We start from the raw sequence: 57,305 nt of genomic DNA on the forward strand, positions 1-57,305 counted from the left end.
CGGAGGTGGCGGACATGGCGCAGCTCCGGCTCAGCCAGGCGACGGCGGAGACGCTGCCGCCCCGCAGATGCTCGCCCGACTCCTGGAGGCGGCGGGCCATGGCGGAGAACTCGCCCTCCAGGGCGTCGATCAGGCCGCGCAGGCCCTTGGCGTCGACGCGGCGCTCGTCGCGATGCTGGAATTTGCGCACCGCGAGCGCCAGCTCCTCAAGGTCTGTGCCCCCGACCCCCAACATGCGACCATGCCACCAAACATCCGTTCGGGCGTCAAGCGGCAAAAGGCTGTAAATCACGAAAAAGCTCTCGCTCCACAGCGGTACCGGGCCCGCGCCCCTCACCCTGACCCTCTCCCCGCAGGGGAGAGGGGGATCTTCCCCCACCGACATCGCTTGTGGGCCTCCCAGACCCCACGCGCACCCCCACACGCTCTGGGCCGCCAGGCCTGCCCCCAGACTCCGGATGCCGGCGCGCTGCTACGGGCGCTCCAGCTTCAGGGTCAGGAGCTTGAATGGGGTGAGCTCCAGCTCGATCGTGCCGTCCCGCACCACGACCTCGCGGCGCTCTCTCTCCAGCAGGTCGCACAGCGTCGCCCGCGTGGCGGGCAGGGTGGTGGCCAGGCGGGCCCGGCATCGACCTCCCCAAGCCTCGTAGAGCCGGACCACCACCGCGTCCGAATCCTCAGCGCGCTTGATCGTCTCGACCACGACCTGCGGTGTGTCGACCTCGATCAGCGAGCGTCGCTCGCCGGCACGCTTCTGGCTGCTCACGACCCGCAGCGGCGCGTTGAGGTCTTCGGCGGCCGCGATGACGCCGGCCTGGCGAAAGTCGCCGGGGTGGGGCATGAGGGCATAGGTGAAGCGGTGCCGGCCCCTGTCCGCCGTCGGGTCGGGGTGCGTGGGCGCTCGCAGCAGCGACAGCCGCATCACCGAGCCCAGGATGTCGTACCCGTACTTGCAGTCGTTGAGCAGCGCCACGCCGTAACCGGCTTCGCCGAGGTCCGCCCATCGCTGCGCGCACACCTCGAAACGCGCCGCGTCCCAGCTCGTGTTGGTGTGCGTCGGCCGTTCGAGGTGGCCAAACTGGATCTCGTAGGTCGCGTGCGGCGACCTCACCGCGACCGGGAACGCGACCTTCAAGAACTTGTGCTCCTCCTGCCAATCGACATCGGTCTCGAACCGAAGCACCCGCGATCCGGCATCGAGCACCATGCGCTGGCGAATGGTCGACGCACCGGACCTCCGCACCCACCTGACCGCGGCGCGCAGCGGACCGCCCTGCTCAACCTCCTCGGACGCCAGTGCCACCAGGTCGGCATGGTGCTGGCGGTAGCTGAGGTCGACATCCCATGCATCCCACCGGGCCGGGTGGTCGTCATGCAGCTGCAAGAGATTGCCTCGGGCTCGGTCCGCCAGCACCTCACGCCCGGCCCCCTTGTCCCAGATCGAGGTCAAGAGCCCGTTCTCGTCCCACCGCACCTGGAGCAGGTCGTTCTCCAGCTTCCGGCCGGACACGCCGACCTCTCCGCCGGCCGCGATGCCGGAGGCCTCGTGCACCGCCCACCCGCTCGCCGGCGCATCCACCATAACCGGCCCGCCGCCCGCCTCCACCACCTCACGCCGATGGTGCGAGTTGACGTTGAAGACGGCCATCCTTGGGCCAGTGCCGGCGAGCCGTGAGCGGGCGGCGGCGGAGATGCCGCCGGCGTTCTCGATCACCCGCTCGAGCTCGCTCTCGGCCTGCTCGTACACCCAGTCGATGCTCGACCCGGGGAGGATGTCGTGGAACTGGTTGAGCAGCAGCCGCTGCCACAGGTCCTGCAGCTCGCCCGCCGGGTATTTGCCGGCCGCGGCCACCGACCACATCTCCGCTTCGCGCAGCGCCTGCTCGGCCCGCCGGTTGAGCCGCTTGACGCGCGACTGCGTCGTGTAGGTTCCGCGATGGAGCTCGAAGTACAGCTCTCCGACCCACGTGGTCAGGTGTCGTGCTTCGGCCGCGGCCGATTCGAAGAAGTCGCGCGCCCGCCCCAGCTCGACGCGCGGGGCGCCGTCGAGGTCGCGCAGCCGGTGCGCGGCCTCGAGCATGTCGGGCTCCGGCCCTCCACCTCCGTCGCCCCAGCCGAACAGATACAGCGAGCGCGAGGACCGTTCCGCATCCTTGAAATTCGCCTCGCTGCGCACCACCTGCCCGGCCGTGAAGTCGCCGTTGTACGTGTCCGCCGGCGGGAAGTGCGTGAAGACGCGCGTCCCGTCGATCCCCTCCCACATAAAGGTGTGGTGCTCCGGCTTGTTCAACTCGTTCCATGACAGCTTTTGAGTGAGGAAGCAGTCGCAGCCCGCTTCGGCGATGAGCTGCGGCAGCGAGCCCGGATAACCAAACACGTCCGGCAGCCAAAGCTCTTTGACCTCATAGCCGAATTCCTTGAGGAAGAAACGCTTCCCGTGCAGCAGCTGGCGGACGAGCGACTCGCCCGAGGGGAGGTTGCAGTCGGCCTCGACCCACATCGCGCCGACCGGCTCCCATTGGCCCGACGTGACCTTGGCGCGCATGCGGCGGTAGATGTCCGGGTAGGAGACCTTCATCCACGCGTACTGCGCGGGCTGCGAGCAGGCGAAGCGGTAATCCGGGTGCTCGTCCATCAGCGCGAGCGCGGTCGAGAAGCTGCGGGCGCACTTGCGGCGGGCCTCCCGCAGCGGCCACAGCCAGGCGGTGTCGATGTGCGCGTGGCCGATGGCGGTGATCGAATGTGGCGAGTCGCTCGGGCGCGAGAGCAATTCGGCGAGCTCACGCCCGGCGTCCGGCGTGCATCCGGCCTCCAGGCCGAGTTCGATGCGGTCCGCGAACCGATGCAGGGCCGCCATGATCTCCCTTCGACGCCGATCGCCCTCGGGCAGGGCGAGCGCCAGCTCGAGCAGGACTTTGAAATCGAGCGCGAGGCGGCGCATGCCCTCGTCCTGGATCATCAGCTCCGCCTGTCTGAGCGTGAAGGCCTTCTGGGCCGACGTGCGCAGGGCGATCATCGAAGGCGCCGGCTCCGGGCCGGACACCGTCGCCGTGGGGTTGGCGGCGGCCTCGAGATGGAAGTCGATCTCTGGGCCTTCGACCGGCAGCCACCGGTGGTTCGGGTCGACGCCCCGCCACGGCCGGCCGTCCTTCCACGCCAGCGCCTCACACGTGAAGCCCGTGTCGCCGGTGAAACCCAGGTCGAACAGCGCTACCACTGACGCCCTCTTCCCTTGGGAAAAGAGGTCCCGTGAGGGGTCTTGGGCCTCGCGCCCGGGCCACCCGTCGGGCACCTGGCCGCGGACGCGAAACCAGGTCGTGCTCCACGGCGGGCCCCAGGCGTCGCCGACCCTGAAAGGCCGGTACTCGCCCCGGCGCGCCGCCTCAAAGCTGATGGGCTCGCCGCGCACGCAGAACGCCGTCAGCTCCAGCGGCGCGCTCCCGCGGTGGATCGCCCGCAGCAGCCGGCGCTCCAGGACTTGCCGCAGCCGGTCTGGATCGGAGGGCGCCACGCTGTCCGACATCATGGGCTCCGGCTGGCGCTTTCGGCCGAAAGACTCAGTCGTGCTGGGCGTCGACCAGCTCTTCGAGCCGCGCGACCATCTCGGCCAGGGTCGCGAACGCGGCCTCGACCGGCTCGGACGAGGTCATGTCGACCCCGGCCAGCCTGAGGCCGTCGAGGGGATACATGGACCCGGCGCTCTTCAGGAACGCCAGGTACGACTCGACCGCGCGCGGATCGCCGGCCGCGACCCGGTCGACCAGGTGGTCCGCGCCCGCGATCCCGGTCGCGTACTGGTAGACATAGAAGTTGCTGTAGAGGTGGGTGTGGAACTGCGCCCACGTCGAGCCGATGCGCTCCCGGTCCTCGGCGCCGACCTCGACCTCGGACCCGTAGACCTCGGTCATGAGGTCCGCCATCAGCTCGTTCAGATAGCCGGCGGTGATCGCTCCCCCGCGCTCGACCCGCTCGTGCATCTCCAGCTCGAGGCGAGCCAGCGCCGGCATGATGAACAAGTAGCGATAGAAGTTGGCCATCGCCTCTTCGATCACGGCGACCTGGAAGGCGGGATCGGTCTGGGTGTCGAGCAGGTGGCGTCGCGTCAGCGCCTGGTGCATGTTCGAGGCCACCTCGGCCTGGAACAGCCCGTAGCCGGCATAGATGAAAGGCTGCGTCTTGCGTGCGTAGTACGAATGCATCGAGTGACCGAGCTCGTGCGCGAGGGTGCTCATCGAGTAGATGTCGTCGTTGTAGCTCATGAAGATGAAGGGGAAGGTGTCGGGCACCCCGGTCGAGAAGGCGCCCATCCGCTTGCCCCGGTTGGGGTAGACGTCCACCCATCGCTCCTCCAGGGCGCCCCGGCGCAGGACGCTCACGTACTCCTCTCCCAGCGGCCTGACGCCCTCGGCGATCCACTCCACGGCCTGCTCGTAAGGCACGTGGAGAGTCGCCGTGCCCAGCTGCGCGCGAGTGTCGTAGGGCTTGAGCACGTCCAAGCCCAGCGCCCTTCTGCGCACCCTCCAGTAGCGATGCCACGTGCCCACGTGGTCGCGGAACGCGCGCAGGACGTGGTGGTAGACCTCGGTCGGGATGTGGCTGGGCTCGAGCGCCGCTTGCAGAGATGACGCGTAGCCGCGCGCGCGCGCGAAGAAGACGTCGCGCTTGATTCCGCCGGCGAGGCTCGCCGCCATCGCGTGCTGCATCGCGATGTGCGCGTCGGCGTAGCTCTCGAAAGCGGTGCGGCGGACCTCCCGGTCCGGGCTCGTGACCAGCGCCGCGATCGTCCCCTGGGCGACCTCCTGCCGCTCTCCTTTCGCTCCGACCGCGGGCGCGAATTGCAGATCGGTGTTGGCGAGCACGCCGTGGACCGAGAGCGCGGTGGCGAGCGGGTCCGACACCTGCGTCAGCACCTCCTCGACCTCGGCGCTGCGGATGCGGCGCTGCAGTTTCTCCAGGCGGTCGAAGTAGTGGCCGAGGTGCGCGAGCCGGCGCGAGTCCGCCACCCATTCGCGGAGCTTCGGCAGCCCGATCTGGATCATCTCCGGCAGCGCGAATGACGTCGTGGCGCCGAGCTGGGCCGCCGTCGAGCGGGCGCGGTCGGCGCGCGCGGCGGCGCCCTGGTCGCCGGTGTCGACCGAGTACGCCATCGTGCTGTACACCATCACCTTGCCCATCAACCGGTGGACGCGTTCCGACGCGTCGAACCAGTCGGCCAGGGCATCCGGTGAGTCGCCGAGGTGGCCTTTGAACTCGGCCAGGTCGGGCAGCCTCGCGAGGATCGTTTCGACCGCCGCCTCCCAGCCCGCCTCGTCCGGAAAAACGCTTTCGCCGTCCCAGGTGAAGCGCTGGTCCAGCTCCGCACGCCGCGGCAGGGAGTTGGTCACGGCGGCTAACACTACCTGGTGCGCGAGGCGGGTTTCCGGAGTGGCGGTAGCATTCGCCACGTGCCTCAAGCCAGCGCCAACGGGATCGCCATCGAGTACGAGACCTTCGGCGAGCCGCTCGGGTCTGCGCTGCTGCTGATCATGGGCCTGGGCGCGCAGATGATCAGCTGGGACGACGCCTTCTGCGCCGCCCTGGCCGGCCGGGGCTTTTTCGTCATCCGCTATGACAACCGCGATTCAGGCCTGTCCGCGAGAATGGAGGCCGCGGGGCCGCCGGATCTGGCCGCGGCGCTGGGTGGAGACCTCAAGCCGGCCTACACGCTGGATGACCTGGCCGGCGACGCGGTCGGACTCCTCGACGCCCTGGGCATTGTCGCGGCGCACATCGTCGGCGCCTCGATGGGAGGCTATGTCGCCCAGCTCGTGGCCATCAACCACCCACGTCGCGTCCTCACGCTGACCTCGATCATGTCCGGCCCGGGCGGGGCCGACGAGGTGCCGCCGAAGCCCGAGGGCATCGCGGTCCTCATGGCGGTGCCGCCATCGACGCGCGAGGAGCGGATCGAGCAGGCAATGTCGACGCGGCGGGTGCTGCTGGGCAGCCAGGATCTGTTCGACGAAGACTTCGAGCGCCGGCGCGCCGAGCGGGCCGTGAACCGCGCGTACTACCCCGTGGGCACGGGCCGCCAGCTGATCGCGATCCTGGCCGCCAAGGGCCGGCTCGCGAGGTTGGCGCGTGTCGAGGCGCCGACCTTGGTGATCCACGGCGTCGACGACGTCCTGATCCCGGTCGAGAACGGCCGCAAGGTGGCGGCCGTGATGCCTGGGGCGCGCCTGATCGAGCTGGAGGGGATGGGGCACGACCTGCCCAGGCGGGTGTGGCCGCAAGTCCTGGACGCCATCGCCGGCAACGCGCAGCGCGCGGGCGTGCTGCAGCGGAGCTAGGCGGCGTGCCGAGCCTTTACCTGGCGGCCGGAGCCGGCACCCTGGACGGCATCAGCCCGGCCCTCGCCCTGCTCGCGGGCCTGGTCTCGTTCGTCTCGCCCTGCGTGCTCCCGCTGGTCCCCGCCTACCTGGCCTACCTGGGCGCGCGGGCCGGCCAGCCGGTCGCGGCGGCGTCAGCCGGGGGCGTCGCGACCGCCGGCCGGGCGTCGACGTCGCTCCCCGTCGCGGCCGCCGGGCTCGGTTTCGTCGCCGGCCTGTCGCTGGTGTTCATCCTGTTCTTCTACATCTTCTCGCTCGTCGTCCAGCCGGTACGCGCATACGTGCCGGTCGTGGCCGGAGTCTTCGTCATCGCCATGGCCGCCCACGTCGCCGGCTTGATCCGGATCCCTTTGCTCTCGAATGAGTACCGGGTGATGAATCGGGCGCCGCAGGGTGGCGGCATCGCCGGCGGATTCGTGCTCGGGATGGGTTTCGCCAGCGGCTGGACGCCGTGCATCGGGGTGACGTTGAGCGCGGTGTTGAGCTCGGCGGTCACGGTGGGCACGACGGCGCAGGGTCTAGGCCTGATGGTGGCCTACTGCCTGGGCCTGGGTCTGCCGTTCGTGGCGCTGGCGTTCGCGCTCGAGCGCGCGCGTCCGCTGGTGCGCTTGGTCAACAGCCACCAGCGGGCGATCGAGCTGGCGTCCGCCGGCGTGCTGCTCGTGATGGGCGTGCTGCTGCTGATGAACAAGCTCACGGTCCTGTCGGCGGTCCTGTCGCAGCTGGTCCCCTCGTGGCCGTCGCCGGCCATCTGATCCGCTACCGGTCGAAGTAGCCCCGCCGGCTGAAGATCAGAGGGGCGACCCCCTCGCGATGCTCGCCTTCGGTGACGTGGCCGATGAGGACCCAGTGGTCGCCGGCTTCGATCGTCTGCTTCAGCGTGCACACGGCAAAGGCGGCGGTGTCCTCTTCCAGGATCGGGCCGCCGGCGCCGGTGTCGGAACGCCGCCACGCGACGGCGTCGAACTTGTCCGTCCGCTTGGTCGCCATGCGCCGGGCCAGCGGCTCGCGACCGGCGGCCAGGATGTTGGCGGTGAAGCCTCCGGTGTGCTGCACGGCGGGCAGCGTGTTGGATTTCCTGTCGACGCAGGCCAGCGCGAGCGGCGGCTCCAGCGAAACGGCGCAGAAGGCGCTCACGGTCAGCCCGCGCGGCAGCCCGTCCGGGCCGAAGGCGGTGAGCACCACGACGCCACTCGGAAAGCTGGCCATGACCTGGCGGAATCTCTGCGGCTCGATCACAGCAGCGATCGTAGTCGGGCCCCGTTGACGAACGCTTGTTTGGCGCTCCGGTACGGCGCAGACTTGCCTGCGTGGGGAGCTCGCTCGATCTCTTTTCGCCCGCCACGCGTGACTGGTTCCGGGCGGCCTTCGCCGCGCCGACCCAGGTGCAGGAGCGCGGCTGGCATGAGGTGGCGTCGGGCAAGCACGTCCTGATGGCGGCCCCGACCGGCAGCGGCAAGACCCTCGCCGCGTTCCTGTGGTGCCTGGACCGCCTGGCCGCCGAACCCCGGCCGGCCGAGGCGGAGCGCTGTCGCGTCCTTTATGTGTCGCCGCTCAAAGCGCTGGCGCACGACGTCGACCGCAACCTGCGCTCGCCGCTGGTCGGCATCCGTCACCAGATGGCGGCGGGCGGGCGGGTGGGGCCAGACATCTCGGTCGCCATCCGCACCGGGGACACGCCCTCCGACGTGCGCCGCTCGATGGAGCGTCACCCGCCCGACATCCTCATCACCACGCCCGAGTCGCTCTTTCTCATCCTCACGAGCGCCGCCCGGCGGATGCTCGCCTCCGTCAGGTGGCTGATCGTCGATGAGATCCACTCGGTCGCCGCCACCAAGAGGGGGAGCCACCTGGCGCTGAGCCTGGAGCGACTGTGCGCGCTGACCAAGGTCGAGCCGCAGCGCATCGGGCTCTCGGCGACGCAGCGCCCGCTGGAGGAGGTCGCGCGCTTCCTCGGCGGCGCCGGGCGTGAGGTGGCCGTCGTCGACGCCGGGAGGCTGAAGACGATGGAGGTGAGCGTCGAGGTGCCGGTCGAGGACATGGCGCGGCTGGCGGTGGAGGACGGCAGGGGCCAGGCCGCCAACAGCATCTGGCCGGCCATCTATCCGCGGCTGCTCGAGCTCATTCGCGAGCACCGCTCGACCATCGTCTTCGTCAACTCGCGGAGGCTGGCGGAGCGCATCGCGGCGAGGGTCAACGAGCTGGCGGAGGAGGAGCTCGTGCGCGCGCATCACGGCTCCATCGCCCGGGAGCAACGCCTGCTGATCGAAGACCAGCTCAAGGCGGGCGTCGTGCGCGGGCTGGTGGCCACGTCGACCCTCGAGCTGGGCATCGACATGGGCGCGGTCGACCTGGTGCTCCAGGTGGAGGCGCCACCCAGCGTGGCCGCGGGGATCCAGCGGGTCGGCCGGGCGGGCCACTCGGTGGGGGAGGTGTCACGCGGCATCGTCATCCCGAAGTTCCGCGGCGACCTGCTCGAGTCGGCGGCCGTGGTCGAAGGCATGCTCGAAGGCCGCATCGAATCCACGATCGTGCCCCGCAAGCCGCTGGACGTGCTCGCGCAGCAGGTGGTCGCGATGTGCGCCATGGATGAATGGAAGGTCGACGAGCTCGGACGCGTCGTCCGCCGGGCGTATCCCTACAGCGACTTGGGACCGCGAGCCTTCGAGTCGGTGCTCGACATGCTGAGCGGTCGCTATCCATCGGACGAGTTCGCGGAGCTGCGGCCGCGAATCGTGTGGGACCGCGTGGCGGGCACGGTGCGCGGCCGCGCCGGCGCCCAGCGGCTGGCGGTGACCAATCCGGGGACCATCCCGGATCGCGGTCTTTACTCCGTGAACCTGCTCGAGGACGGAAGGCGCGTGGGCGAGCTCGACGAGGAGATGGTTTACGAAACCCGCGTCGGCGAGACGTTCGTCCTCGGCGCCTCGACGTGGAGGATCGCCGAGATCACGCCCTCGCAGGTCCTGGTCACGCCGGCCCCGGGTGAGGCCGGCAAGATCGCGTTCTGGAAGGCCGACGCTCCGAGCCGGCCCGCCGAGCTGGGCGCGGCGCTGGGGAAGATGGTCCGCGAGCTGCGCGCCCTGGGACCGAAGGCGGCCGGGCGGCGCTTGCGAGAGCGGGCGGGTTTCGACGATCGCGCCGTCAAGAACCTGCTCGCCTACCTCGACGACCAGGCGGCCGCGACCGGTGCGGTGCCGGACGACCGCACGGTCGTGGTCGAGCGGTTCCGCGACGAGGTCGGTGACTGGAGGGTCTGCGTCCACACGCCCTTTGGGGGACGGGTGCACGCGCCGCTGGCGCTGGCCCTGGAGGCGCGGTTGAGGGATCGGCTCGGCGTCGACGTTCGCGCGCTGTGGACCGACGATGGCATCGCCATGCACCTGCCCGAGGTGGAATCACCGCCCGCGCTGGACGAGCTGCTGCTCGATCCCGAAGAGGTCGAGTCGCTGGTGGCCGCACAGCTGCCGGTGTCCGCTCTGTTCGCGGCCCGCTTCCGCGAGAACGCGGCGCGGTCGCTCCTGCTGCCGCGTCGCCGCCCAGGTCAGCGGACGCCGCTGTGGCAGCAGCGCATGCGCAGCGCGGGCCTGCTGCAGGTCGCCGGCCGGTATCCCGATTTCCCGATCCTGGCCGAGACCTGGCGCGAGGTGATGAGCGATCACTTCGACATGCCCGCGCTGACGGCGCTGCTGCGTTCGATCCGCTCGCGCGAGATCCGGGTCGTCGCCGTGGACACCGAACGGGCGTCGCCGTTCGCGTCGTCGCTGCTCTTCTCCTACGTGGCTGAGTTCATGTACGAGGGCGACTCGCCGCTGGCCGAGCGCCGCGCGCAGGCGCTGACCCTCGACCGGGAGCTGCTGGCCGAGCTGCTGGGCAGCGAAGACCTTCGTGAGCTGCTCGACCCCGAGGCGATCGCGGCGGTCGAGCTCGAGCTCCAGGGCCTGCTGCCGGAGCGCTTCCCGCGCGACTCGGACGAGGCGCACGACCTGCTCGTGCGCCTGGGCGACCTCACCGGCGAAGAGGCCGTGGCGCGCGGCGTCGCGGAGGCATGGCTGCTCTCGCTGCAAAAGGAACGGCGGGCGATCCAGGTTCGACTGGCGGGCGAGTCGCGTTGGATCGCGGCCGAAGACGCGGGCCGCTTCCGGGAGGCCGCCGGAGCGAGCCTGCCGGTCGGCTTGCCCGACGCGTTTTTGAGCCCGGGGCCGGAACCGCTGGAATCGCTGCTTCGGCGTTGGGCGCGCACGCATGTGCCTTTCGTCACCGCCGATCCGGCCCGACGCTGGGGGGTGCCGGTGGCGTCGATCGAGGCCGCGCTGGCGCGACTGGCGGCGCGCGGGGACGTGCTCGCCGGCGAGTTCCGGCCGGCGGCTCAGGGCCGGGAGCACTGCCACCCCGAGGTCCTGCGGCTGCTGCGCCGGCGGTCGCTGGCGGCGCTCCGGCGCGAGGTCGAGTCGGTCGCGCCGGAGGTGCTGGCCCGATTCCTGCCGGCGTGGCACGGGGTTGGAGTCAAGGTTGGCGGCGTCGATCGTTTGCTGGAGGTCGCCTTCCAGCTCCAGGGCCTGGCGCTGCCGGCCACCGTGATCGAGCGCGACGTCATCGCGAGCCGCGTTTCGGGCTACGCCCCGCGCCTGCTGGACGAGCTGGTGTCGATGGGTGAGGTGGTGTGGGTCGGCCGGGGTTCTCTGGGCACGAGCGACGGCCGGGTGGCGCTGTACCTGCGAGGCGACGCTCCGCGTCTTGTGCCGGAGCCCGCCGACGCGCCTCAGTCGGACCTTCACACGCGACTGCGCGATCACCTGGGAGCCCGAGGCGCGAGCTTCTTCCGCGACCTCTACAGCTCCTGTGGCGGCGGCGACGAGGAGGAGATGCTCGATGCGTTGTGGGACCTGGTGTGGTCCGGCGAGGTCACCAACGACACGTTCGCCCCCCTGCGGCTGCTGGGCCCGGCGGCCCGCAGACCGGCCCGGCGGCCGCGCCTGCCGCGACTCACGCAGCCGCGCGCCGCGGGCCGCTGGTCGTTGGTGGCGGACCTGGTCGGGTCGGGCGCGGCGGCGACCGAGAGGCTGCACGCCGAAGCGGGTGTCCTGCTGCAGCGTCATGGCGTGCTCACGCGGGAGGCCGTCGTGGCGGAGGGCTGGCCCGGAGGCTTCGCGGGGCTGTACCCGGTGTTGCGCGCCATGGAGGAGGCCGGCCGCATCCGTCGCGGTTACTTCGTCGAGGGACTGGGCGGTTCGCAGTTCGCGATGCCCGGGGCGGTCGACCGGCTGCGCTCGCTGCGGGATGCGGGCGGCGGAGTGCTGGCGCTGGCGGCGAGCGATCCGGCGAGCGCGTACGGATCGGTCCTGCCGTGGCCGCGATCGGATGGACGGATGGCGCGCGCCGCGGGCGCGTACTGCGTGCTGGATGACGGCGCCCTCGTGCTGTACCTGGAGCGCGGCGGGCGGTCGCTGCTCACCAACGGCGGGGTCGAGCCGGAGCACCTGCAGGCGCTCATCGATGTCGCCACGCGGGCCGGCAAGGTCGAGCTGCAGCGCGTCGACGGCGTGCCTGTCATGGAGTCACCTTTGAACGCCCTGCTGCGCGAGGCGGGCTTCACCTCGACACACCGAAGCCTGGTCGCCTACCGGTCCCGCGGCTGACCCAGGACGGTCCCACTGATGGCGCCCATAATGGGTTGGTTGGGCTCGCGGCTGTGGACATGTTCCCCGCCAGCCGGAGCCGAAGACGTGGAGGTGGACCATGTTGAGCTTCAAAGAGTCCCGAGCCGCGATTCCCGCCCAGGACATCGGGCGGGCCCGCAACTTCTACGAGCAAAAGCTCGGCCTTGCGCCTGGCGAATCGTTATCTGACGGCAGCGTCTTCTACAACGTGGGCAGCAGTCGCTTCCTCGTGTTTCCGAGCCACGGCAAGGCTTCCGGCGATCACACCCAGATGGGCCTCGAAGTCGACGACATCGCAGTCGCGGTGAATGAGCTGAAGGAAAGGGGCGTGGCGTTCGAGGAGTACGACTTTCCGGGCTTGAAGACCGAGGGCGGCATCGCGTCGATCGGCGAGGAAAAGGCCGCCTGGTTCAAGGACAGCGAGGGCAACGTGGTCGGCCTGCTGCAAAGGGCGGCCGTGGCGACCAGCAGCCATTGAGCTGACGACCCGCCGCACGCCCATCGGTCATGGCGCCGTGACCGCTCGCGCGCGATCGCGCCCGGGCGCGGCGCCGGAGCGGGCCCATGGAGGGCCCGTATCTTGGCGTCGAAAACCGCGACTGAACACTCGCAAACGACTGGCCGAGTCCTGAAGGTCGAGGAAGCCGACCTATTTAGGAGGCGAGCGGAGTGAAGTGATAGCTTGCGCGCGTGGCAGAAGCCTTTCCGTCGCGCGCCCAGATCCGGAAGGCCGCCAGCGTCATTCGTCATCTTTCCGATCCAGACCGTCGCAGCACCTACGACGAGTTTGTCAGGGCGATCGAAACGATCCAGCTTTTCCGAGCTGCTCACCAAACACCTCTTGTGAAGGCCAACATGGGCCTACGCTCGATCGCATCTTCGCTGAAGATCGACGCAGTGATCTCACAGCGGCTAAAGCGAATGGCGACGATCATGGACAAGCTGCACCGACACCCCACCATGGACCTGTCTCGAATGCAGGACATTGGCGGTTGCCGCGCCGTCGTGCGATCGATCGAAGACCTGCGTCGCATTGAGCGAAAGCTGAAGCACAACCGGCCACCGGTCGGCTATGACGACTACATCCTCAACCCCCGGGCGTCGGGGTACCGGGCGGTCCACGTCGTTGTCTGTTACGAAGATCAAGAGGGGATCGACAGGCGCATCGAAGTTCAGCTTCGGACCCCCCTCATGCACTCCTGGGCCATCGCCGTTGAGCGGCTCTCGGGGCGTCTTGACGTCGACGTCAAGAGTGGCTTCGGCCCCGGGGAGGTTCAGGTCTGGCTGGCGGCGATCTCGGAGGCGATGGCCTTGGAGGAACGGGGCGCTCCGGTTCCCGACAGCCTGCGTCTCAAGATCGCCGAAGCGCGCCAAGCCGGGGCGCCCTTTGTGGGAGACTAGCTAAATGAGCAAGGGCATCAAGCACTTCCTGATCGTCTTCGACCATGACAAAGGTGTCATGGAGGAACTGATCTCGTTCGAAGAAGACGGGGAACGGGCGGTGGCCGCATACTCAGCCAAGGAGAAGGAGCTTCAGGACCGGAAGCTGGTCGAGATCGTCCTGATCGGGGCCGACTCCCTGGAGACTGTCGAGCAAACCCACGCCAACTACTTCGACGGGAGCGTCGCCGTTTCCAAGTATCTGGAAGGCGTCAACCCCTAGGGTCTAGCACCGGGCACCCGCGGGGGGCGCCGCCTATCGTCCCGTCGGTCTGCCGACGTGCGACGCATCGGCGCACGAACCCGGCAGGCTCCCGCACACAGCCCGCTCCGACAGGCCACGGGTAGAATCGATCCCCTGATCCGGCATGCATGGCGCCCGAATCGCCAAGCGCCATGCGATGGCGGAAGGAGCGAATCAGTTGCCCATGTGATCGGGGAGTAGCGCAGCTCGGTAGCGCACTTGACTGGGGGTCAAGTGGTCGCGGGTTCAAATCCCGCCTCCCCGACCATTCCGACCTTATTTCAACCCACAAGATCTAGGAATGGGCACCGCGCGACTACAACATATTGCGGCTATGGGTAGCGGAGTGGGGAGAATAGGTACGGGATTTGAACCGGTCGGCTCCTCGATCGAGTTCGGTGGGCCTCGGGCGAAAGTGGTCTGGTCCTGGGGCTTCAACCGGCGACCATTGGGACCGGCTCTGTAAAGTTTCATTGGTCAAGGCTTTAGCCCCGATCTGCGGCGCGATCATCCTTCTTGTGTCCGGCTGCACAACTAACGCGCCGGCGCCAAGCGCCGTCTCGCCTCTGACGAAGGCTCCGACCTTTACGCCGCCGGCCAGACTGGCCGGCCTGGATCCCCGAACCGGAGGGGCTATGCCGCAGTGCCCCGCGGGGCCAACGCCGCCCATCGCCAGCCCGACCCGGCCGGCCAAACCGTCGAGTGGTGCGCCCGCCATGGCGATCACCGGCCAGGTTGGCGGCGACTCGGGAGCGGTGGCCGCTGCCGGCAACCTCATGTATGTGGGCGCCGGACCACGCGTTCTTGTGGTCGACGTATCCATACCCGGCAAGCCGGTCGAGATCGGAGAGACACCGATCCTCGGCGGTGAAGTCACAGGCATCGCGGTCAATTCAGGTTTGGCAGCCGTTTCGGCTGGATCGGCAGGCGTCTATCTGTTCGACGTGTCTGCGCCGAAAGACCCGAAACTGCTCGGTTCATATTCAGCGCCGGGTTTTGCCCATGGGGTGGTGCTTCTGGGCAACCGCTATGCCCTGGTGGCGGATGGTCCAGCGGGGTTTGCAGTGCTCGACATTGCCAACCGGCAAAAGCCAAAGCTCGCGGGGGCAGCTTTCGGCAATAACGACATTTTGGATGTAGCCGTCAACGGGAATTTCGCCTATCTCGCCGCAGCCGATGCGGGACTGCTTGTAGCCGACATCTCGAAGCCCGACAAGCCCACTGAGGTTGGCCGGTTGGCCACTCCCGGATTCGCGTACGGGGTGGCCGTCTCGGGGAACACGGTGGTCGTTGCCGACGGTTGGGCGGGGATTGCCGTCGTCGATGTCCGCGACGCCAGTCATCCGAAATCCTTGGGCATCCAGGCGACGACCAGTTGGGCTCTCGGCGTGGCGGAGGATTCAACCAGCGCGTATGTGGCGAGTGCTTCGGGAGGCCTCGAGGTAATCAATCTCAAGAAGACGGCGCCGTTCACGACAGCCGGAACATTCCCAGTCGACGGCCGCGCGGTTCGGGTGGTGATCGACGGTGGCATCGCCTACCTCGTGGACAGCTTCTCGGGCGTGACCCTTCTTGACGTGACTCGCGGAGGCACGCCACGCGAGATCGGCGCGTTTTCGACAGGCGGCTTCGTCGCCGCCGCAGCGGTGCAGCAAGGTCTGGGTTACGTTGCGACTCAGACCGAGGGCTTGCGTGTCGTCAATCTAGAGCAGCCGGCGCGGCCGGTCGTGGTGGGTGGAGTGGCTACCGTCGCCGAAGGCGGTGCGATGGCGGTGGTGGGCAACAACGCCCTGATGTCAATGGTGGAGCCGGTAGGCACGCTCACCGCGGGCTCGACCGTGTTGGGCGTTGACGTCTCGGCCGGCGCCCCTCCACGAGCCGGGCCTCCGCAAGCTCTCCCGGAGAGCGGAGTCACCCGCGATCTGGCTGTCGAGGGGGGCATCGTCTACTACGCCATGGAGTCCGGCCTGACCATCGTTGACGGCCGGCAGTCACCGCCCTGCATGCTGAGCTTTCTCCCGACCGCCAATGTCAGCACCGGGGTCGCGGTGTCGGGGAGCCTGGCATATGTCGGCACCGGATCCGGACTCGTCGCAGTCGACATTTCGGATCCCCGAAACCCTCGACTGATCAGCACGCTGTCCCCGGGCGGCTTCTTCCCTCCAGATGCGGACGCGGTGGATGTTTCCGGAAACCTGGCCGCCTTGATCGGTTCGAGTGGTGGACTGACATCTGAGCTCGCTTTGGCCGATGTCACGAACCCGGCAGACATGCGCGGCCTCGGAACACTGCGGCTTCCCGCTTCCTATACGGGGCGGCCGCGGATGCTGGCGTTTGCCGATGGCCGCCTTTACGTCGCCGACGGTGCGGCGGGCCTGCTGGCGATCGACATCACAGATCCGCTCCACCCCTCGATCGCGGCTCAGCTGCGTGTACCGGGAGGCGCCGAAGGGGTCGTGATGGAAGGCCACTATGCCTACGTCGCGGGAGGTAGTGGCGGCCTGATCATCGTCGATCGCGGTCCCGGCCCCACGGCGATGGTAACTTCGAATGGCGAGCCGGTAGCCGACAATCCGTCCACTTCGGCCGCCGTTGACGCTCGCCTCGACGCCTATCAGGCCGGGCCGCGAACCGGTCCATGCGGCTCACCCTTACCGCCGTGCCCGAGCCCGCCCCCGGGAACCCTCGCCACCTGCAAGGTCACGACCGCAGCCGATGCAGATCCCGGAAGCCTGCGCGATTGCCTGCAGCAGATCGATACCGGCGGCACCGTCACGTTCGATCCTGCGGCATTTCCACCCGGTGCGCCAGTAACGATTCAGCCGCATCAGCCGCTATCAATCTACCGCGACAACATCACCCTGGACGCCACAGGCGCCGGCGTCGTCATCGATGGTTCGGCGCTTGCCGGAGGCAATGGCGGCTCGGATGGTCTTGTGATCAACTCGAACGGAAACACGGTGAGCGGCCTGGAGGTGATCCACTTTCCCGGTTCAGGGATCGCGTTGGGCGGGAGCCACACCACCATTGCTCGCAACGTGCTCAGCGGCAATGGAATCGCCGGTCTGAGTCTCTGCTGCGCGGGGCCCACCGATGATCGAATCGTCGGCAACCGGATAGGGACCGATGCAACTGGGTCGAAAGCGCTCGGCAATGGCCATTCCGGTATCAGCGTCGGCGGGGCCAAGAGAATCACGATCGGCGGCCCTGCCCTCGCCGACAGGAACGTGATCAGCGGTAACGGTCAGGACGAGCTGGACCTGAAGGGACTCTCGGATTCGGTTATCGAGAACAACTACATCGGAACGGATGTCGCCGGGTCGAGGGCGCTGGACGCCGCGAACCGCCAGGCTGCGATCCTCATGTACTCGGGCTGTCCACGTAACGTGATCAAAAACAACGTGATCGCTGGGACGCTGACCCTGACCGATGACTACACCTCATACAACGAGGTTTTCGGGAACATGATCGGGACCGATGCCAGCGGGGCACACCGCCTGGCCCTTGCAGGAGGCGAGGCGAATGTCACCGTAGCTTCCACCGCCGATTTCAACCGCATCGGTGGATCAACGCCGTCCGACCGAAACGTGGTCACAGACCAGGTGGCGGTGGCTGGACCGCACAACGTTGTCATCGGCAACGCGATCGGTGTCTCCGTGGACTACAAGACCGTCTTCTGGCCAGGATCGCTCCCGTCGACGTTCCCATTTCCACCGAACGGGTTCCCTCCAGTCGACCTACAGGGGTCGGATGACTACGTGCTCGACAATTCAATTGCCGGCGGTGCCCACGCCGCGATCCAGCTGAGCGCGTCGGCCAGCTTCGACCTCATCGCCGGCAACTACGTTGGAACCGACGCGGCCGGCGCAGCGGTACTCGTTCCGTCAGCCGGCATCGTGCTCGAAGATGCGTGGAACGATTTCATACAGGACAATGTCGTCGCCACCGCTTCGGGTCCGCGCATCACCATCGTGACCGGCAGCGCGTCAAACTGGGTTCGAGACAACAAATTGCCCGGGTCTGGCCCTGGCCTTGCGGATATGGGTAAAGACGACATCGCTTCCGGCAACAGCTCCTGAGGGGAATCTGCCGCGAAGAGGCCAGAGTCCCAGGGCGCTTAAAGTGGCGAAAAGTCACTGGTCGTCGATCGGCGTAGCCGGGAAGGTCTCCAACTCGGGCCAGTACACTCACGGCGCCAATGAGCCAGCCCCCGCCTCAGTTCTCCGAACTCCACGTAGCGAGGCGTCTGCGTGACCAACTTTTTGAACCCCACAGCCGGATGAGGAGAACCTGATGTCCGGTTCGATGAGGGGCGGCTGGGGGCTTTGGCCGAACCAGTCGACTTAACTCATACATCCCAATATGCGGCTCGCCGCCGCGGTCAGGTTTGCAGGTTCACGGTGAACGAGCCCGGTTCTGTGTGATACACCGGATTTGTGCCTGCGGAGACATTCGCGCCATGCGTGAACCCTGTGAACGAACCGGTCATGCTATTGCCCGATCTTTGGAAACTGCCTACTGGCGTACCACCCGGACCGAGTAGCCCTAAGAACGTCGCGGACCCAACCGTGCCGGTGAGTTGGTATGACAAATTCGCGTCACCGAAGAAGTCCGCCCCGGAAGCGGGATTGGCGTTGTCGTGCGTGAATCCGCAGTTCCTCAACATCGAGGCAGTGCTACCGCTCGTGTGGAAAGTGAGGGTTACGTCGACATGGCCGGCGTCTGAGCCGGGGCGGACATCCATTTCTACCTGCGTCGGCCAAGTTGCGGTGGCCGCTACATCAGTGCAGAGGGGCGTGTCTCGTCCACCAGGTTGGTCGAAAACCATATTGCCGCAATTAACACATTTGGTTACGACCACGACGGAGACGGACGTGGAGCTGATCCAGGTGCCGACTGGTCCGTGACTCCCTGCCGATCCTTGGGTCGCTGTCGGACTCTGTCCCGAGCCGTTGGCACTGCAGGCGGCCAGAAGTAGCGGAACGATCAGGAGGGAATTTCGGAGAATCCTCACGGGTGGGCCTCCATTCGATGCTTAGCCACGTCCGTCGGAGTCTAACTAACTCCGACGGCCGATATTCGATGCTCTCGCGCCAGGATTTCCATGCCCACCACGGAGGATCGCGCGCCTCGGTGTCGGTTGTGGGGCGGGCGAGCTTCTGGCCGGCGCCTTGGACCCGACTATCGGCTCCGGCTCCTGACGGGACAGTCGGCGATGCCGACTTCTCGGGCCGGACTTGGACCGGTGTATTCGAACCGCTCACCGATCCTGCTTACTATGCTCAGGTCGAGGTCGATCCGGAAACCGCGACGATCGCGTGGCCGGATGGACTGGACATGGCCCCGGAAGCCCTCGATGAGGAAGCGCGCAAGCATCCGCTGACCGTTGCGTAACCGCGGAGCAACTCGAGCACCGATTTGTTCGAACGCCGTGAGGGGTTCAAATAGTGTCCCGTCACCCCGACCAAAACTTGAATCCAAAACGTATCGCATCGCCCCCACCAAAAAGTCGCTCGGCTACCTGAGGTTGGTTCCGCTACCGCGAGCTGCTGTGCGACCGAAGCCTGCTGTGCTAACCCATCCTCACTGCTTCGCGGACGTTGGGTACACGTCGGATCCTGGGCTAACTGGGGAACCAGGGCGACCACCCCGTTTGAAACCGGTGTGTAAGAGCAGGAGAGCGATTCGGCCGACACTGAAGGTGGGTCTGGCTACACCGCGACACTCGCCGCCGTAGGGCGAGCGGTACACGCGGAAGGCGACCGGCCACTCGTCACGGATCAGCCGCAGCCTGTTCAGCGCGGACGAGTTCGACCGGCTGTTAGTCCGGGTCGGTTTCGTGTGCGTTTAGGCATAGCCTTCCACAGTCGATAGCCGCCGGCGATTGCATTTGCGTTGGAGCCGAGCCGCACGCCCTTCGGCAACTTGCGTAGGAACTTTGCGTTACCGCCGCCGACGACAACATCGTCGGGTTCTAGGGCGGCTCGCAATCGAGTGAGCACGGCCGCGACATTGCGGCGCCATTTCTTCTTGCCCAGTCGGTCCAATGCCGCCTTGCCAACCCGGTCCTCATATGTCTGGCCAGTCTTGTAAGGCAGGTGGGCAAGTTCCATCGGCTCGAGCTGACCGTCGACGATGAGCGCCGAGCCGAGTCCCGTGCCCAGCCCGAGGAAGAGCATGCGGCCGCCCTTGTAACTTCCCAGAGCCTGCATTGCGGCGTCGTTGATCACGCGCACGGGATGGCCAAACGCCTTCGCGAAGTCGAACCCGACCCATCCGCCTCCCAGGTTGACCGGCTCGCTTACCGGCTTGCCATGCAGAACCGGTCCGGGGTAGCCAATCGCCACGACCGAGTATCGCCATCCGGCAGTTCCGTCTTGAACCTGTCGCACCATCTCGATTGCAGTCATCTTCGGACCGGATCGAATCTCGAGAGGCTTCCTGCGACCCGTGGCGAGCGCTTTGACATGGGTGCCACCGACATCGATTACGAGGATGTCCAAAGTCGAACCGGAGCATAGACTGCCCACACCGACAATCGGTGGGTGAATGGCGACATGGGCGCACTCAATACCGATGGAGCCGTAAGAACCGACTGCGGCATCACGAAGTTCCTTGCAAGACACGAGAACTCTGCGTTGCCGGGTTGCGAGACATGCGCTCCACAGCTGTTTCGCTGCTGCGAGATCTGACCAACACGCCAGCACCTGAGGCGATCAGTCAGCCAGCGGCGAATCTGAAGGCAGCGACCCAACAATTCATCGACCGGGTAGATGCATCGATTCGCACAGTGCAACAGCCTGGCAGCGACTACGTCAACGCTGCGGACAATCTCGACCTTCATGCGCTCAACCTCGCCGCCGGCGGAGTGGTCTGCTGGCCGGCGAACGTTATCCCAGCCGAGGCGGGCGAAAGCGGCGCCGGTTACGTTTGCCATTAACAGGTACTGGGCAAGTGGCGCTCTGTCGAAACCAGTTGGGGCAAAGACAGCAGCGGGTTGTTGAGATCGTCGGAAAGCAAGCGCGGCGCGCCCTGCTGAAACCTTGCCCATGTAGTAGTTCAAGTAGCAAACCGTCGGAAAAACGCTTCAAATCTGGACGGAACACATGGCTCCTTTAGAACTTTGGAATTGAAACCGATCGTTTCGGCGATTTCGGGACGGAAGTTCGCAGAGTTCGGGACCGTGAGCGAACAACAGCGGCGTATCGGGTACCGGCCAGGTCGTCAAGGGTTCCGGGGCGTTTACCATCACCATAAAGCTCACGGGAATGGCCCCCGGTTCCAGTCATATCTCCCACGTCCACGCCGGTTCATGCGCGAAACCCGGTGGCATCGCCTACGCCTTGAGTCAGGTGATTGCGGATTCCTCGGGCGCGGCAACGGTGGTCAGCCAGGTGCCGGCTGAGTACGCGGTCCCGGCGGGAGGCTGGTACGTCAACGTCCACCACGGCCCAGACTTGACCGCTCCAGTCAACGGCCCGAGCATCTCGTGCGGGGATCTGCCCGCGGCCTGACTCACGGCCGCCTTCTTCACCGTGCGTTGACAACCGAGTGCGCATTTCAATCACGATCTGCGGGACACCCGGTGATCAAGACTCCATATATCCGGCTATGCTGCGCGGCCTGTACAAAGATGCTGAGCGCTTTCGGAAGACATACTGGGAACGCTTCCCCGGCGTCTACTTCACCGGCGACGGGGCTCGCGTCGACGAAGATGGGGACTATTGGCTCATGGGCCGGGTGGACGACCTGACGAACGTTTCCGGCCGCGGCCGCGAGAAAGCCGCGCGAGCCGAAGAATAGCGCCCGTCACGGCCGGACCGGCGGTCCGGCGAGTCGAATCGGATCGCCTTCGTGATTTCAGCCCTGTCATGGCCGCCGGAATTCTTTCCACGGCCGCCCAGGTCGAGGGCCAGGCTGCGCTGTCTGGGGTCCTCTTGGCTCTGGCGGTTGTCTCCTTCTTGGCTCTGGTGGCGAGCGACTTGTGGCGCGCCGGCCGCCGCCGTAGATCGATTTTGTCCAGCAAGTCCGATCCGCACTTCGCGCTGGTTCTATTCACCTGGGTCGCCGCCTGCGGCGTACTTGGAGATCGCCTTGCCGGCCTTTGGCCGGCTGCGCCATTGGTCTTCGGCGTTCTCGCGATCACAGGCTGGGTGGCGGCCGCCGCCGCCTCTGTCAATCTCGTCCTGGGTCAATCCGGGGGATGGGCCGCGCGGTCGATCAGGGGCTCCTGGTTGCTCGCCGTGGTGGCGACACAATCGCTGTCGATCTTGGCCGGCTCTGTCGCGAGGCAGCTTGGGGGCGGTGCGATCCTCGACGTCGGCGTCGGCCTCTGGGCCTTGGGCCTGACTCTTTATGTCGGTCTGATCGCGCTCATCCTGCGCCGCCTCGCGCGACATGAGGTACGCGCATCAGGCATGACCCCCGATTACTGGATCACGATGGGCGCCCTGGCGATCTCGACGGTTGCCTCAACTGTGGACGGGCCGCTGACGGCCGGGCTTGCGGTGGCGACCTGGCTGGGTGGGGCTGCCTGGGTACCCTACTTATGTGTGGCGGAGCTCGTTGGCGTACGGTGGCGCGGGACGAGCCTCACTTACGACCCGCTGCGCTGGAGCACGGTTTTCCCTCTGGGGATGTTCAGCCTGGCCACGTTCGAGCTGGGCCGCACGATCGGTTGGCCCATGTTCGGCCCGATAGGGCTCCTCTTCTTCTGGGCCGGCCTGATTCTGGCCGCGGTCAACACAGCCGGCGCGGTGCGGGCGGTTGCGCACGCCAACCGATCGCATTGTTAGCGCGCTCACGGCGTCGGGCACGGGGGCAGCCACGATGGCATCGCGATCGAGGCTGTGCCGAAAGGCAGGCTGCTCAGCACGCCGGAGGTCACGCCGGACTGCTCCAACCAGTGTGGGACTGTAGGTAGCCGCTGACCGAGGGCCCGTGGGGCGGTGCCGGGGCCTGGCTGAGCGACCGCTTCGGCATCAACTGGAACCTCGACCTCGAGCCAATTTCGAAAGCAAGGACGACGTGTTTCTCGGCCGTGGAGACGACCGAATCGAGGAGTTGGTTCGCGCCATTCGCGAGCGTGACCGGCGACAGCCCATCGTCGTCGCCATCCGACATGTTCTCCTACGCGGCAGCGATTCACAGCAGGTGGGTCGATCGACCAAGCGGTCCGTTTCCGTCGAGATGGTCGATCTGCTCCGTCACCCTTCGGTTCGTGCCCGCCTCCGAGAGCGTTGGAACCGATGGGAGGACCGCATAGCCGAAGTTATCGCCGAGAGCGTGGGGGCCACGCGCAGTGATCCGGAGCCCCGCGTGGTCGCTGCTGCGCTTACCGGTGCAATCCGGGTCGCGGCGGCCGCGGCAGAGCACGAAACCACGCCTGCACGGAGGCGAAGCGTGGCCAAGCGCGCTTTCGACCTTCTTGAGATCGGATTTGCACGCTACGGAGCGTCGCCCAGCCGCGAATAGCCTGCCTGTCTGGGGGGGCCGCCCGTGTCGCCGCCCAGAGCTGCGGGTCTGCCCCGCGCACTGAGCCTTCGGGCCCGGCACTTGGCACCACTACGCGACCCGGAGCTCTTCCGCCACGAATCACTGCGGCGCCTATAGCAGCTCTCGCAACCGATAGCCCCAGCCTCGGCAATGGAGACTGTTGGCAGTCCTACTTCCGAGCAATCGATCAATTCTCGTCCCAGACATAGGTGCTCCTTCCGGACCAAGTAACCCTACATGTGAAGGGCGTTGTGCCTGATGGGCGGTCAGGTCCCATGGCACTTTCATCCGAGAGGTGGAGGTCGAATAGAGAGGGCGGCGGGCCGCGCCATCCGAGACGTGGGATGTCGTGGCGCGACCCCCGCTGACGACGGTTCGGTACGACTAGTTGCGGTGGTTCAGCTGCGTGATCTGGATCAGGTTGCCGCACGTGTCATTCGCCTGGGCGATGGTCGAGCCTGTCACTTTGGTCGGCGGCATCTTGAATTCGGCGCCGGCCGCCTTCATCCGCTCGTAGTCGCGCTGGATGTCGTCCGTGTAGAACATTGCCGCGGGCTGGCTCTGCTGGAAGAGCGCCTGCTGGTAGGCCTTGGCCGCGGGGTTGTCGTTGCGCTCGAGATGCAGCTCGGTGCCATCCGGCTCTTCAGGCGACCCCACGGTGAGCCAGCGATAGCCCCCTTGTGATACGTCCGCCTTCTTCACGAAGCCAGCCACCTGGGTATAGAAGCGCAGCGCCTTGTCGTGGTCGTCTACGTAAATGGTGGTCAGCTTGATCTTCATCGGTTTCCTCCTGTCACCGGGTTGATGCCCTTCACGCTAGATCCCCCGCGCCGTGATTGCTTCTCCATTTCTGACGGATCTCAGGAGTGCAACGATCTCATCTCCTTGTCCGCTGCGGACGGACCAGCTTTTGCGCAGCGGCGGCGTGCCGCTTACGGCGGTACCGTCGGCCCAGAAGGACGACTAGATGCCCACCTCGCGAAACGGGGGCTCTCAAAGCCCCAGGTGGCGGAGACGTTCCCGCTGCACCAGGCGGCCGCCGCGCACGCGGCCACCCAGATGGGCCACGGCCGCGGCCGGAGGGTCCTAACCGCGGTCGACTAGATGCCCACCTCGCGAAGTCGACGCAACTAGCTTTCCGCTCCGACCTTGAAGAGCACCCGGTTCGCCGATGGGTCCACCGCGCCGAAGCCGCCTTCCTCTTCGGCAACTCGGACCTCGGCGTGCTCGAGGCGGCCGACGACATCTTCGAGATCGGACTTCGTCGGAAGCTCGACGGTGAAACGGCGGAGGCCCGCCGAACCGGCTGGAGCGGGACGAGCGCCCTGCCCCACCCAGGCGTTCAGACCAAGGTGGTGATGGTAGCCGCCCGCCGACAGGAAGCCCACGCCAGGGATATGGCCCATGACGTCGAAGCCGACGACGTCATGGTAGAAACGGATCGCGGCCTCAACGTCGGCCATTTGCAGGTGGATGTGGCCCATCCTGGTGCCACCGGGCATCGGCAGGTCGAGGCTGTCATCGGGCTGAAGGTGACTGAAGAGCTCCTTCAGGTCGATGGGGTCGCGCCCCGACCGCTCGCGCCCGTCCTTGTCCCGCACGAACCATGACCCGTTGGCGAAACCCATGGTCCCGTCCTCGGGCGACTCGGTGTAGATCTCGATCCCGTTGCCATCGGGATCCCAGAGGTAATTCGCCTTCGTCATTACATGGTCGGTCGGGTATTGGTCCCAGCGGAGTCGAGCAAGCCGGCCGATGACGCGAGCCAGCTCGCGCCGGTCGGGGACGACGATGGCGAAGTGGTAGAGCCCCGACGCCCGCGGCACGACCGGTCGCTCAGCACCCGGATGGAGAACCACGAGCGGCCGCGCGGCGGCGCCCATGCGGATCTCGGGTCCTTCGCCGGGAAGCGCCGTGAGGCCGACGTAATCGCGATAGAAACGGAGGGCGCGGTCTGAGTCGGTGACCGCAATGTCCACGGCACCCATTCCGGTGGCTGCTGCGATCGACTGGACCTTCATCTAATCCAGTGGAACTCGGGAGAAGGCTCGGCTTATTTCTTCGAGAGCTTGGGAACTTGCGCCAGGCTCCCGGAGCACCTGTGCGGATGAGATCCTGCCGCGCCGACAAGGCCCCAGCGCGCCAACTCGACGAGCGTCCGTCGCATTAATCGGCGACCGCCTCAGGTCCTTGGTCAGGTGGCGACATCAGTTCGAGGACAGCCGCAGAGCCCACCTCTCCTATGGAGGCTGTAACCGTGACGCATTGTTACTGCAATGGCCGTCCGAACCAAGCCCGTCCGCGTCTTCGAGAGCGACGTACCGCCGATCCGGCTCTTGGCTGAGCTGCACGGGGGTTCACCGGCCGACGTCATCCATATCGCCGTGGCCGAGTACATGCACAACCATCGCGAGAAACTGGCGGGTGTGTTCGCGGCGTCGCAGCGCGCAGTAGCTTCGGGGGACCTGAAGGCGATCACCAACGTCTTGGAGTCGGGGGCTCGCAAGTTGGCTGCGGACCTGGCTGCCGACCTCGACCAGTACCGCTGATTCCCGCCCCAATGCGTGGCTGAAAGCAGCAGCGGCTCAGCAGAGCTGCGTGTCACTCGCCGCTGCCTCGTCGAGGACCTGGCGCTCGATGACGCTTCGATTCAACTCCCAGTCGAAGGCATCGCCGATCGTCATCCGATGATCGCGGCCTTCGTCCAGCAGCGCTCCCAGCTGCCGATTGGCCAGGAGGCGATCCAGGGCCTGGCCTCGAAGATCGTCGCCTACAGCCTTCACGCAAGCGAGGACAGGGGACTCACCTGGCACCAGGAACGCGCCGGCGTGGTCTGGCCGGGGCCTTCCTCCCGGACACACCGCCAGGCCGACTCGCGGTCACCGCGGATCTGCACGGCCACCCGATCAGCCCAGACGAGATCGTGTTCACCGAGGCCGACTGAGCTCGCGCGCCTGGAGCTGACGGAGCGCGACGCCGTCTTGGAGGCGGGACAAAGCGCTCGACCTTTACGAGCGGGCTTTCGGCTTGATGGAGAGGCGTTCACTCGCGATCTCGGCGAGCCGGTCCCAGGCCGGCGACGACGCGCCCCCCGACCTCGCGATCAGCTGGGCGATCGCTGGATCCTGGATTGACCGTTCCCCGCCTTTCGGCTTTCGGGACCGGCCGGCCAGCCACCGCTGGGTGCGGTCGGCCAGCGCGTCGAGCCGTGGGTCGTCAGGGGACCAGTCGAACGCCGCGTCGTACTCGAGGTACATGGCGCGGAACTCCGGATCGCTGAGCGCGTCGCGCTTGTCGGCTATCCAGGTGGCCGCCTGCTTCGGTGCGACCGATTGGATCAGGATCCAGCCGTCGCGCTCCATCTGCACCGACCGCCGGCTCACGCCAAGCTCGAGCAGCCGTTCGAGGTAGTCGGCGACCTCGGCGGAAACGAATAACCGGTCCCCGGCGCTCAGCCGGGCGATCCGCTCCCGGGTGCGCAGGAGCTCGTCGGCTCTTGCTCGCAGATTGCGGTCGATCTCGACCATCGCCGCGACGAACCGGTCGGGGTCGACGGCGAGCAGCTCCTTGACGCGGGCAAGCGGTACGCCGGCCTCGGCGAGAGTTCTGATCTTGATCAGGGCGATCGCATGCTGGGCGGAGTAGCGCCGGTAGCCAGAGGAGTCACGCGGCGGCTCCTCGAGCAGGCCGCGCTGGTGGTAATGGCGGACGGCCTTGATGGTGACTCCCGCGTAGGCGGCGAGCTGGCCGATGGTGATCATGCGCCGGTCGGCCGTCGACCTGTTCGTCATGTCACCGGGTGCCACGGCGGAACGCGACCTGGGCCCACACGTACCCGGCCAGCGCGATGGCCGCGCACCAGGCCAGGGCCAGATGCGCGGTGCTGCCGGCGGGCGCGCCGCTCAACAGGGCGCGCAGGCTCTCCACCACCGGGGTGAACGGCTGGTGCGCCGCGAACCAGCGCACTCCGACCGGCATCGAATCGGCCGGCACGAAAGTGCTGGACAGAAAGGGCAGCAGAAACGCGATGGGCAAAGTTGAGCCATTCGCCCCGGCGACGGTCTTGGCGACCAGGCCGAGGGCCGCGGACAGCCAGGCCAGGGCGAAGGAGAATGCCGCGACGATGCCTATGACAGCGAGCCAGTCCGTGACCGAGGCTCTTGGCCGGAAGCCGGCCAGCAGCGCCACCCCGATGACGAGCGTGGTGGCGAGGAGCGTTCGGAGCACGTTGCCGCCGACATGCCCGGCCAGCAGCGCGCCGCGGGTGACCGGCATCGCGCGGATCCGGTCGATGATGCCCCCGGACATGTCCAGGTGCACGCTGATCGCGGTGGGCCCGCAGCTCCCCGCGATCGTCAACAGGATGATGCCGGGCACCAGGAAGTCAACGTACGGTGCACCGTGCGCCGCATCGCCGAGCCCGTGCCCGATCGTCCCGCCCAGGATGTCGTCGAACAAGAGGAGGAATACAACCGGCACCAGGACGGTGCTGACGAGCAGCAGGGGAAACCGGAGAGTGTGCTTGAGCTCTCGCCCGAGCATCGTGGTGGCGTCCTGGATGGCCATGGTCGGTGCGGTCATCGGTTCCGCTCCTGGGAAGGGTTGCCGGTCAGGGCGAAGAACACGTCGTCGAGATCCGGCGTGTGGATGGACAGGTCTTCAACGGCGACGTCGTCTCCGAGACGTTCAAGCACGTCGCGCAACGATCGAACGCCGCCTTCATTGGGTACCCGCAGCAGCAGCTCGTTGTCGTCGCGTGAGCCCTCGCGCAGCGCTCGGGCGGCAGCGTCGAGCGAGGCGGCGTCGGCGAAGCGCAGCAGGATGTGCGCGCCGGGGATGCGCCGTTTGAGCTCCTGCGGTGTGCCCTCGGCGACCATGTGGCCCCGGTCCAGCACAGCGATGCGATCGGCGAGCTGGTCGGCCTCCTCCAGGTACTGCGTGGTCAGGAGGATGGTGACGCCTTCCGCGGCCAGATCGCGGATGAGACGCCACATGGTGTGGCGGCTGCGCGGGTCCAGGCCCGTGGTCGGCTCGTCGAGGAAGATCAGCCGCGGCCGGCCCATGAGCGTCATCGCGATGTCAAGGCGGCGCTTCATGCCGCCGGAGTAGGTGGCCGGGGTCCGCCTCGCCACCTCGACGAGGTCGAAGCGCTCCAGCAGCTCGGCGGCCCTCGCCCGCCGCTCGGTTGCCGGCAGGTGGAGCAGGCGGCCCATGAGAAGCAGGTTCTCCTCTCCGGTCAGCAGATCGTCGACCGCGGAGAACTGCCCGGTGACCCCGATCACCGAGCGCACCGCGCCGGCCTCGCCGCGTAAGTCGTAGCCCATGACACTGGCCGTGCCGGCGTCCGCCGGGACCAGGGTGGACAGGATCCGCACGATGGTGGTCTTGCCCGCTCCGTTCGGACCGAGCAGTCCGAAGACCTCGCCCTCGCCGATGCTGAGGTCGACGCCCTCGAGTACGGCCTTTCCGCCGTACGACTTGCGCAGTCCGTTTACGGAAACCGCTTTACCTGTCGCGTTCCTGATCAGCGTGCTCATGCGACACATGCTGCAACCTTGACCCTAGGTCAATGTCAAGCGGTTGGCGACTAGACGGGGAGGGGCACGGACTTCGACAGCAGGAGCAGTGCGGCGAGAACGATCAGGATGACGCCGGCCAGCCGTTCCGCGCCGTCGCGAAAGCGTTCGCCGGCATGCCTGCCCAGCTGGAATCCGATCTGCGAGACCACGAAAGCCTGGATCGCGATCAGGACGACGGCGGCGCCCACCCAGACGTGGACGAGCCCGAGCGTGAAGCCGATAGCCAGCTCGTCCATGCTGATGCTGAGACCGAGCCCGATGGTGGCTGCCCCCGTCGAGGTCACGAGCCGCTGGACCCGCGCCTCCTCCTTTTCGTCGCCTGACCGGAGCATGTACGCGCCGAGGCCCACGAGCGCGACGATCGCGATGTAGTCGGCCAGGTTGCCGACCTGACGGCCGAGGGCGGCGCCCATGGCCAGGCCGGCAAGAGGCATGCCGCCTTCGAACGCGGCGAACAGCAGGCCGAACCGCAGGCGCTGCCGGCCGCCAAGTCCCGTCATGCCGAGCGCCGCCGCCACCGCGAACGTGTCCAGGCCGAGAGGCAGGACGAGGCCGATCAGGCGGAGCACTCAGCGCCCCCTTGGATCGGGGCGATCAGGCGCCCGCGAGTCCGAATGCGTGGGCAATGATGACCGCAGGGCCTTAATAAAAGTTCACACGTCATGTTTGAGTAAAAGTTGAAGGAAAGGTGAAGGCGGGCGTTGTGCACTGTATGGTGCAAGCGCTCGCGCAGCGAGAAAGGAGGTAAGGAGATGCGGCGCATGTTGTTGCCGGCTGACCGCCGGCAGAGCGGCCAGGGAATGGTCGAGTACGCGCTGATCCTGGTTCTCGTTTCCATCGTGGTCATCGTCATTCTTTTAACCATGGGGAACCAGATCGCCAACGTCTTCTCCAATGTCGTAGCCGCTCTGGGCTGACCGGGCTCCGTCCGCGCGGGCCGGCAGGCAAGCCCGGCCCGCGCTTTTCCCGGAAACGGGCACTGGGATCGGTTATCGCTAGCATCAAGAGGCGCCCGCGACCTTGACCTGGCGCCGGCCAGGGCCCCGTACGCAACCGCTAATCTTCGTGGCGTGGTGGTGGGAGTCCAGGCAGACCCAGAGCCAACAGGCCCGTTTCCGGCCCTTGAGAGCCCTCGCTACCTCAACCGCGAGCTCTCACGGCTGGATTTCGACGAGCGCGTTCTGGCCATGGCCGGGGACGCCCGGCTCCCGCTGCTCGAGCGCGTCCGGTTCCTGGCCATCTTCAGCCAGAACCTCGACGACTTCTTCCAGGTCCGGGTGGCCGGCCTCAAGGAGCAGGTCCTGGCCGCCGTGGCCGTGGCTTCACCGGACGGCATGTCGCCGCTCGAGCAGCTCCGTTCGATTCGAACCCGCGTCGAAGGCCTGGTCGCCCGCCAGGCCGGCCTGTTCAACCGTGAGCTGATCCCCGCGCTGGCGGACGCCGGCATTGCGCTGGTGCGCTCCGATGAGATGAGCAAGAAGGAGCTCAGCCAGCTCCACACCGTCTTCCGCCAGCAGATCTTCCCGGTGCTCACGCCGCTGGCGGTCGACCCCGGTCACCCGTTCCCATACATCTCACACCTGTCCCTCAACCTGGCCGTGATGGTCCGCGACCCTCAGCGCCACCAGCAGCGATTCGCGCGCGTCAAGGTGCCGCCCGTCCTGCCGCGTTTCATCGCCCTGGCCGAAGGCCGGCGCTACGTGCCGCTCGAGGACGTCATCGCCATCCACCTCCAGGCGCTGTTCCCGGGCATGGAGGTGGTGGCCCACCATCCCTTCCGCGTCACGCGCGACGGTGACCTCGACGACGTCGACAGCGACGCCGAGGACCTGCTCGCCGCCATCCAGACCGAACTGCGGCGGCGGCGCCGGCACGCGCGGGTGGTCCGCCTCGAGGTCGACCCCGGGATGTCGCCCGAAGTCCTCGAGCTGCTCACGCGCGAGCTCGAGCTGCAGCCCGCCGACGTGTACCAGACCGACGGTCTGCTCGATCTCGGCAGCGTCGTCGCGCTGTCTCAGCTCGACCGCCCGGACCTGAAGGAAGAGCCGTGGACGGCAACGACCCAACCGCGACTTCGCGGCCTGGCCGCCGAGATCCCCGACCTGTTCGCGGCGCTGCGCTCAGGCGACCTGCTGGCCCACCACCCGTACGACTCCTTCGCCACATCGGTCGAGGCGTTCATCGACCATGCGGCAAGCGACCCCAACGTGCTCGCCATCAAGCAGACCCTGTACCGGACTTCGGGGCCTGGGAGTCCCATCGTGCGCGCCCTCATCCGCGCGGCGGAATCAGGCAAGCAGGTCGTGGCGCTGGTCGAGCTCAAGGCGCGCGGCGACGAGCAGGCCAACATCACGTGGGCGAGAGCGCTCGAGGAGGCCAACGTCCACGTCGTCTACGGCCTGCTCGGCCTGAAGACGCACGCCAAGGTGACGCTGGTGGTGCGGCGCGAAGGCAGGCACATACAGCACTACCTCCACGTCGGCACCGGCAACTACAACCCGAGCACGGCCCATGCCTACGAGGACGTGAGCCTGCTGTCCGCCGACGCCGACCTCGGCGCCGACGTCACCGAGCTGTTCAACCTGCTCACCGGTTACAGCCGGCAGCGCCGCTATCGCAAGCTGCTGGTCGCGCCGACGAGCCTGCGCGCGGGCATCACCCAGCTGATCGAGCGTGAGGGCGCGGCGGGCGGCCGGGTCATCATCAAGGTCAACAACCTGATCGACCCGGAGATCATCGATGCGCTGTACGCCGCATCACAGGCGGGCGCCCAGATCGACCTCATCGTCCGCGGCATGTGCTCGCTGCGCCCGGGCGTTCCGGGGCTGTCCGAGCGCATCAGGGTGCGCTCGATCGTCGGCCGCTTCCTCGAGCATTCGCGCATCTTCTCCTTCGGCAACGGCGGGCAGCCCGAGTACTACCTCGGCTCGTCCGACCTCATGCCGCGCAACCTCGACCGCCGCGTCGAAGCGGTCGTCCCGGTCGACGATCCCAAGCTGCGCGCGCGGCTCAGCCAGATCCTGGACATCTCGCTCTCCGACGACGTCCTTGCGTGGGAGCTCGGCCCGGACGGGTCGTGGCGGCGCGTGCCTACCGTTCGCAGCCTCAACTCGCACAGGAAGTTCCAGGAGCTTGCGCTGGAGAGCGCTCGGGGTAACGGGGTGGTCAACGGCGTCCCGCATGCTTGAGCGCGAGGTGAAGCTCGGGGCCGGCCCCGCGTTCCACCTCCCCGACCTGAGCGGAGTCGTCGACGGCCTTGCCGTCACCGCTCCGGATGCCGTCCGGCTCGAGACCGTCTACTACGACACTCCCGACCTCCGGCTCGCGCGCTGGGGCGTGTCCCTACGGCATCGCGCGGGGCAGGGCTGGACTTTGAAGCTGGCGCCGGCGCCGTCCTCCGCGTCCAGCCCGCTCAGCATCCTCGAGCGCGACGAGCTGAACTTCCCCGGCGGGGCGAAGAGGCCGCCCGAGGCCGCGGTCGCCGTGGTGCGTGCTTACGTGCGCCATGCAGACCTCGTCCCGGTCGCGCGCCTGTCGACGCTGCGCCGTCGGGTCAGGCTCGTCGACGCCGCTGGGGCCGGTGTCGCCGAAGTCGTGGACGACGAGGTGTCGGTGCGGGACGGGCGCCGGGTCGCCGCTCGCTTCAGAGAGCTCGAGGTCGAGGTCATGGGCGAGGAGGATGGAGGCAACGGCATCATCGAATCGCTGGTCGCCCGGCTGCGCGGCGCCGGCGCCGGCGCGCCGGATCCCACGCCCAAGCACATCCGCGCCCTTGGGCCGCGCGCCATGGAGCCTCCCGAGGTCGCGGCGGAGCCGGTGCGGGCGGACGCGCCGGCCCGCGACGTGATTCGAGGCATCCTCGCGGAGCCGGTCGCCGCCCTGCTCCATCACGATCCGCGTGTGCGCACCAGCGGTGACCCGGAGGCGGTGCACCAGGCTCGCGTGGCGACCCGCAGGCTCCGCTCGAACCTGCGCACGTTCGGCCCCCTCCTCGCCGCCGAATGGAGCGATCCGCTGCGGTCCGAGCTGGCCTGGCTCGCGCTCGGCCTGGGCGTGGTGCGCGACCGCGAAGTGCTGCTCGGCAGGCTGCGCGAGCGCGCGGAGTTGCTTCCGTCAAGCGATTCGAGGTCCGCGGCTTCCCTGCTTCAGATCCTCGAATCTGAGATCGAGGATCTGAGGAAGAAGATGCTGGGCGAGCTGGGCTCGGTGCGCTACGTCGACCTGCTCGAGCGCCTGGTGGCGGCGGCTCATGCGCCGGCCGCGCTGCCCGACGCCGACCAGCCCGCGTCCATGGTCCTTCCGCTCCTGGCGACCGGCCCGTGGCGGCGGCTGCGTGCCGCCGTCCGCCGGCTGCCCGGCACACCGGCCGACCCGGAGCTGCACCGCATCCGCATCCTGGCCAAGCGCGCGCGATACGCGGCGGAGGCGGTGGCGCCGGTGGCCGGCCCCGCGACTTCCACATTCGCGCGGGCGGCGGCCAAGCTCCAGACCGTCCTCGGCGAGCACCAGGACAGCATCACGGCGCAGACGTGGCTTCGCACCGTGCGCGTGACCGGGCGCCGCGCCTTCGTCGCCGGCGAGCTCATCGCGATGGAGCACCTGGCGGCGGATGCAGCGCGTGCGAAGTGGCCCAAGGCGTGGCGGTCGCTCGACCGCAAGCCCCTGCGCCAGTGGATGCCCTGACACCGGGCGCGCGCCGGGCGCACATGACGCCGGGCGCGCGCCGGGCGCACCTCTAGATTTAGACGCGCGGGTGCCGACCTTTTACGTCGTCCGACATGCCAAGGCGGGGAGCCGGGGCCATTGGACCGGGGACGATCGCAACCGGCCGCTGAGCAAGAAAGGCGTCAAGCAAGCCCAGGAGCTGGTCTCGACCCTGCAAGCGTTCCCGATCACCGCGATCTTCACCAGCCCGTTCCTGCGCTGCGTCCAGACCGTCGAGCCGCTGGCGCAGGCGCGCCACATCGCGCCACAACCGACGGCCTCCCTCGCCGAGGGCCACGGTTTGACGGGCGCGATGCAATTCCTGGGCGATCCAAGGCTCGACCAGGCGGTCCTGTCCACGCATGGCGACATCGTCTGGGAGCTCGTCGAGGAGCTCGTCAGGCGCCACGTCGTCAAGGCCGGCATGGGCGGGTTGGAGAAGGGATCGACCTGGGTCGTCGAGATCGAAGACGGCGCCCCGGTGCGCGCTCGCTTCATCCCAGCGGCGTGAGGGCAGGTTAGCCTTGCAGGCGTGACGGTCACGCTGCGTGGCACCGCTCTGGCCGAAAGCCAGGTCGTGGCCGTGGCCCGCCACGGCGAAAAGGTCGCCCTGGCGGCGGCGGCGCGCACCAGGATGGAGCGCAGCCGGGGCCGCGTCGAGCGCGCGGCGCTTTCGCGCGAGCCCGTCTACGGCGTGTCCACCGGCTTCGGCGCGCTCGCCGGCACCCGCGTCGCCCCGCTGCGACAGCCTGACCTGCAGCTGGCCCTCATCCGTTCCCACGCCGCCGGCATGGGGCCTCCGGTCGATGACGAGGTCGTGCGGGCGATGATGCTGCTTCGCGCACGGACGCTCTCCATGGGCCTTTCGGGAGTACGCCCGGTCGTGGCCGAGGCGCTGCTCGCGCTGCTCAATGCGCAGCTCACCCCGGTCGTACCGCGCCACGGCTCCGTCGGCTGCAGCGGCGACCTCGCACCGCTGGCTCATGTCGGGCTCGCGCTCGTCGGCGAGGGCGAGGTCGTCGACGCGGATGGCGCCCGCAAGCCGGCGGCGCAAGCCTTGCAAGCGGCGAAGCTGAAGCCGCTCAAGCTGGAGACGAAGGAAGGCCTGGCGCTGATCAACGGCACCGACGGCATGCTCGGGATGCTGGCCCTGGCCTGCGCTGACGCCGAGCGGTGCTTCCGGACCGCGGACATCACCGCCGCCATGTCCGCGGAAGCCCTGCTGGGCACCGACCGGCCGTTTCAATCTCGGCTGCACGAGATCCGGCCCCATCCCGGCCAGCTGGCAAGCGCGGCCAACCTGGTGCGGCTGCTGCGGGGCTCGGGCGTCGTCGCCTCGCACCGCCACTCGCCGCACGCGGTACAGGACTCCTACTCGGTGCGCTGCAGCCCGCAGGTGGCCGGCGCGGCTCGAGACACACTCGACTTCGCTCGGCGCATCGCCGAGGTCGAGCTGTCGTCGGTCGTCGACAACCCGGTCGTGCTCGAGAGCGGTGAGGTGGAATCGACCGGCAATTTCCACGGCGAGCCGCTCGCTTTCGCGGCCGACTTCCTGGCGATCGCCGCCGCCGAGGTCGGCTCGATTTCGGAGCGGCGAGTCGATCGCATGCTCGATCCGCATCGCTCCGAGGGCCTGCCGCCCTTCCTCGCCGAGGAGCCGGGGGTCAACTCCGGCCTCATGGTCGCGCAGTACACAGCCGCCGCGCTGGTCGCCGAGAACCGCCGCCTGGCGGCGCCGGCGAGCGTGGATTCGATTCCCACCTCGGGCATGCAGGAGGACCACGTGTCGATGGGTTGGGGCGCGGCGCTGAAGCTGCGCACCGTTCTGGACAACCTGATTCACATCCTCGCCGTCGAGCTGGTCGCGGCGGCGCGCGCCCAGGACCTGCGCCGCCCGCTCGAGCCGGCGCCGGCGACCGCCGCGGTGCGAGACCGGCTGCGCCGGGAGGTCAAGGGGCCGGGCCCGGACCGCGTGGTCGCGCCGGAGCTGGCGGCGGCCGAGGCGATGATTCGCGGCGGCGCCATCCTGGAAGCGGCGGAATCGGTGACCGGCCCTCTCCAGTGACCCGGGTGGTGCGCGCCCCTCGCGGGTCCGCGATCACATGCCTGGGGTGGCCGCAAGAGGCGGCGATGCGGATGCTCATGAACAACCTCGATCCCGAGGTGGCGGAGCGGCCCGAGGACCTCGTCGTCTATGGCGGCACCGGCCGCGCAGCTCGCTCCTGGGAGGCCTTCGACGCGATCGTCCGCGAGCTGCGCCGGCTGCAGGGCGACCAGACGTTGCTCGTCCAGTCGGGCAAGCCGGTCGGCGTGTTCGACACCCATGAGTGGGCGCCGCGCGTGCTCATCTCCAACGCCATGCTGGTGCCCGAGTGGGCGAACTGGGAGGAGTTCCGGCGGCTCGAAGCTCTCGGCCTGACCATGTACGGCCAGATGACCGCGGGTTCGTGGATCTACATCGGCACGCAGGGCATCCTCCAGGGGACCTACGAGACCTTCGCGGCGATCGCGCGCAAGCGCTTCGACGGCTCGCTCGCGGGTACCATCACGCTCACGGCCGGCCTTGGCGGCATGGGCGGCGCTCAGCCGCTGGCGATCACGCTCAACGGCGGCGTCGCCATCTGCGTCGAGGCGGACCCCGACCGCATCGCGCGCCGCCTCGAGCATCGGTTCCTCGACGTCCGCGCCGATGACCTGGAGCAGGCGCTGCAGCTGGCGAGCGAGGCCAGGTCGGCGAAGCGGGCGCTGTCGATCGGCCTCCACGGCAACGCCGCCGAGGTGCTGCCCGCGCTCGTGGCTCGCGGCTTCGAGGTCGACGTGGTCACCGACCAGACGCCGGCGCACGACCCGCTTAGCTACATCCCCGCCGGCCTTTCGCCCGCGGATGCCCAGGAGCTGCGGCTCGACGACCCGGCCGCCTATGTGAAGCGCGCGCGTGAGAGCATGGCCCGCCACGTCGACGCCATGGTCGCGTTCCTGGACCGCGGCGCCGAGGTTTTCGACTACGGCAACAGCCTACGCGCGGAGGCGCGGCTGGGCGGCAGTGCCCGAGCTTTCGATTTCCCGGGCTTCGTGCCCGCGTACATCCGGCCGCTCTTCTGCGAAGGCAAAGGACCTTTCCGCTGGGTCGCGCTTTCAGGCGATCCGGAGGACATCGCGGCCACGGACCGCGCGATCGTGGAGGAGTTCTCGGACGACGCCGCCCTCGTGCGCTGGATCAGCGCCGCGGGGCAGCGGGTCAAGTTCCAGGGCCTGCCGGCGCGGATCTGCTGGCTGGGTTATGGAGAGCGCGCGCGGGCCGGGCTGCGGTTCAACGAATTGGTGCGCACCGGAGCGGTCAAGGCGCCGATCGTCATCGGCCGTGATCACCTGGACTCGGGCTCCGTGGCGTCGCCCTATCGCGAGACGGAGGCGATGCAAGACGGCTCGGACGCGATCGCCGACTGGCCGATCCTCAACGCCCTCCTCAACACCTCCAGCGGCGCATCGTGGGTGAGCGTCCACCATGGCGGCGGCGTGGGGATCGGCCGGTCCATCCACGCCGGCATGGTGGTGGTGGCGGACGGCAGCGAGGAGGCCGCCCGCAAGCTCGAACGCGTGCTCACCAACGACCCGGGCACCGGCGTGATCCGGCACGCCGACGCCGGCTACGCTCGCGCTCTCGACGTGGCGCGCGAGCGCGGCATCCGCATTCCCATGCAGGGAGGCGGAGCGAGTTTGTGAACGGATCCGGCCTGTGGCACGCCGACCAGGCTTGGCTCGGCCGCCGGGCCGAGAACGTCCTGATCGAGGTCGAGAACGGGCGCATCAAAGCCCTCACCGAGGGCGTGCCCGCGCCATCCGGTGCGACCGCGCTCAAGGGCTGGACCATCCCGGGGCTGGCCGACGTGCACAGCCACGCTTTTCAGCGCCGCCTGCGGGGCACGACCGAGTCCGGCGGTGGCGACTTCTGGGAGTGGCGCCGCCAGATGTACAGCCAGACCGATTGGGACGGGCCCGGCTACTTGAAGCACTCGCGCCTGGTGTTCAAGGAGATGCTCGAGGCCGGGATCACGGCCGTGGGCGAGTTCCATTACCTGCACCGCGGCGGCAATGAGCTCGGGGAGGCGCTGATCAGCGCCGCCCGCCAGGAGGGAATCCGGATCACCCTTCTCGACGCCTGCTACCTGCGCGGCGGCCTCGACGGCAGACCGCTCGAGGGTGAACAGCGGTCGTTCTCGGATGGCGACGCCGAGCGCTGGGCGCGGCGCATGGACGAGCTCGAGGATGGCGACGGGGTTCGCATCGGCGCCGCCATCCACAGCGTGCGCGCCGTCGATCCGGAATCGATGCGCATCGTCGCGGCGTGGGCGCGCCGGCGCGGCGCGCCGCTCCACATCCACCTGGCCGAGCAGCCGGCGGAGGTGGAGGAATGCCGGGCGATCGAAGGCTGCACCCCGGCCGAGCTGCTGGAGCGCGAGGGGATCCTCGGGCCGGACCTGACCGCCGTGCACGCCATCCATGTCGATGATCACGACATCTCGCTGCTGGGAGATCACCAGGTTTTGATCTGCGCGTGCCCGACCACCGAGCGCGATCTCGGCGATCGCGTGGGTCCGCTGCGGGCGCTGGCCGATGCCGGCTGCGCGGTGTGCGTGGGCAGCGATTCCAACGCGGTGATCGACATCCTCGAGGAGGCGCGCGCGCTCGAGCTGGATCAGCGACGTGCCACGGGACGCCGGGTGCTGCACCAGCCGGAGGACCTGCTGCGCGCCGCCACGGTGGCCGGCATGCGCGCTCTTGGCTGGCAGGCCGGCGCGCTGCTGCCGGGAATGCTCGCCGACTTCATCACCCTCGACCAGCCGCGACAGGCGCTCTGGAGGCGCCTGGAGGTCGGGTACCTCATCTACGGCTACTCGGCGTGCGATGTGACGAACGTGGTCGTCGGCGGCCGGACCGCGGTGTCGAGATGAGGCGTCTCGGCAACATCGGCCGCCTGTTCACGAGCACCGTCGCCGGCGTGATCGAGGACGCGGCGGTGATTTGCGATGGCGAGCGAATCGCCTGGTGTGGACGCCAGGGGGAGGAGCCGCGGGAGATGCTCGAGGCGGTGGTGGAGGAGGACGACTGTGGCGGTGGGCTGGTCACCGCCGGCTTGATCGACGCCCACACGCATCCCGTCTACGCGGGAGATCGGATGGCCGAGGTCGCGATGCGCACGGCGGGCGCCTCATACGCGGAGGTGGCGAAGGCCGGTGGGGGTATCCGCGCGACGGTGGCGGCGACGCGCGCCGAGTCGATGAGCTCTCTCGAGCAGGCCACCGCGCGGCGGTTGCGGGGCTGGCTCGAAGGCGGCGCCACCACGGTGGAGGCGAAGACCGGTTACCACCTCGAACGCGAGGGGGAGCTCGCGACCACGCGGCTGCTCGCGCGGCTCGCCGAGCGCAAGGATCTCCCGCGCCTCGAGATCACGTTTCTCGCCGCGCACGCTCTGCCTCCCGGCCGGTCGGAGGGGCCAGGCCCGTACGCCAAAGACGTCGCCGGCTGGTGCCAGGACGCTCGCGCCGCCGGCGCGCGCTTCTGTGACGTCTTCTGCGACCGCGGCTACTTCACGGTCGCCCAATCGCGCCGCATCCTGAAAGCGGCGCTCGAGGCCGGGCTCATCCCCCGCCTCCACGCCGACGAGCTGGCTCGCACCGGCGGCTCGCGCCTGGCGGCCGAGCTGGGCGCGGTTTCAGCGGATCACCTCCTGCGCGCCGACCGCGGCGATGCGGTCGCCCTGGCACGCGCCGGCGTCGTCGCGACGCTCGCCCCCGCCACCGCTCTGTCGATCGGCAAGCTGCCGCCGGTCAGGGAGCTGACCGAAGCCGGAGCGGTGATCGCGCTCGGCACCGATCACAACCCGGGGACCAGCGGGATGACCAGCATGAGCCTGGTGGTGGCCATGGCGGTCGCGCTTTTCAAGCTCTCCGTCGAACGGGCGTTGATCGCGGCCACCGCCGGCGGAGCGCATTCGCTTTCACGATCCGATCGGGGCGCCGTCGCGCCTTCCAAGCTGGCCGACCTCGTGCTCTGGGAAGCGGATCACGAGGGGGCGTTCGCGTGGGCTTACGGGCTCAAGCCCCGTGTTGTGTGGCGCGGCGGTGCGCAAGTTTTCGCTTGATTACAAGTTGCTAAACACGTGCATTCGGCGTACAAGTTGCCTTACAACGACCGCCTCTGCACTCAAGCGAACCATCAACAAGCGGTCGAAATGGAGGATGGCTACTAGTGGCAAAGTGGAATCCCTTGGCGTTGAAGCTCTTGATGTGGGTCATGGGCGTGCTGATCGTGATGGGCTCGGGTCTGGGCTTCATCGGCGGCAGCTTCTTCCCATTCGACAGCTGGGCTGGCGTCACAGCATCGGTGGCCGGCGTCGCTTTTGGGGCCGGCATCATGATCGCGGGGTTCGACCCGGTGGCAAACGTCAGCTGGGTGCGCGCCCTCATCCTGTACGCGATCCTGGAAATCGTCTGGCAGGTCTTCGACCAGATCACGATCTCGCGCTTCGACATCGTCGCCTTCGTCATCGCGATCCTCGTCGCGGTCCTGGTCCTGGTCCTCTATCCGAACCGACCCGCGCTCTGGATGAGCGGCGGCATGGCTGCCAAGGCCTAGACCAAAGCTCGCACCGACAACCAAGGGGCGGCGCGCGCCGCCCCTTTTTCATTGGCGGGGCTAGCCTGTGCCCGGCTCGTCTCCACTGACCATCCACCGTCCGCCACCGCCCGCGGCGACCAGGTCGTCGGCGGCGTGCGGCCCCCAGGATGCGACGGGGTAGGTCTCAGGGTGGCCGTCCGCCTCCCACGCCCGGACCAGGGGATCCACGATCTCCCAAGACAGCTCGATCTCCTCGGCACTCGGGAAGGCCGAGTGCCCGCCCGCGAGCACCTCTGAAAGCACGTTTTCGTATGCGTCGGGCAGCGCCGCCTTGGTCAGTCCGGCATAGTCCAGCCGCATCCCCGCCGGCACCATCTCGAACTTGGTGCCCGGACGCTTGGCGCCAATCCGCAGCGAGATCCCCTCGTCGGGCTGGATGCGGATCACGATGAGAGTCGGGATGCCGCGCTGGCGCCGGCCGCCGATGCGAAGCATGGGCGCATCGCGAAGCTTGATCACGACTTCGGTGGCGCGCCGCCGGAGCGCCTTGCCCGTCCGCACGAAGATGGGCACGCCGTCCCAACGCCAGTTCTCGATCGCCACACGTGCGGCGACGTAGGTCTCGCGCCGCGAGTCCGGCGCCACGCCTTGTTCGTCGAGGTAGCCCTCGTACTGCCCCCGCACGGCCGATGCGGGGTCGATCGGAGACATGGCCCGCAAAGCGGCTCGCTTGGCGCGGCGCACGTAGTCGGCGTCGAACGTCGTCGGCGGCTCCATCGTGATCAGGGCCAGCAGCTGCAGCACGTGGTTCTGGATGATGTCGCGCACCGCGCCCGTCTGGTCGTAGTAGCCCGCACGCTGACCGATGCCCTCCTGCTCGGCCACCGTGATCAGGATCGTCTCCACCAGCGTGCGGTTCCACACCGGTTCGAACAGGGAGTTCGAGAAGCGCAGCGCCATCACGTTCTGGACCGTGTCCTTGGCGAGGTAGTGATCGATGCGGAAGATCTGCTCCTCGTCGAACGCCTCGGCCAGCTGCGCGTTGAGCTTGTGTGCTGACGCCAGGTCGTGACCGAGGGGTTTCTCGACCACGATGCGGCGGGTCGTGTCGGTCCTGTGCGCCAGGCTCGACAGCGACAGCCCGGCCAGGATGTCGCTGAACGTCTCGGCCGGGGTCGCGAGATAGAAGATGACGCAGGGTGTACCCGTAACCAGCTCCTTCAGCGGCGCGAAGGTCGAAGGCTGCCTGTAGTCGAGCTGCACCCATTCCGCGGTCTCGGCGAGCTGCCGGTTGCCGCCGGCCTCGCTCACCAGGTCGCGAAACTCAGCCGTCGATTTGTGGCTCCGGCCCGCGCCGATGACGCGGAGATGCTGGCCCTCGCGCGTCATGAGCCGGCCCAGGGAAGGCAGGATCTTGCGGCGCGCAAGGTCGCCCGAGGCGCCGAAGACGATGAGGTCCACGCTCGCTGCCATGCTCGAATCGTACGTGGGGCTAGCCATCGACCACGTCGGTGCCGGCGACGGCATCATGTTCGGGGCGCCTGCGCAGCGCCGCCAGGGGAAGCGCCAGCAATCTGAGAATTGCTTGCCCCACGCTCGGCCGTGAGCCGTCGGCGGCGACCACCCGCTGGCGCATGACCAGGCCGCCGAGGGTGCGGCCCGAGATGCTCCAGCACGCCACGTGGTAACTGGCGGCGACGCCCAGCAGGAAACGCCAGCTCGGGCGCCGTTCGCTCAGTCGCGCCAGGGTGACGCACAGGGCCACGTCGATCGCGGCGGCTTGGAACCGCGACGCCGGATCGGCGCGGACGCCCGGCGCGGGCTCGCGGCCGCGGACGCGCAGCAGGTGCAGGCGCGTCACCAGGTGATGGATGGGCAGCTGCGTGACCAGGTAGATCGCGCGCGGGAGGAGGGGACGGTAGCCATCCACCGACGTGGTCATGCGCCCGCCGGCCGACTCGATGGCGAAGATGCCGCCGGCCCGCCGGGCGGCCAGCCCGCCCTCGATCGGCCATTCGACCCGGGTCCGGGTCACCCGGGCCCGGCCGAAGCGCAGGAGCTCGATCGGCCCGAAGCACAGCGAGCTGCCCTGGGCCCGCACCAGGCCGAGGGTCACCGCTGGCATGTCGGCGAAGAAACTGTGCTGCAGCAGGCGGCCGCTGGCCGCCCGCGGCATGCCGACCGAGTCCTCGACGTGGACGCGCCCCTCAATCCACCTCACCAGACGAATATGTTGACGGGGATGGCGAGGCTTGGGTTCGAAGCGGCGGTCACGGTCAAGTGCTCACCCGAGCGTGCCTTCGACTACTTCGCCGACCACCGGCACGTGGCCGCGGTGCTGGAGGGGGTGAGCCGGTGGGAGCCGATCGGCGCGAAGTCCCGCGGCGCCGGCGCGCGCTACAACGTCGAGATGATCGCGATCGGCCTCCCGCTCAAAAGCGTGCTCCGCCTCGATCGCTGGCGCCGCCCGCACGAGATCGGATGGGTGTCCGAGTCTGGGCTGATCAAGCAGGAGGGCGGCTTCACGTTCACCAGGGTCGACGAGGGGGTGCGCATCGAGCTGCGAATCGCCTACGTGCCGCCGGCGGCGTCGGTCGGCGCGGCGATCGCCGGCCGCCTGGATTCGGCGGTCCGGCACCGGCTCAAGCGCGCCCTCGAGCGGATTCGCGACACGCTCGAACGCGACGCCTGAGCCGGCTCACCCTCTCCCTGACCCGCTCCCCAAGGGGAGAGAGATGCTTTTGCATCCGGGTAAAGTTGGGCGTATGCGGCTGACGAGCGACGCCCATGCGATCCTGGGCCACTCGCCGCTTGGGATGCTGGCGCTGCGCGCCGGCCGCTTGCCGCTGGTGAACCCGGCCGTATTCAGCTTCGCCGCCGGCTCGCTGTGGATGACGACTTCGCGCTACGCGGCCAAGACGGTCATCGCCAGGCGCGACCCGCGCGCGGCATTCCTGGTTGACGGCGGCTCCCGGGCTCTGCTGCTCCGGGGCGCGCTCGAGGTGTACGACCCGCTGTCGGTGTCGAGCCAGGTGCGCGCGATGCTGGATGGTCCGGGCTACGTGCTGGGGATGGTCGGTTACGCGCTGAAGAACGCGCCATTCGTGGCGGGCTACCTGCTCGACCTGGCCCGCATCCCACGCGAGTGGATGCCCTACAACCGCGTCGTCCTGCGCCTGCGACCCAGCGACGCGGACGTCGTCGAAGGCCCGCCGTTCCCGGCGGCTCAGGCGGCGCGTGTGCCCGCGGTCCCGGCGGAGGTGAGCCGCACTCTCGCCGGCGTGGCTCGCGGCTACGCGTGCTGGATCGAAGGGGGCATGCCCACCATCCGCCCCGCCTTCTGGGAGGTCGACCGCGGACAGGTGCTGGTGGCGCCGGTGGGCGGCCGGGTGCGGCCGGGGTCGCCGGGCGCGCTGGTGGTCGAATCGCACCACCGCTTCCGGCCTTCGCTGATGGTGGGCGCGTGCGTTCGGGGCACGTTCGGCGTGCCCTCTGACGGCTCAGCGATCGCCGAGCGATACGCGATCGAGTCGGAGGCTGCCCCCTTCGCGGTGGAGCTGCGGCCCGAGCGTGTGACCTCGTGGCGCGGGTTTGCCATCTCGACCGCCGTGCCCCGATCGGCCCGTCAGCTGCGGGTCGTGGAAGCGTGATGGCCAAGCCTTCCGCTCCAGGCGTGCGCATCCGGAGCTGGAGAGCGGGCCAGTGGACCGATTCGCCCGACGTGGTGGTCACCGAGGAGCCGATGCAGCTCATGCTCGACGGCCAACCTCTGTCGGTGGTCATGCGCACTCCAGGCGAGGACATCGAGCTGTGCCTGGGACTGATTTTTGCCGAAGGCATCGTGCGCTCCCGCCACGACGTCCACGCCATTCGCATCAGCGCCGAGGCGAACGAGACGGAAGGCGGCGTCAAAGTCGAGCCCGAGCTGGTGGAGTCCAACCAGGTGGACGTGCGCCTGGCGACCGCGCCCCGGCGCCGGCCGGAGCGCTCGATGCTGTCCAGCTCGGCGTGCGGTGTCTGTGGCACGGTGCTCATCGAAGACCTGCGGCACGACCTCGGCGTGTTGCCGGCCGGACCCAAGGTCGAGCCCACCTTGTTGCCCGGGCTCGTCGACCGGCTCCGCTCGGGGCAGGGAATCTTCGAGCGCACCGGCGGGCTCCATGCCGCGGGTCTGTTTTCGGCCGGCGGCGGCCTGGTCTACCTGCGCGAGGACATCGGGCGGCACAACGCGGTCGACAAGGTGGTCGGCCGGGCTCTGCTGGACGACCGGCTCCCGGCCGCCGACTCGATCCTGGTGGTGAGCGGGCGCGCCGGCTATGAGATCGTGCAGAAGTCGATCACCGCCGGGATCGCGGTGCTGGCCGCGGTCGGGGCGCCGTCGAGCCTGGCGGTGGCGCTGGCACGCGAGTTCAACCAGACCCTGGTCGGATTCCTCCGCGGCGACCGCTACAACGTCTACTCGGCGCCCGAACGCCTCGAGCGTTGATCTCAGTTTTCAGCACCCGCCCGGCGGCTCGGGCGGCCCTGGTCGCGGGCTATGTGCTGCTGGTCGAATCCGCGCGGGCGCTCCTCTCCACCGCGCCGTACGCCGCCATCCCGGCGCTTCTGCTCGGGGGGGCGGCGCTGGCGGTGGCGGCGCTCGGCTGGCCCGCCGCGCGCCTGGGCCTGGGCACCTCGAAGCTCGGCCTGCGCATCCTGGGCGGCCTTGCCCTGGGCGCGGTCCTCCTGCTGCCCGCGGCGGCCCGAGCCGGCGCCGCCCCGATGCTGCCGGCCGGCCTGGCGCTGGCGGCGGTCGCGGTCTCGATCGGCGAGGAGCTGGCTTTTCGCGGCGCGCTCTACGCCGCGCTGGAGGAGGTTGGTGGAGCGCCGCTCGCGGTGGCCGGGAGCACCGTGGCGTGGACGGCGGCGCACGCTCTCTCACATCCTCCGGCCTTTCTCGGCGCGGTCGCCGCGGCAGGACTGCTGCTCGGCCTGTGGCGCTGGGCGTGCCGCGACCTGGTGGCTCCGATGGTCGGACACGTGATCGCCGACCTCGCCCTATGACAAGACTCCTGATGCTGGCCGCGGCAGCGGTCACATACCTGCTGGCGGCCTGGATGGTCGCCCCGGGCTTTTACGACGGCTTCACGCCGCAGCAGCCCTACAACTGGGTGTGCCCGCCGGCGCAGGCGGCCAGCAATCAGACGCCCTCCGGCGGCCGACTGGACATCAAGGTGATCGACGGCGCAAGCGATGCGAACTCCGCGTTCACCAACGACGGCCAGGTCGTGATCGGATTCCTGCCCGGGGCCTTCGACAGCACCGGCAAGACGGACATCACCGTCGACATCACGCCGGTCGTTCCGTGTCCCACCCCGGCCGGCCTGCACTTCGCCACCAACGTTTACAAGATCACGGCCAGCGCTCTCTTGGTCAAAGCCGCGAACCTGGTGCTCCGTTACTCGGACCTCGTGCCGGCGCCCAGTGACGTCTACTTCGCCGGCGACCCGGGCGGCCCGTGGCGGTCGATCGGTGCGGCCCAGCAAGCGCAGCCCTTCACCATGGACACCTCGACGAAAGCCTTCGGCTACTTCGCCGCCGGCTATCCGGCCAACGCGGCGCCGCCCCCGGGCTCGATCAGGGTCGGAGGCGGGCAGCTCTTGCCCATCGCCGTGGCGGTCCTGATCGTCGGGGTGGTCGTGGCGGGCATCCCGCTCGCCATCCTCCGTCGTCGTCGCGACGCCGGGGCCGGCGCGGAGCCGGACGACGACGAGGCGATCTGAGCGCCCTCAGTCGTACTTGACGGCTTCGAACAGCGTGCCGCACCGCCGGCAGCGGTACTGAAGCGTCATCGCCTGGGTGCCGAACAGCGAGATCACCTCGGCGTCGTGGGCGCGGCAGTGGGGGCAGCGAGGTTCGGAACGGGGACCGGCCCCGGCCGGGTGGGGGGCTGGGGCGGCCCGGCGCCGTTCAGCTTTCTTTGGCGGCACTGGACGGCGCGAACCTCTTCTCTTCGAGGCCGCGCAGCATGCTGAAGGTCCGTTCGTCGATCGCCCCGGGCCGGCTGCGGCGGCGCACCGGGTCCCAGGTCCTCCAGTCGGCATGGACGGTCGGGGCCTTGGTCTCGAGCCGTTCCTCCAGCCGGGCCCGAAGCTCGGACGGACCCATGCCCAGGCGCCCGTCGCGATGCAGCGCGGCGGTCTCGCCGTCGGGCGGGCCGAACCACTCGACCGCTTCCTGCCAGGCGGCGTTGAGCGGCCCCGCGTCGATGCCGGACTTCAACCAGCTGCGGCCGTGGAGGAAGTGATAGCGCTCCTCCATGAGCATCTTTCGGAGCCGGTGCTGCAGGACGTCGACCGAGCCGCCGGCGCAGGCCTCGATCATCACGGTGAAGGCGGTGTCGAGGATCGCGTTGGCGGCGACGAACTGGGCCCACTGCGACCACGGTTGGTCGAAGTAAAGGAGGGCGCGGAGGCTGGCGGGGTCGGACTCACGCTCGGGGCCCCGCGGATCGGCGCCCAGGGGCTCGAGGCAGCCGTAGAGGACGCGGCTGTGGCCGAGGTCGTCCAGGCCCATCGCGGCGGCGGCGATGTCGGCCTCCAGCGAGGGGGCGCGGGTCGCCCACTCGGCGTAGCGCAGGCCGAGCATCTGCTTGTTGTCCGCGATGCTGAGGACGATGTCGGAGAGGCTCATGCTTCGCCGGGCTGCCACAGGGTGATCAGGTCCTCTTTACGGACGATGGCCATCTCGATCCAGCGCTCCTCGTCATAGGTCGCGCGCGCGTAGGCCATCGCCAGGTCGTCATCCGGGGCGACGACGCTGCCGACCTGGTGGAGAGGCTCGATGCGCGTCTTGCGAGCGAACACCTCGTACTCGACCGCATCACCGCTGACCCGCCTGTACCGCGTCAAACCGCCAGCCCCCAGGCTTCGAGCGCATCGCGGCCGGCCTCGGTCATAAGCGCCACCGTCCAGGGAGGATCCCAGACCACGTTGACCCGGACCTCGCGCACACCGGCCTCGCGCAGCAGCCGCTCACGGACGTCGTCGAGGATGAAGTCGGAGGCGGGACAGCCCATCGCGGTGAAGGTGAGATCGACCTCGACCACGCCGTTCTTCTCGCGGATGTCATAGATGACCCCGAGGTCGACGAGGTTGATCGGCATCTCGGGGTCCTGGACCTCGGCGAGCGCGGCCCACAGCGCCTCGGTCAGGATCACGACCCGTTGTGATGCGTCTTGCGGAACTTGTGGAACTCCTCCTGGAACATCGCCACCATCTCGGCGTTGCGCGGTCCGCGGGCGCGCCAGCGGACGAGCACGTCCTCCCACGAGATCGGTTGTTTGAAATCCCAGCGCTTGGCCTCGGCATCGAACTCGCACGGGAAGGGATAGTCGAGCTCCCACACGTCCTTGCCGTCGCGCGTTTCTCTGTGCGCCGGCACCTTGATCCCGATCTGCTCGCAGTACGGGACGACGGTCGAAAGCCACCACTGGCGCAGCTGGTCGTTGGTCAAACCCTTGAGGCGGTACTCGAGCTGGGTCGAGTGCATCTTCAGCGAGTCCGGGAGGCCGAACCATTCGACGCTCAGCGGGAACATCCAGTCGACGGCACGCTGGAGCTCATCTTTGGCCGCGCCGCCCGCCTGGCTGATGCGCTTCATCCACGTCCGGCCGTTGCGGAGGTGGAAGTTCTCTTCCGTCATCACCTTGTTCAGCCCGCGTTTCCATGGGCCGTACGAGCACTTGTCGTGGATGTCGCCCAGGAGGCAGAAGCCGGCCTGGTCGTACATCCCGTTGGCGACCACGAGCTCGGTCCAGCTGTCCAGCGGGACGTCGAAGGCGTAGGGGTAGCGGAAGCTCTTGGGGTCGCGGCTGAAGATGAGCTTTTCCTGGTCCTCGCCCAGGTCTTCGAGGATGTGGTAGGCGATGTGAGCGTGCGCCAGCTCGTCCTGGATGATCGCGATCCCGGTCATGAAGGCGTTGATCGAGGGCGCGCGCTTGGCGGCGAGGTAGTAGGCGGGGGCGGAGATGAGCTCGGTGTCGCCGGAGACGATGAGCGTGTGCTTCAGCTCGCGGAGGTACTCGGGGGTCATCTCCTTCGACGACTCGATCAACTCGCCCGACTTGATCATCTGGTCGAACTCGGCCGCCGATGCCATGGCCTCCAATTGTCGCCCACCGGGGGCGGGTAGAATCGTGGTTCTCTCGCCGGCCGACGATACCCGGCCGCGCCGTGGTGGCTATAGCTCAGTAGGCAGAGCACCAGATTGTGGATCTGGGTGTCGCGGGTTCAAGTCCCGCTAGCCACCCCATCTATGACGTCGCTTGGTCAGCTGCATAGTCTATCGACAGCCGGTGATATCGCAGAATGAATCCTCATCGTACCTGCAATGCCTATCAGTAGTGCGATAGAATGCAGTCGAGTTGGCGCGGATTACCCAAGCTCGACTCGCAGAGCTCGCCGAGGACCAATGGGGTCTGCTGACGCGCCGGCAGGCTGAGCAGGCGGGGGTTTCGCAAGCGACACTCCAGCGCCTGGCTGCCGGCGGTGTCCTCGTGAGGGTGGCTCATGGCGTCTACCACCTCGCCGGCGCGCCCGAACCTGACCACATCACTCTCAGGGCGGCGTGGCTGCAGCTTGCGCCCGAGGTGCCGGCCTGGAAGCGAGAGCCGGGCGAAGGCGTCGTATCGCACCGTTCAGCTGCATCGATGTTTGGCCTGGGGCATCTCCCCGCCGACCGACACGACTTCATCCTCCCGGAGCGCAGACAGACGAGGCGCCCCGACGTTCGATTTCATCTGGCGGTTCTCGAGCCCCGAGAGTGGGTCTCGCGTCTGGGGGTGCCGGTGACCCGGCCCTCACGCATCGCGATCGATCTGGTGGAGGATCGCGAGGATCCTGAATCGATTGCGACCGTCGTCGCTGACGCGATCAGGGGTGGTCATGAGCCGCCGGCTCTCTTCGCCGACGCGCTGAGATCGGTAGCCCACCGCCTCGGTCTCCGCCGAGGTGAGGGACTGGGAAGCCTGCGCTGGCTGCTCGACCTCATTGCAGCGAAGGAGGGACCCGAGTGGGTCGAGCAAGCCCACCATGCCCTGCTGCGTGCGGCCTCACGAGGTTGAGCCCGCGGTACCCGACCCCGGCTGCGTTTCGGCGAGCGTTGACCGATCGACTTCGAGCGCGGGCGGCGGCATCTCGCTGGAACCTGGCGCAGCTGCAGCGGCAGCTTGCATACGACCGTCTGTTGGAGCGGGTATACAGCCGCGACGATGGGTGGGTCTTGAAGGGGGCGACGGCGTTGCTGGCGCGTGAGATTGGCGTGCGGGCAACGATCGACGTCGACCTGTATCGATCTGCCGAACCCGACTCGGCGGAGGCGAACCTCCGGGCCGCTGCTCAGACGGACATCGGCGATTGGTTCGTCTTCGAGGTCGGACCCACCAGGCCGGCCGGCGATGCTGCCTCTGCCCGCCGTCTGCCAGTCAGTGCGCGCGTTGGAAATACCACTTGGGCGTCGTTTCACGTCGACATCGCTGGACCTCATCTGCGAATGACCGGGCGACCCGAACGAGTGCAGGCCCTGGCCCGGCTCGGCATGCCGGATGTTGAGCAGCACGGTTATCACGCGTACCCGTTGGTGGACCACATCGCGGACAAATTGGCTGCGATGTATGAGAGCCGTGGAGCGGTCCGAGCATCGTCGACGCGCTTTCGCGATCTGGTCGACCTGGTCGCCATCACCGTGTCGGCAACAGTCGCAGGGCGACCGCTCATTCTGGCCGTGCGGTCGGAAGCGGCGAGACGAGGACTCACATTGCCCGACCGGCTGGTCGTTCCGGACCGTTCCACCTGGGAAGCCGGCTATGCCGCCGAGGCTCGGCGCTCTCTGCTCTCGGAGGCCACAACCCTCGATGCTGCGCTCCAAGTCGTGGGAGCCCTGATCGATCCCGTCCTGGATGGATCGGTCAAGGGCGCGTGGGATCCGCGAACCAGGACCTGGAGGCGATCCCGGTGAAGGTCAGCGAGCGGCGATATCGGGAGATGGTGGAAGCAGCCGCCGTCGACGCTTACAACGAGTCCGAGTTGATCACCGTGTGGTACACCGTGATCGAGGAAAAATTGGCAGTCCCCTTCGAAGCCTCCGTTCTCGGAGTTGCAGTCCGCGTCGACAAGGTGGAGCTGACCGATAACGAGCAGATCGTGGTCCGGTGCCGTCGCGGCCGGCGCCAACGGCTGGTTCCGATCCTCGATCTTCTGAGGCCGACGCCCCGTCCGGCTGGCTCCGATTGCATCGACGCTTTTTGCCGCTGGGTTAAATCTGGATCGTTGGGATGAGGCGGCGGCCGGCACCGACGACGCACCAATGGGTGTTCAAAGCACGGTTCCGACGCGGTGCCTTCGGATGGCGATCGGCGCCGGCGGTGCAACGCGTCCGCGAGGCCGTCTCCGAGATAAGGAGCGTCGCCCGCAAAGATCCGATCCTCGCTGCGGAAGGAGCGATCGCATTCCTCGAGCGAGTATCGCCGGCGCTCGAGAGCGTCGACAGCTCCTCGGGGTCGATTGGCACCGCCGTCAACAATGCGATCGACAAGTTGGTCCCGATCATCGCGGCCGCCCCGGCCGATCCCAGGATCCGGTCCAAGTGGTTGGACCGCCTGTGGGAGTCGCACGAGGCGGACCAGATCCCCTACATCGAGCAGCTCGGCGAGTATTGGGGCGACTTGTGCGGGTCAAAGGAGGTGGCCTCGGAATGGGCCGATCAGCTGATCGGTACCACCCGCCTCGCCCTGAGTCCGGATCGGACCGTGCGCGGATTCTTCCACGGCTCCACCGCCTGCCTCAGCGCGCTGTTCGCTGCGGGGAGATATGGCGACATCCTCGATCTGCTGAAAGACGAAACCTTCTGGCCGTACAAGCGCTGGGCGGTCGAAGCGATGGCCGCGATGGGTGATGTTGAGAATGCGCTCGAGCTGGCCGACGCAAGCCGAGGGCCTTGGACCAACGACCACGACGTAGACCAGATCTGCGAGTCCATTCTTCTCGCGCAGGGCCGGGTCGATGACGCCTACCGGGACTACGGGCTCCGCGCGCATCGGGCGACCACGTTCCTGGCCACCCTCGATGCCGTGTGCCGTGCCTATCCCGACAAGCCGCGTCACGAGGTCCTGGCCGACCTCGTCGCGAGCACGCCCGGGGAGGAGGGCAAGTGGTTCGCGGCCGCCAAGGACGCCGGGCTTTACGACGAGGCGCTCGCCCTTGCCACCCGATCACCGTGCGACCCGAAAACGCTGACCCGTGCCGCGCGAGACTTCGCCAAGAAGAACCCGGCCTTTGCGCTGGGCGCCGGCACGCTGGCGATGCACTGGCTGATCGAAGGCTACGGTTACGAGATCACCTCCGCTGATGTTTGGGCTGCCCACTCGCGCACCCTCGAAGCCGCCGGCGCCCTTGGTCGAGTCGACGAGGTTCGGGCCCAGATCCGGGCAATGGTGGCGGCGGAAGGTCCAGGCACGGACGGTTTCGTCACCAAGACAATCGGACGGGAGCTGGGTCTGTGATCGAGCGGGCCTACATCCACGTGGGCGGCCCCGCCGGCACCGGCAAGACCACCTTCGTCGAGGCGGTGCTGGAGGCGTGTGACGAGCCGATCCTCGCTGCGCGTTGCGTGCGCAACGATTCGCTGAGGACGTCGTGGGAGACCAATCCGCAGCGGCACCCCGAGCTCCGGCGGTATCGCGAAGCCGGCGCCAGCGGCGTACGGCGCGCGCCGCCTGACGGGGTGACGAGTCGGTTGTTATGGGAAAGCACCGCAACAGACAGAACGCGTCACCCCGCTTTCGCGCGCTCCGCTTCGCTTCGAAGCCTGGCTTCTCCGGCTCAAGACGCGCCTCGGCGGGTGAGCAGGAATGATCGCCCGAGTGTGAGCGATAGCACGCTGACCAGGATCCCCGCGTAGATCGGGGCGACGTGCCAGAAATCCGTGTACGCCAAGGCGAGATGGACGCCCAGCGCGGCGCCGAATCCGCTTGTTGCGGAGGCCGCCAGGCCCCACCACACCCAAGCCTGACCGCGTTGCCAGCCCCAAGCCGCCATGAGCAGGACCGCGACTCCAGCCGACATGAGTGCACCACCAAAGCCCGCACGGTCATGAGCAATAAAGGAAAGGAGCCGGTTATTCGCTTCGTTGAGCGCCTGCGCTGTGGTGCTCATATAGGTCAGGTCTGTAGGTACGAACACAGAAGTCAGCCCCACATAGGAGATGGTCAGCCCACCGACTATCAACCCGAAGCCGGCGCCGACCATCAGCAGTTGGCCGACCAAGGCTCGATGCCATTCGCCGGTCGGTCCTTCGCTGATCGGGTCTGGGAGTTGAGGTCGCGGTCTCTTCCAGACAGCAATAACGAAGAGCGGAAAGAGCATTGCGGCCAGCGCGACGTGGATGGGCTCAACGTACCGGTACGCAACGAAGTAGAGAAGGGTTGGAAAGCCGACCAAGCCCGAGGCCAAAAGCGCGTCGCGGGCCCAGGCGAGCCCTCGCCGAATTCCGCACCACGACAGGCAGCCGTAGAGGAGGCCGATGGCGATCATCGTCCCCGCCAGCGTTATGCGGTCATGCTGCAGGAAATGGATCAGCCTGGGGTTGATGGCCGCAAGGCCGTGCGCATCAACCCCCAGAAACGTCGAGTCATAAGGCAGCAACACGGGCCCCAACGACTCCAGTGCGGCTCCCACGCCTCCGAAAATCATTCCGAGTCCCAGAGCGAGCCCAGCGATCCAGGCTGTCGATCCGCGTTCAATGGGACGCGGTGCCGCGGTTCTGGCCAGAAGCTCTGTCGTGGCTCGAGAGAACCAGCCGGGTCCGGCCTCGATCAATGCTTTGGTCGTCGCCAGAACAGCATCCGCGCCTGAGGACACCAGGTCGGCGACCTCGCCCGGCGACGCCTCAGACGTCGCCGCGATGACCGTGCGGCCGGGCGCGTGAGCGCGCTCAACATCCTGGGGTGTTGATTCACGAAGCACCACCCCGATGCCGGCAGGAATCAGCGCCAACTGACTACCTGCAACGCCGGCGAGGAGGGGCACCGACGAAATCGCCGCTGCTTGGTCCAGCACATCAAGATCAGGCGGGCCTGACACGTCGCACACGAGCATGGCTGCCTCGGTCGTGACTTGGCGGACGAGCTCAACGGCATCGGCCGCTCGGAGCCGCAAGGCTACCGGCACCATCGCCGACCTGAGGGCTGTGGCCAATTCCTGGAACGAAGCTGTGCTGACAGGACCAATTTCGACAAGCCCCGCGCCGAGCGCCGGGAATGCCGCCAGGGCGGCTGGTGCGACCGAGACTCCGATCGACGCTCCCATTCTTGCTGGACAGTTCGCACCAGCGACCGCCCACGCCGCTTCCTTAGGCGGGCTGGTTCGACCCACGCCCGCGACCAATCGTGGCCCTGCCGGAAGGTGTGCAAGGAACGCCAGCACCCGCATCGCCAGCCGCCTCGAGCCGTCCCAGCCGAAGAGGGCCCCCATCGGTTCGCGGAGCGGGTGATAAGTCCAGTCCGGCACGGGGTCATCCTGGCATGGCGAGGCTCAGGACACATCCCCTCTGTGAAGTCGAATCTGGTGTCCTGACGAGCCTCATGGCGCGGGTTCAAGCCCCGCTGGGCATCTTGCGCCACCCACTTTGTATAGACTAGATGGGTGGACGATCGGACCTCGTCTGGCGGATGGCTGGTAGACATGCCTCGCGTGCACGGATTGGAGAGCGAACGTCACTGTCGTCGATCCACATCCAGGCGAATCATCCGGAGGGTCAGCAGATGAAGACCAAGGCAGCCAGGGAACCGTTCTACGGCCCGTTCGACGAATTGAGTGACGAGGAATTCGAGCGGGAGGTTCTCGACTCTCTTGATCAAGCGACGACCAAGATCTCGATTCGGGTTCCAAACGATCTACTCGACCGCACGAAACAGGCCGCACAGCAACGCGGAGTCCCATACCAGTCGCTGATGAAGGCCTTGATTGACCGAGGCGTCCGCCGGCTTGAGCGCGCAGGCTCTGGCGCCCACCGGCCCAAGGACTGACTTTGACCGATGGGGAAGGAAGCCTCATGAGAGCGGTTGTCTTCGACAGCTACGGTCCGCCGGAGGTGCTGCGACTCGAAGACGTCGATCGGCCGGCCCCGAAGGCGGACGAGGTGCTCGTCAAGGTTCACGCCACGACGGTCAACCGGTCGGACTGTGGGTGGCGGGGAGCCAAACCATTCATCAGCCGCTTCTTCTCGGGCCTCCGGCGGCCGAAGCAGCGGATCCTCGGCAGCGAACTGGCCGGAGAGGTCGAAGCGGTTGGCGCGGCGGTCAGCGAGTTCGCGGTCGGCGACCACGTCTTCGGCATCAGCGCGTGGAAGTTCGGGGCGCACGCGGAGTTCATCTGCATGCGGGAGAGCGCCCCGCTGGCGCACATGCCGGCCGGTATGAGTTTTGAGGAGGCTGCGGCGGTCTGCGACGGAGCGATCATGGCGCTGATGGGCCTGAGACCGGCAGGCCTCCAACCCGGGCACGCGATCCTCATCTACGGCGCCTCCGGATCCATCGGCACCGCGGGGGTGCAGCTGGCAAGGTACTTCGGCGCGGCCGTCGATGCGGTGTGCAGCACCAAGAACCTCGAGCTCGTGCGATCTCTCGGAGCCGCCAGGGTGATCGACTACACGCGGGAAGACTTCACCAAGAACGGCGAGCGGTACGACGTCATCTTCGACGCGGTCGGCAAGCTCTCGTTCAGCCGGTGCAGGGGCTCACTGAAGCGGGGCGGCATCTACCTGGCCACCGACGGGCTCCGGAACCTCATCTTGGCGCCCCTGACCTCGCGGATCGGGGACAAGAGGGTGCTGTTCCCGATCCCACCTCGATACACGAAGAAGGACGTCCGCTTCCTCAAAGAGCTCATCGAGGCCGGGAGATATCGGGCGGTCATCGACCGGTCCTACCCGTTGGAGGACGTAGTCGAGGCCACCCGCTACGTGGAAACGGAGCAGAAGACCGGGAACGTCGTCCTGACGATCAACGCAAGCCGAGCCCGTTAAGAGCGATCGTCGCCGTCGACCGAGCCATTCAGGGCTGCGCTGATCGACAGAGGGCCACCATCGCTGGGCCTCGAGGATGTGGGGCGGCAACCTCCGCGAGCTTCGGCTCGAGAACCAGGATCTGGCGGCCCTCGAACAGGATGGCCCCCTGCTCGGCGAGCTGGCCGAGGCAGACGGTGACCGTCTCCCGGCGCAGACCCAGCATGTCGGCCAGGGCCTGGTGGGTCAGGCGGCTGGGTAGCTGCAGCACTTCCCCCTTGGCCCGCCCGATGGCGTGGGCCAGGGTGAGGAGGTGGCTCGCGAGGCGCTGCAGGGGGTGCCGAAGCGTCATCGCCTCGATCTGCTTCTCCCTCCGCTCCAGGCGGCGGGTGAGCAGGCCGGTGAGGTTGAGCGCGATCCTCGGTTCGGCCTGCGCCAGGCGCTCCAGCTCGAAGCGCGACACCGAAGCCAGCACACTCGTCACCGTGGCCTCGCTGTAATGGCCGCGTTCACCGCAAAGTGACAGCTCACCGTCAAAGCTGCCGGCCGGGATGATCTCCACCACCACCCGGCGGCCGTCTGGAGCGAAGCGATACGCCTGCAGCCGTCCGGAGAGGACCAGCTGAAGCCGCCCGGCCAGGTCCTCCGGCGCCACCACCAACTTGCCCCTTTCCGCCATCCAGATCCGCACGGGCGCGGTCAGCGCAAGCACTCGTTCGGAGTCGACACCGTTCCAGAGCGGATGCCTGGCCAGCAAAGATTGGGAGTGCCGCAGGATGCCCGCCCGCTCCATCACGCCAACCATCTCTTGAGGCTAGGACTCTGCCGGCCGCACCGGTAACACACATACGGAAGGCTGCCCGGTCCTGCAAATGGGGCAGGTCGCAACACAGCGGCGCTCGGGTCAGGCCGATGGTCGCTGGTCAGTCCGCGTCCTGATCTAACCGCTCGCTTTGGCCAGCAGGGGAGCGACGTCAGCTCCCGTGATGGCCGAGACGACCTGTTCCCGGCTCGCCTCCCGCACCTTGAAATCCGCCACCCGCCGCCCGAGTCGCAGCACCACGATGCGGTCGCACACCTCGAAGACGTCAGCCAGGTTGTGGCTGATGACCACCACTCCAAGACCCTGCTCGCGGAGGTGGCCGATCAGTTCGAGCACCTGCTTGGTCTGCGCCACCCCAAGGGCCGCCGTCGGCTCGTCCAGCAGCACCAGGTGGGTTTGCCACATGATCGAGCGGGCGACCGCGACCGCCTGCCGCTGCCCGCCGGACAGGGTGGCGACCGGTTTGCGCAGGCTTGGGATCTTGATCGAGAGGTTCTTCAGCACCCCGAACGCTCGCTGCTCCATGGTCACCTCGTCCAGCAGCCTGGTCACTCCCCGCCGAGCCTCGCGGCCGAGGAAGAGGTTGGCCACCACGTCGAGGTTGTCGCACAGGGCCAGGTCCTGGTAGACGGTGGCGATTCCCAGCTGGGCCATCTCATGAGGTCCGCGGGCGGAAACGGGCCGCCCCTCGAACCTGAACTCCCCGGCGTCCGGCGTATTGATGCCGGAGATGACCTTGATCAGGGTGGACTTGCCCGCCCCGTTATCGCCGACCAGCGCGACCACCTCACCGCGGTAGGCCTCGAAGTCGACGCCGACCAGGGCTTCGACGGCACCGAATCTTTTCGAGATTCCCTTCAGCTCGAGGAGCGGGACTTGGCGGGCCGGATCAACGCTACTCATACCCATCCAATGGAATCTGGAGAGGTCGCTCAGCTTTGTTACCGCAATCACAATCCGAAGATTCGGGCTCTTTGAGAATCGAGGGGAAGTAAGAAATCGGTGACACCGACCCGCGAAATCCAAAAAATGCGGGCCCGGGTAGGAGGCCCAATATGCTGCGGAACCTGATCGGTGGAACTTGGAGCGCTCCGGCTGGGGCCGGGCTGCCCGTCTACAACCCCGCTACCGGCGATGTCATCGACGAGGTCCCGCTGTCAGGTGGGACCGAGGTCGCGAGCGCTGTGGAAGCGGCCGCGAAGGCGTACACCAGCTGGTCACGGGTTCCTGTCATGCAGCGCGCGGCGCTCATGTTCCGTTTCAAAGCGCTGCTCGAGGAGCACTTCGAGGAGCTGGCGGAAATCGTCACCCGGCACCACGGCAAGACGCTCGACG

General features: G+C 67.9%; 54 protein-coding genes and 2 tRNA genes (1 of these 56 running past the window's edge). 35 read left to right on the top strand and 21 right to left on the bottom strand.

What is annotated here, in order from left to right:
- The 3 genes from EPN29_00545 to pepF all read right to left on the bottom strand — a co-directional run.
- Nucleotides 1-235: hypothetical protein (locus EPN29_00545; GenBank protein TAN34848.1), on the bottom strand; the 235-nt coding region annotated here is incomplete at its 3' end.
- Between the two features lie 237 nt (nt 236-472).
- Nucleotides 473-3,526 (bottom strand): alpha-mannosidase, encoded by a 3,054-nt coding sequence (locus EPN29_00550; protein TAN34849.1) that lies wholly within the window; start codon nt 3,524-3,526, stop codon nt 473-475.
- Between the two features lie 31 nt (nt 3,527-3,557).
- On the bottom strand, nt 3,558-5,384 hold the full coding sequence (gene pepF / locus EPN29_00555) for an oligoendopeptidase F (protein TAN34850.1): 1,827 nt from the start codon (nt 5,382-5,384) through the stop codon (nt 3,558-3,560).
- Between the two features lie 141 nt (nt 5,385-5,525).
- Between pepF and EPN29_00560 the strand changes: the two genes are divergently transcribed.
- Both EPN29_00560 and EPN29_00565 read left to right on the top strand, forming a co-directional pair.
- Entirely contained in the window at nt 5,526-6,329 is an 804-nt protein-coding gene (locus tag EPN29_00560; GenBank protein ID TAN35017.1) for an alpha/beta hydrolase, read from the top strand.
- Nucleotides 6,263-7,123 carry a cytochrome c biogenesis protein CcdA gene (locus EPN29_00565; GenBank protein TAN34851.1) on the top strand — a complete coding sequence of 287 codons (861 nt, stop codon included), beginning with the start codon at nt 6,263-6,265 and terminating at the stop codon, nt 7,121-7,123. Before EPN29_00560 ends, EPN29_00565 begins: the two co-directional genes overlap by 67 nt.
- A gap of 4 nt (nt 7,124-7,127) precedes the next feature.
- Here the strand turns inward: EPN29_00565 and EPN29_00570 are convergent, their stop codons facing one another.
- Nucleotides 7,128-7,607, bottom strand: coding sequence for a flavin reductase (locus EPN29_00570; GenBank protein TAN34852.1), 480 nt, complete (start codon nt 7,605-7,607; stop codon nt 7,128-7,130).
- Between the two features lie 71 nt (nt 7,608-7,678).
- Between EPN29_00570 and EPN29_00575 the strand changes: the two genes are divergently transcribed.
- The 7 genes from EPN29_00575 (at nt 7,679) to EPN29_00605 (ending at nt 19,106) form a co-directional block, all read left to right on the top strand.
- Entirely contained in the window at nt 7,679-12,007 is a 4,329-nt protein-coding gene (locus EPN29_00575) for a DEAD/DEAH box helicase (GenBank protein ID TAN34853.1), read from the top strand.
- A gap of 100 nt (nt 12,008-12,107) precedes the next feature.
- On the top strand, nt 12,108-12,506 hold the full coding sequence (locus tag EPN29_00580; GenBank protein ID TAN34854.1) for a VOC family protein: 399 nt from the start codon (nt 12,108-12,110) through the stop codon (nt 12,504-12,506).
- Nucleotides 12,507-12,718: 212 nt separating this feature from the next.
- Complete coding sequence (locus tag EPN29_00585; GenBank protein ID TAN34855.1) at nt 12,719-13,429, top strand: hypothetical protein; 711 nt, start codon at nt 12,719-12,721, stop codon at nt 13,427-13,429.
- A 4-nt stretch (nt 13,430-13,433) separates the two neighbouring features.
- The gene (locus EPN29_00590) at nt 13,434-13,691 is read left to right on the top strand and encodes a hypothetical protein (GenBank protein ID TAN34856.1); all 258 of its coding nucleotides are present in this window, start codon (nt 13,434-13,436) and stop codon (nt 13,689-13,691) included.
- A 212-nt stretch (nt 13,692-13,903) separates the two neighbouring features.
- Nucleotides 13,904-13,980, top strand: a tRNA-Pro gene (locus EPN29_00595).
- A 130-nt stretch (nt 13,981-14,110) separates the two neighbouring features.
- The gene (locus EPN29_00600; protein ID TAN34857.1) at nt 14,111-17,791 is read left to right on the top strand and encodes a hypothetical protein; all 3,681 of its coding nucleotides are present in this window, start codon (nt 14,111-14,113) and stop codon (nt 17,789-17,791) included.
- Between the two features lie 1,003 nt (nt 17,792-18,794).
- Nucleotides 18,795-19,106, top strand: a complete 312-nt coding sequence (locus tag EPN29_00605) for a DUF2442 domain-containing protein (GenBank protein TAN34858.1) — start codon at nt 18,795-18,797, stop codon at nt 19,104-19,106.
- 401 nt (nt 19,107-19,507) lie between these two features.
- Here EPN29_00605 and EPN29_00610 read toward each other — a convergent pair whose 3' ends face one another.
- On the bottom strand, nt 19,508-20,215 hold the full coding sequence (locus tag EPN29_00610) for an ROK family protein (protein TAN35018.1): 708 nt from the start codon (nt 20,213-20,215) through the stop codon (nt 19,508-19,510).
- Between the two features lie 152 nt (nt 20,216-20,367).
- On the opposite strand from EPN29_00610, the gene EPN29_00615 reads away from it, so the two are divergent.
- The 3 genes from EPN29_00615 (at nt 20,368) to EPN29_00625 (ending at nt 22,507) form a co-directional block, all read left to right on the top strand.
- A complete protein-coding gene (locus EPN29_00615; GenBank protein ID TAN34859.1) occupies nt 20,368-20,652 on the top strand; it encodes a hypothetical protein in 285 nt (94 codons plus the stop codon).
- 671 nt (nt 20,653-21,323) lie between these two features.
- Nucleotides 21,324-21,515, top strand: coding sequence for a hypothetical protein (locus EPN29_00620; GenBank protein ID TAN34860.1), 192 nt, complete (start codon nt 21,324-21,326; stop codon nt 21,513-21,515).
- 68 nt (nt 21,516-21,583) lie between these two features.
- A complete protein-coding gene (locus tag EPN29_00625; protein TAN34861.1) occupies nt 21,584-22,507 on the top strand; it encodes a hypothetical protein in 924 nt (307 codons plus the stop codon).
- A gap of 1,084 nt (nt 22,508-23,591) precedes the next feature.
- On the opposite strand, the gene EPN29_00630 is transcribed toward EPN29_00625, so the two are convergent.
- Nucleotides 23,592-23,987: a VOC family protein gene (locus EPN29_00630; protein ID TAN34862.1), complete on the bottom strand. Its 396-nt coding sequence runs from the start codon at nt 23,985-23,987 to the stop codon at nt 23,592-23,594.
- A gap of 350 nt (nt 23,988-24,337) precedes the next feature.
- Entirely contained in the window at nt 24,338-25,228 is an 891-nt protein-coding gene (locus tag EPN29_00635; protein TAN34863.1) for a glyoxalase, read from the bottom strand.
- A 255-nt stretch (nt 25,229-25,483) separates the two neighbouring features.
- Between EPN29_00635 and EPN29_00640 the strand changes: the two genes are divergently transcribed.
- Entirely contained in the window at nt 25,484-25,756 is a 273-nt protein-coding gene (locus EPN29_00640) for a hypothetical protein (GenBank protein ID TAN34864.1), read from the top strand.
- A gap of 36 nt (nt 25,757-25,792) precedes the next feature.
- On the opposite strand, the gene EPN29_00645 is transcribed toward EPN29_00640, so the two are convergent.
- The 5 genes from EPN29_00645 to EPN29_00665 form a co-directional block, all read right to left on the bottom strand.
- Nucleotides 25,793-25,990 carry a hypothetical protein gene (locus tag EPN29_00645; protein ID TAN34865.1) on the bottom strand — a complete coding sequence of 66 codons (198 nt, stop codon included), beginning with the start codon at nt 25,988-25,990 and terminating at the stop codon, nt 25,793-25,795.
- 225 nt (nt 25,991-26,215) lie between these two features.
- A complete protein-coding gene (locus EPN29_00650) occupies nt 26,216-26,968 on the bottom strand; it encodes a MerR family transcriptional regulator (protein ID TAN35019.1) in 753 nt (250 codons plus the stop codon).
- A 31-nt stretch (nt 26,969-26,999) separates the two neighbouring features.
- Nucleotides 27,000-27,788, bottom strand: coding sequence for an ABC transporter permease (locus EPN29_00655; protein ID TAN34866.1), 789 nt, complete (start codon nt 27,786-27,788; stop codon nt 27,000-27,002).
- Nucleotides 27,785-28,744, bottom strand: coding sequence for an ATP-binding cassette domain-containing protein (locus tag EPN29_00660; GenBank protein TAN34867.1), 960 nt, complete (start codon nt 28,742-28,744; stop codon nt 27,785-27,787). The genes EPN29_00655 and EPN29_00660 overlap by 4 nt, the downstream gene beginning before the upstream one ends.
- Before the next feature lie 50 nt (nt 28,745-28,794).
- On the bottom strand, nt 28,795-29,355 hold the full coding sequence (locus EPN29_00665) for a hypothetical protein (protein ID TAN34868.1): 561 nt from the start codon (nt 29,353-29,355) through the stop codon (nt 28,795-28,797).
- A gap of 192 nt (nt 29,356-29,547) precedes the next feature.
- On the opposite strand from EPN29_00665, the gene EPN29_00670 reads away from it, so the two are divergent.
- The 9 genes from EPN29_00670 (at nt 29,548) to EPN29_00710 (ending at nt 40,126) form a co-directional block, all read left to right on the top strand.
- Nucleotides 29,548-29,703 (top strand): Flp family type IVb pilin, encoded by a 156-nt coding sequence (locus tag EPN29_00670; GenBank protein TAN35020.1) that lies wholly within the window; start codon nt 29,548-29,550, stop codon nt 29,701-29,703.
- 108 nt (nt 29,704-29,811) lie between these two features.
- A complete protein-coding gene (ppk1, locus tag EPN29_00675; protein TAN34869.1) occupies nt 29,812-31,974 on the top strand; it encodes a polyphosphate kinase 1 in 2,163 nt (720 codons plus the stop codon).
- Nucleotides 31,967-33,469 (top strand): CYTH and CHAD domain-containing protein, encoded by a 1,503-nt coding sequence (locus tag EPN29_00680; GenBank protein ID TAN34870.1) that lies wholly within the window; start codon nt 31,967-31,969, stop codon nt 33,467-33,469. Before ppk1 ends, EPN29_00680 begins: the two co-directional genes overlap by 8 nt.
- Nucleotides 33,396-34,001 (top strand): hypothetical protein, encoded by a 606-nt coding sequence (locus tag EPN29_00685; protein ID TAN34871.1) that lies wholly within the window; start codon nt 33,396-33,398, stop codon nt 33,999-34,001. Before EPN29_00680 ends, EPN29_00685 begins: the two co-directional genes overlap by 74 nt.
- A gap of 21 nt (nt 34,002-34,022) precedes the next feature.
- Complete coding sequence (gene hutH / locus EPN29_00690) at nt 34,023-35,555, top strand: histidine ammonia-lyase (GenBank protein ID TAN34872.1); 1,533 nt, start codon at nt 34,023-34,025, stop codon at nt 35,553-35,555.
- Nucleotides 35,552-37,213, top strand: coding sequence for a urocanate hydratase (hutU, locus tag EPN29_00695; GenBank protein TAN34873.1), 1,662 nt, complete (start codon nt 35,552-35,554; stop codon nt 37,211-37,213). The genes hutH and hutU overlap by 4 nt, the downstream gene beginning before the upstream one ends.
- A gap of 11 nt (nt 37,214-37,224) precedes the next feature.
- The gene (locus EPN29_00700; protein TAN35021.1) at nt 37,225-38,442 is read left to right on the top strand and encodes a formimidoylglutamate deiminase; all 1,218 of its coding nucleotides are present in this window, start codon (nt 37,225-37,227) and stop codon (nt 38,440-38,442) included.
- Entirely contained in the window at nt 38,439-39,632 is a 1,194-nt protein-coding gene (gene hutI, locus EPN29_00705) for an imidazolonepropionase (protein TAN34874.1), read from the top strand. The genes EPN29_00700 and hutI overlap by 4 nt, the downstream gene beginning before the upstream one ends.
- A gap of 131 nt (nt 39,633-39,763) precedes the next feature.
- On the top strand, nt 39,764-40,126 hold the full coding sequence (locus EPN29_00710) for a hypothetical protein (protein ID TAN34875.1): 363 nt from the start codon (nt 39,764-39,766) through the stop codon (nt 40,124-40,126).
- A gap of 60 nt (nt 40,127-40,186) precedes the next feature.
- On the opposite strand, the gene zwf is transcribed toward EPN29_00710, so the two are convergent.
- The gene (gene zwf / locus EPN29_00715; GenBank protein TAN34876.1) at nt 40,187-41,638 is read right to left on the bottom strand and encodes a glucose-6-phosphate dehydrogenase; all 1,452 of its coding nucleotides are present in this window, start codon (nt 41,636-41,638) and stop codon (nt 40,187-40,189) included.
- On the bottom strand, nt 41,601-42,329 hold the full coding sequence (locus EPN29_00720; GenBank protein TAN34877.1) for a hypothetical protein: 729 nt from the start codon (nt 42,327-42,329) through the stop codon (nt 41,601-41,603). The genes zwf and EPN29_00720 overlap by 38 nt, the downstream gene beginning before the upstream one ends.
- On the opposite strand from EPN29_00720, the gene EPN29_00725 reads away from it, so the two are divergent.
- From EPN29_00725 to EPN29_00745, 5 genes are all read left to right on the top strand, one after another.
- Complete coding sequence (locus EPN29_00725; GenBank protein ID TAN35022.1) at nt 41,976-42,800, top strand: hypothetical protein; 825 nt, start codon at nt 41,976-41,978, stop codon at nt 42,798-42,800. The genes EPN29_00720 and EPN29_00725 overlap by 354 nt on opposite strands.
- Nucleotides 42,801-42,873: 73 nt before the next feature.
- Entirely contained in the window at nt 42,874-43,758 is an 885-nt protein-coding gene (locus EPN29_00730) for a hypothetical protein (protein TAN34878.1), read from the top strand.
- The gene (gene fdhD / locus EPN29_00735; GenBank protein TAN34879.1) at nt 43,758-44,594 is read left to right on the top strand and encodes a formate dehydrogenase accessory sulfurtransferase FdhD; all 837 of its coding nucleotides are present in this window, start codon (nt 43,758-43,760) and stop codon (nt 44,592-44,594) included. Before EPN29_00730 ends, fdhD begins: the two co-directional genes overlap by 1 nt.
- Nucleotides 44,591-45,151, top strand: coding sequence for a CPBP family intramembrane metalloprotease (locus tag EPN29_00740; protein TAN34880.1), 561 nt, complete (start codon nt 44,591-44,593; stop codon nt 45,149-45,151). Before fdhD ends, EPN29_00740 begins: the two co-directional genes overlap by 4 nt.
- Entirely contained in the window at nt 45,148-45,870 is a 723-nt protein-coding gene (locus tag EPN29_00745; protein TAN34881.1) for a hypothetical protein, read from the top strand. Before EPN29_00740 ends, EPN29_00745 begins: the two co-directional genes overlap by 4 nt.
- A 187-nt stretch (nt 45,871-46,057) precedes the next feature.
- On the opposite strand, the gene EPN29_00750 is transcribed toward EPN29_00745, so the two are convergent.
- Genes EPN29_00750 through EPN29_00765 form a run of 4 tightly spaced genes read right to left on the bottom strand, consistent with a single transcriptional unit; the run spans nt 46,058 to nt 48,247 of the window.
- Nucleotides 46,058-46,780 (bottom strand): hypothetical protein, encoded by a 723-nt coding sequence (locus tag EPN29_00750; protein ID TAN34882.1) that lies wholly within the window; start codon nt 46,778-46,780, stop codon nt 46,058-46,060.
- Complete coding sequence (locus EPN29_00755; GenBank protein TAN34883.1) at nt 46,777-47,073, bottom strand: hypothetical protein; 297 nt, start codon at nt 47,071-47,073, stop codon at nt 46,777-46,779. The genes EPN29_00750 and EPN29_00755 overlap by 4 nt, the downstream gene beginning before the upstream one ends.
- Nucleotides 46,995-47,252, bottom strand: coding sequence for a metal-sulfur cluster assembly factor (locus EPN29_00760; GenBank protein TAN35023.1), 258 nt, complete (start codon nt 47,250-47,252; stop codon nt 46,995-46,997). Before EPN29_00760 ends, EPN29_00755 begins: the two co-directional genes overlap by 79 nt.
- Before the next feature lie 50 nt (nt 47,253-47,302).
- Entirely contained in the window at nt 47,303-48,247 is a 945-nt protein-coding gene (locus tag EPN29_00765; protein ID TAN34884.1) for a phenylacetate-CoA oxygenase subunit PaaI, read from the bottom strand.
- A gap of 77 nt (nt 48,248-48,324) precedes the next feature.
- Between EPN29_00765 and EPN29_00770 the strand changes: the two genes are divergently transcribed.
- The 5 genes from EPN29_00770 to EPN29_00790 all read left to right on the top strand — a co-directional run bounded on the left by EPN29_00770 (nt 48,325) and on the right by EPN29_00790 (nt 51,647).
- Nucleotides 48,325-48,400 (top strand) — tRNA-His (locus EPN29_00770).
- 112 nt (nt 48,401-48,512) lie between these two features.
- Complete coding sequence (locus EPN29_00775; protein ID TAN34885.1) at nt 48,513-49,211, top strand: hypothetical protein; 699 nt, start codon at nt 48,513-48,515, stop codon at nt 49,209-49,211.
- Nucleotides 49,121-50,104: a hypothetical protein gene (locus EPN29_00780; protein ID TAN34886.1), complete on the top strand. Its 984-nt coding sequence runs from the start codon at nt 49,121-49,123 to the stop codon at nt 50,102-50,104. Before EPN29_00775 ends, EPN29_00780 begins: the two co-directional genes overlap by 91 nt.
- A gap of 26 nt (nt 50,105-50,130) precedes the next feature.
- The gene (locus tag EPN29_00785; protein ID TAN35024.1) at nt 50,131-50,424 is read left to right on the top strand and encodes a hypothetical protein; all 294 of its coding nucleotides are present in this window, start codon (nt 50,131-50,133) and stop codon (nt 50,422-50,424) included.
- On the top strand, nt 50,421-51,647 hold the full coding sequence (locus tag EPN29_00790) for a hypothetical protein (protein TAN34887.1): 1,227 nt from the start codon (nt 50,421-50,423) through the stop codon (nt 51,645-51,647). The genes EPN29_00785 and EPN29_00790 overlap by 4 nt, the downstream gene beginning before the upstream one ends.
- A 319-nt stretch (nt 51,648-51,966) precedes the next feature.
- Here the strand turns inward: EPN29_00790 and EPN29_00795 are convergent, their stop codons facing one another.
- A complete protein-coding gene (locus EPN29_00795) occupies nt 51,967-53,451 on the bottom strand; it encodes a hypothetical protein (GenBank protein ID TAN34888.1) in 1,485 nt (494 codons plus the stop codon).
- Nucleotides 53,452-53,783: 332 nt separating this feature from the next.
- On the opposite strand from EPN29_00795, the gene EPN29_00800 reads away from it, so the two are divergent.
- Nucleotides 53,784-54,170 (top strand): hypothetical protein, encoded by a 387-nt coding sequence (locus EPN29_00800; GenBank protein TAN34889.1) that lies wholly within the window; start codon nt 53,784-53,786, stop codon nt 54,168-54,170.
- Between the two features lie 26 nt (nt 54,171-54,196).
- Nucleotides 54,197-55,168, top strand: a complete 972-nt coding sequence (locus EPN29_00805) for an NAD(P)-dependent alcohol dehydrogenase (protein ID TAN34890.1) — start codon at nt 54,197-54,199, stop codon at nt 55,166-55,168.
- A 28-nt stretch (nt 55,169-55,196) separates the two neighbouring features.
- Here EPN29_00805 and EPN29_00810 read toward each other — a convergent pair whose 3' ends face one another.
- Nucleotides 55,197-55,952, bottom strand: coding sequence for a Crp/Fnr family transcriptional regulator (locus EPN29_00810; protein TAN34891.1), 756 nt, complete (start codon nt 55,950-55,952; stop codon nt 55,197-55,199).
- 135 nt (nt 55,953-56,087) lie between these two features.
- Nucleotides 56,088-56,873 carry a sugar ABC transporter ATP-binding protein gene (locus EPN29_00815; GenBank protein TAN34892.1) on the bottom strand — a complete coding sequence of 262 codons (786 nt, stop codon included), beginning with the start codon at nt 56,871-56,873 and terminating at the stop codon, nt 56,088-56,090.
- Between the two features lie 152 nt (nt 56,874-57,025).
- On the opposite strand from EPN29_00815, the gene EPN29_00820 reads away from it, so the two are divergent.
- Nucleotides 57,026-57,305 carry the start of a CoA-acylating methylmalonate-semialdehyde dehydrogenase gene (locus tag EPN29_00820; protein TAN34893.1) on the top strand. The gene runs 1,148 nt beyond the window's last position, so 280 of the gene's 1,428 nt are visible here — the first part of the coding sequence; its start codon is at nt 57,026-57,028; its stop codon lies beyond the right edge, outside the window.

Source organism: bacterium (assembly GCA_004299235.1).
In the GTDB taxonomy this organism is placed as follows: domain Bacteria; phylum Chloroflexota; class Dormibacteria; order Dormibacterales; family Dormibacteraceae; genus SCQL01.

Coding starts and splice junctions, on each gene's coding strand:
- EPN29_00615 (TAN34859.1), top strand. CDS start 20,368: ATGCGCTCCACAGCTGTTTCGCTGCTGCGAGATCTGACCAACACGCCA.
- EPN29_00670 (TAN35020.1), top strand. CDS start 29,548: ATGTTGTTGCCGGCTGACCGCCGGCAGAGCGGCCAGGGAATGGTCGAG.
- EPN29_00685 (TAN34871.1), top strand. CDS start 33,396: ATGCAGCGCGTGCGAAGTGGCCCAAGGCGTGGCGGTCGCTCGACCGCA.
- EPN29_00640 (TAN34864.1), top strand. CDS start 25,484: ATGGCCGTCCGAACCAAGCCCGTCCGCGTCTTCGAGAGCGACGTACCG.
- EPN29_00650 (TAN35019.1), bottom strand. CDS start 26,968: ATGATCACCATCGGCCAGCTCGCCGCCTACGCGGGAGTCACCATCAAG.
- EPN29_00560 (TAN35017.1), top strand. CDS start 5,526: ATGGGCCTGGGCGCGCAGATGATCAGCTGGGACGACGCCTTCTGCGCC.
- EPN29_00805 (TAN34890.1), top strand. CDS start 54,197: ATGAGAGCGGTTGTCTTCGACAGCTACGGTCCGCCGGAGGTGCTGCGA.
- EPN29_00790 (TAN34887.1), top strand. CDS start 50,421: ATGAGGCGGCGGCCGGCACCGACGACGCACCAATGGGTGTTCAAAGCA.
- EPN29_00590 (TAN34856.1), top strand. CDS start 13,434: ATGAGCAAGGGCATCAAGCACTTCCTGATCGTCTTCGACCATGACAAA.
- EPN29_00680 (TAN34870.1), top strand. CDS start 31,967: ATGCTTGAGCGCGAGGTGAAGCTCGGGGCCGGCCCCGCGTTCCACCTC.
- EPN29_00620 (TAN34860.1), top strand. CDS start 21,324: ATGCTGCGCGGCCTGTACAAAGATGCTGAGCGCTTTCGGAAGACATAC.
- EPN29_00795 (TAN34888.1), bottom strand. CDS start 53,451: ATGGGAGCGTCGATCGGAGTCTCGGTCGCACCAGCCGCCCTGGCGGCA.
- EPN29_00785 (TAN35024.1), top strand. CDS start 50,131: ATGGTGGAAGCAGCCGCCGTCGACGCTTACAACGAGTCCGAGTTGATC.
- EPN29_00630 (TAN34862.1), bottom strand. CDS start 23,987: ATGAAGATCAAGCTGACCACCATTTACGTAGACGACCACGACAAGGCG.
- EPN29_00750 (TAN34882.1), bottom strand. CDS start 46,780: ATGAGCCTCTCCGACATCGTCCTCAGCATCGCGGACAACAAGCAGATG.
- EPN29_00635 (TAN34863.1), bottom strand. CDS start 25,228: ATGAAGGTCCAGTCGATCGCAGCAGCCACCGGAATGGGTGCCGTGGAC.
- EPN29_00810 (TAN34891.1), bottom strand. CDS start 55,952: ATGGTTGGCGTGATGGAGCGGGCGGGCATCCTGCGGCACTCCCAATCT.
- EPN29_00655 (TAN34866.1), bottom strand. CDS start 27,788: ATGACCGCACCGACCATGGCCATCCAGGACGCCACCACGATGCTCGGG.
- EPN29_00550 (TAN34849.1), bottom strand. CDS start 3,526: ATGATGTCGGACAGCGTGGCGCCCTCCGATCCAGACCGGCTGCGGCAA.
- EPN29_00605 (TAN34858.1), top strand. CDS start 18,795: ATGCTCTCGCGCCAGGATTTCCATGCCCACCACGGAGGATCGCGCGCC.
- EPN29_00745 (TAN34881.1), top strand. CDS start 45,148: ATGACAAGACTCCTGATGCTGGCCGCGGCAGCGGTCACATACCTGCTG.
- EPN29_00730 (TAN34878.1), top strand. CDS start 42,874: ATGCGGCTGACGAGCGACGCCCATGCGATCCTGGGCCACTCGCCGCTT.
- EPN29_00725 (TAN35022.1), top strand. CDS start 41,976: ATGGATGGGCAGCTGCGTGACCAGGTAGATCGCGCGCGGGAGGAGGGG.
- EPN29_00800 (TAN34889.1), top strand. CDS start 53,784: ATGGGTGGACGATCGGACCTCGTCTGGCGGATGGCTGGTAGACATGCC.
- EPN29_00815 (TAN34892.1), bottom strand. CDS start 56,873: ATGAGTAGCGTTGATCCGGCCCGCCAAGTCCCGCTCCTCGAGCTGAAG.
- EPN29_00765 (TAN34884.1), bottom strand. CDS start 48,247: ATGGCATCGGCGGCCGAGTTCGACCAGATGATCAAGTCGGGCGAGTTG.
- hutI (TAN34874.1), top strand. CDS start 38,439: ATGAGGCGTCTCGGCAACATCGGCCGCCTGTTCACGAGCACCGTCGCC.
- EPN29_00760 (TAN35023.1), bottom strand. CDS start 47,252: ATGCCGATCAACCTCGTCGACCTCGGGGTCATCTATGACATCCGCGAG.
- EPN29_00660 (TAN34867.1), bottom strand. CDS start 28,744: ATGAGCACGCTGATCAGGAACGCGACAGGTAAAGCGGTTTCCGTAAAC.
- zwf (TAN34876.1), bottom strand. CDS start 41,638: ATGATGCCGTCGCCGGCACCGACGTGGTCGATGGCTAGCCCCACGTAC.
- fdhD (TAN34879.1), top strand. CDS start 43,758: ATGGCCAAGCCTTCCGCTCCAGGCGTGCGCATCCGGAGCTGGAGAGCG.
- EPN29_00625 (TAN34861.1), top strand. CDS start 21,584: ATGGCCGCCGGAATTCTTTCCACGGCCGCCCAGGTCGAGGGCCAGGCT.
- EPN29_00580 (TAN34854.1), top strand. CDS start 12,108: ATGTTGAGCTTCAAAGAGTCCCGAGCCGCGATTCCCGCCCAGGACATC.